This window comes from Bradyrhizobium lablabi, assembly GCF_001440475.1.
Taxonomy (GTDB): Bacteria; Pseudomonadota; Alphaproteobacteria; order Rhizobiales; family Xanthobacteraceae; genus Bradyrhizobium; species Bradyrhizobium lablabi.
On sequence record NZ_LLYB01000046.1, the window covers coordinates 1 to 57,671 of the forward strand.

50 protein-coding genes and 1 tRNA gene are annotated in these 57,671 nt (G+C 63.6%); 24 read left to right on the plus strand and 27 right to left on the minus strand.

The genetic code is table 11. From position 1 onward, the window contains the following. The first annotated feature begins 427 nt into the window (after positions 1-427). Positions 428-1,711: an MFS transporter gene (locus CQ14_RS05635; RefSeq protein ID WP_057856946.1), complete on the plus strand. Its 1,284-nt coding sequence runs from the start codon at positions 428-430 to the stop codon at positions 1,709-1,711. A gap of 119 nt (positions 1,712-1,830) precedes the next feature. Here the strand turns inward: CQ14_RS05635 and CQ14_RS05640 are convergent, their stop codons facing one another. After that, on the minus strand, positions 1,831-3,390 hold the full coding sequence (locus tag CQ14_RS05640; protein WP_057856947.1) for an acyl-CoA carboxylase subunit beta: 1,560 nt from the start codon (positions 3,388-3,390) through the stop codon (positions 1,831-1,833). Beyond that, positions 3,320-4,294, minus strand: a complete 975-nt coding sequence (locus tag CQ14_RS05645; protein ID WP_057856948.1) for an IclR family transcriptional regulator — start codon at positions 4,292-4,294, stop codon at positions 3,320-3,322. The genes CQ14_RS05640 and CQ14_RS05645 overlap by 71 nt, the downstream gene beginning before the upstream one ends. A gap of 140 nt (positions 4,295-4,434) precedes the next feature. Here CQ14_RS05645 and CQ14_RS05650 point away from each other — a divergent pair, with 140 nt between their 5' ends. From CQ14_RS05650 to glsA, 4 genes are all read left to right on the plus strand, one after another. Continuing rightward, positions 4,435-4,656: an acyl-CoA carboxylase biotin carboxyl carrier protein subunit gene (locus tag CQ14_RS05650; RefSeq protein WP_057856949.1), complete on the plus strand. Its 222-nt coding sequence runs from the start codon at positions 4,435-4,437 to the stop codon at positions 4,654-4,656. 160 nt (positions 4,657-4,816) lie between these two features. Continuing rightward, on the plus strand, positions 4,817-5,980 hold the full coding sequence (locus CQ14_RS05655; protein ID WP_057856950.1) for a TAXI family TRAP transporter solute-binding subunit: 1,164 nt from the start codon (positions 4,817-4,819) through the stop codon (positions 5,978-5,980). A 51-nt stretch (positions 5,981-6,031) separates the two neighbouring features. Continuing rightward, positions 6,032-8,092 carry a TRAP transporter permease gene (locus tag CQ14_RS05660; RefSeq protein ID WP_057857209.1) on the plus strand — a complete coding sequence of 687 codons (2,061 nt, stop codon included), beginning with the start codon at positions 6,032-6,034 and terminating at the stop codon, positions 8,090-8,092. Positions 8,093-8,114: 22 nt separating this feature from the next. Further along, complete coding sequence (gene glsA / locus CQ14_RS05665; RefSeq protein WP_057856951.1) at positions 8,115-9,974, plus strand: glutaminase A; 1,860 nt, start codon at positions 8,115-8,117, stop codon at positions 9,972-9,974. A 181-nt stretch (positions 9,975-10,155) separates the two neighbouring features. Here the strand turns inward: glsA and CQ14_RS05670 are convergent, their stop codons facing one another. The 3 genes from CQ14_RS05670 to CQ14_RS05675 form a co-directional block, all read right to left on the minus strand. Further along, the gene (locus CQ14_RS05670) at positions 10,156-10,860 is read right to left on the minus strand and encodes a DUF1326 domain-containing protein (protein WP_082649721.1); all 705 of its coding nucleotides are present in this window, start codon (positions 10,858-10,860) and stop codon (positions 10,156-10,158) included. A gap of 233 nt (positions 10,861-11,093) precedes the next feature. Then, a complete protein-coding gene (locus CQ14_RS43320; RefSeq protein WP_156434708.1) occupies positions 11,094-11,240 on the minus strand; it encodes a hypothetical protein in 147 nt (48 codons plus the stop codon). 128 nt (positions 11,241-11,368) lie between these two features. Next, positions 11,369-13,702, minus strand: coding sequence for a Tex family protein (locus CQ14_RS05675; protein ID WP_057856953.1), 2,334 nt, complete (start codon positions 13,700-13,702; stop codon positions 11,369-11,371). 227 nt (positions 13,703-13,929) lie between these two features. On the opposite strand from CQ14_RS05675, the gene CQ14_RS05680 reads away from it, so the two are divergent. Then, a complete protein-coding gene (locus CQ14_RS05680) occupies positions 13,930-15,186 on the plus strand; it encodes an Hsp70 family protein (protein ID WP_057856954.1) in 1,257 nt (418 codons plus the stop codon). 27 nt (positions 15,187-15,213) lie between these two features. On the opposite strand, the gene CQ14_RS05685 is transcribed toward CQ14_RS05680, so the two are convergent. The 14 genes from CQ14_RS05685 to CQ14_RS05750 all read right to left on the minus strand — a co-directional run bounded on the left by CQ14_RS05685 (position 15,214) and on the right by CQ14_RS05750 (position 29,001). After that, positions 15,214-15,741, minus strand: a complete 528-nt coding sequence (locus tag CQ14_RS05685; protein ID WP_057856955.1) for a carboxymuconolactone decarboxylase family protein — start codon at positions 15,739-15,741, stop codon at positions 15,214-15,216. A 529-nt stretch (positions 15,742-16,270) separates the two neighbouring features. Further along, entirely contained in the window at positions 16,271-16,630 is a 360-nt protein-coding gene (locus CQ14_RS05690; protein WP_057856956.1) for a Zn-ribbon domain-containing OB-fold protein, read from the minus strand. After that, complete coding sequence (locus CQ14_RS05695) at positions 16,627-17,763, minus strand: thiolase family protein (protein ID WP_057856957.1); 1,137 nt, start codon at positions 17,761-17,763, stop codon at positions 16,627-16,629. The genes CQ14_RS05690 and CQ14_RS05695 overlap by 4 nt, the downstream gene beginning before the upstream one ends. Positions 17,764-17,776: 13 nt before the next feature. Further along, entirely contained in the window at positions 17,777-18,943 is a 1,167-nt protein-coding gene (locus CQ14_RS05700) for an acyl-CoA dehydrogenase family protein (RefSeq protein WP_057856958.1), read from the minus strand. 9 nt (positions 18,944-18,952) lie between these two features. Further along, positions 18,953-20,155, minus strand: coding sequence for a CaiB/BaiF CoA transferase family protein (locus tag CQ14_RS05705; protein WP_057856959.1), 1,203 nt, complete (start codon positions 20,153-20,155; stop codon positions 18,953-18,955). Between the two features lie 122 nt (positions 20,156-20,277). Continuing rightward, complete coding sequence (locus CQ14_RS05710; RefSeq protein WP_057856960.1) at positions 20,278-20,487, minus strand: hypothetical protein; 210 nt, start codon at positions 20,485-20,487, stop codon at positions 20,278-20,280. 125 nt (positions 20,488-20,612) lie between these two features. Further along, positions 20,613-21,782, minus strand: coding sequence for an acetyl-CoA acetyltransferase (locus tag CQ14_RS05715; protein WP_057856961.1), 1,170 nt, complete (start codon positions 21,780-21,782; stop codon positions 20,613-20,615). Positions 21,783-21,837: 55 nt separating this feature from the next. Then, positions 21,838-22,488 carry a bifunctional 4-hydroxy-2-oxoglutarate aldolase/2-dehydro-3-deoxy-phosphogluconate aldolase gene (gene eda, locus CQ14_RS05720; protein ID WP_057856962.1) on the minus strand — a complete coding sequence of 217 codons (651 nt, stop codon included), beginning with the start codon at positions 22,486-22,488 and terminating at the stop codon, positions 21,838-21,840. After that, entirely contained in the window at positions 22,485-23,423 is a 939-nt protein-coding gene (locus CQ14_RS05725; RefSeq protein WP_057856963.1) for a sugar kinase, read from the minus strand. The genes eda and CQ14_RS05725 overlap by 4 nt, the downstream gene beginning before the upstream one ends. A gap of 33 nt (positions 23,424-23,456) precedes the next feature. Continuing rightward, on the minus strand, positions 23,457-24,443 hold the full coding sequence (gene denD / locus CQ14_RS05730) for a D-erythronate dehydrogenase (RefSeq protein ID WP_057856964.1): 987 nt from the start codon (positions 24,441-24,443) through the stop codon (positions 23,457-23,459). A 109-nt stretch (positions 24,444-24,552) separates the two neighbouring features. Next, a complete protein-coding gene (locus CQ14_RS05735; protein WP_057856965.1) occupies positions 24,553-25,479 on the minus strand; it encodes a carbohydrate ABC transporter permease in 927 nt (308 codons plus the stop codon). Then, entirely contained in the window at positions 25,472-26,431 is a 960-nt protein-coding gene (locus CQ14_RS05740) for a carbohydrate ABC transporter permease (protein WP_057856966.1), read from the minus strand. Before CQ14_RS05740 ends, CQ14_RS05735 begins: the two co-directional genes overlap by 8 nt. A 127-nt stretch (positions 26,432-26,558) precedes the next feature. Continuing rightward, positions 26,559-27,878, minus strand: coding sequence for an ABC transporter substrate-binding protein (locus CQ14_RS05745; protein WP_057856967.1), 1,320 nt, complete (start codon positions 27,876-27,878; stop codon positions 26,559-26,561). Between the two features lie 55 nt (positions 27,879-27,933). Next, the gene (locus CQ14_RS05750) at positions 27,934-29,001 is read right to left on the minus strand and encodes an ABC transporter ATP-binding protein (RefSeq protein WP_057856968.1); all 1,068 of its coding nucleotides are present in this window, start codon (positions 28,999-29,001) and stop codon (positions 27,934-27,936) included. Positions 29,002-29,194: 193 nt separating this feature from the next. Here CQ14_RS05750 and gntR point away from each other — a divergent pair, with 193 nt between their 5' ends. The 7 genes from gntR (at position 29,195) to CQ14_RS05785 (ending at position 35,762) form a co-directional block, all read left to right on the plus strand. After that, positions 29,195-30,226: an HTH-type transcriptional regulator GntR gene (gntR, locus tag CQ14_RS05755; protein WP_057857210.1), complete on the plus strand. Its 1,032-nt coding sequence runs from the start codon at positions 29,195-29,197 to the stop codon at positions 30,224-30,226. A 191-nt stretch (positions 30,227-30,417) separates the two neighbouring features. Continuing rightward, entirely contained in the window at positions 30,418-32,238 is a 1,821-nt protein-coding gene (locus CQ14_RS05760) for an IlvD/Edd family dehydratase (RefSeq protein WP_057856969.1), read from the plus strand. Positions 32,239-32,370: 132 nt separating this feature from the next. Continuing rightward, a complete protein-coding gene (locus tag CQ14_RS05765) occupies positions 32,371-33,105 on the plus strand; it encodes an SDR family oxidoreductase (protein WP_057856970.1) in 735 nt (244 codons plus the stop codon). Between the two features lie 209 nt (positions 33,106-33,314). Then, complete coding sequence (locus tag CQ14_RS05770) at positions 33,315-34,061, plus strand: SDR family NAD(P)-dependent oxidoreductase (RefSeq protein ID WP_057856971.1); 747 nt, start codon at positions 33,315-33,317, stop codon at positions 34,059-34,061. A 31-nt stretch (positions 34,062-34,092) separates the two neighbouring features. Continuing rightward, entirely contained in the window at positions 34,093-34,485 is a 393-nt protein-coding gene (locus tag CQ14_RS05775; protein WP_057856972.1) for a GFA family protein, read from the plus strand. A gap of 121 nt (positions 34,486-34,606) precedes the next feature. Continuing rightward, positions 34,607-35,287, plus strand: a complete 681-nt coding sequence (locus CQ14_RS05780; protein ID WP_057856973.1) for a site-2 protease family protein — start codon at positions 34,607-34,609, stop codon at positions 35,285-35,287. A gap of 43 nt (positions 35,288-35,330) precedes the next feature. Then, on the plus strand, positions 35,331-35,762 hold the full coding sequence (locus tag CQ14_RS05785; protein ID WP_156434709.1) for a hypothetical protein: 432 nt from the start codon (positions 35,331-35,333) through the stop codon (positions 35,760-35,762). Positions 35,763-35,801: 39 nt separating this feature from the next. Here CQ14_RS05785 and CQ14_RS05790 read toward each other — a convergent pair whose 3' ends face one another. Then, positions 35,802-36,713: a helix-turn-helix domain-containing protein gene (locus tag CQ14_RS05790; RefSeq protein ID WP_057856974.1), complete on the minus strand. Its 912-nt coding sequence runs from the start codon at positions 36,711-36,713 to the stop codon at positions 35,802-35,804. 186 nt (positions 36,714-36,899) lie between these two features. Between CQ14_RS05790 and CQ14_RS05795 the strand changes: the two genes are divergently transcribed. Genes CQ14_RS05795 through CQ14_RS05820 form a run of 6 tightly spaced genes read left to right on the plus strand, consistent with a single transcriptional unit; the run spans position 36,900 to position 42,916 of the window. Beyond that, a complete protein-coding gene (locus CQ14_RS05795; RefSeq protein WP_057856975.1) occupies positions 36,900-38,126 on the plus strand; it encodes an amino acid ABC transporter substrate-binding protein in 1,227 nt (408 codons plus the stop codon). A gap of 30 nt (positions 38,127-38,156) precedes the next feature. After that, entirely contained in the window at positions 38,157-39,026 is an 870-nt protein-coding gene (locus CQ14_RS05800) for a branched-chain amino acid ABC transporter permease (protein ID WP_245320209.1), read from the plus strand. Continuing rightward, entirely contained in the window at positions 39,023-39,967 is a 945-nt protein-coding gene (locus CQ14_RS05805; protein WP_057856976.1) for a branched-chain amino acid ABC transporter permease, read from the plus strand. The genes CQ14_RS05800 and CQ14_RS05805 overlap by 4 nt, the downstream gene beginning before the upstream one ends. Continuing rightward, on the plus strand, positions 39,964-40,713 hold the full coding sequence (locus CQ14_RS05810; protein WP_057856977.1) for an ABC transporter ATP-binding protein: 750 nt from the start codon (positions 39,964-39,966) through the stop codon (positions 40,711-40,713). Before CQ14_RS05805 ends, CQ14_RS05810 begins: the two co-directional genes overlap by 4 nt. Continuing rightward, positions 40,706-41,440, plus strand: coding sequence for an ABC transporter ATP-binding protein (locus CQ14_RS05815; RefSeq protein ID WP_057856978.1), 735 nt, complete (start codon positions 40,706-40,708; stop codon positions 41,438-41,440). Before CQ14_RS05810 ends, CQ14_RS05815 begins: the two co-directional genes overlap by 8 nt. Positions 41,441-41,464: 24 nt before the next feature. Continuing rightward, positions 41,465-42,916 carry an aldehyde dehydrogenase gene (locus CQ14_RS05820; protein ID WP_057856979.1) on the plus strand — a complete coding sequence of 484 codons (1,452 nt, stop codon included), beginning with the start codon at positions 41,465-41,467 and terminating at the stop codon, positions 42,914-42,916. A 15-nt stretch (positions 42,917-42,931) separates the two neighbouring features. Here CQ14_RS05820 and CQ14_RS05825 read toward each other — a convergent pair whose 3' ends face one another. The 6 genes from CQ14_RS05825 to CQ14_RS05850 form a co-directional block, all read right to left on the minus strand. Beyond that, positions 42,932-43,678, minus strand: coding sequence for a TonB family protein (locus tag CQ14_RS05825; RefSeq protein ID WP_057856980.1), 747 nt, complete (start codon positions 43,676-43,678; stop codon positions 42,932-42,934). Positions 43,679-43,695: 17 nt separating this feature from the next. Next, the gene (gene exbD, locus CQ14_RS05830) at positions 43,696-44,166 is read right to left on the minus strand and encodes a TonB system transport protein ExbD (RefSeq protein WP_057856981.1); all 471 of its coding nucleotides are present in this window, start codon (positions 44,164-44,166) and stop codon (positions 43,696-43,698) included. A 3-nt stretch (positions 44,167-44,169) separates the two neighbouring features. Beyond that, positions 44,170-45,141, minus strand: coding sequence for a tonB-system energizer ExbB (gene exbB, locus CQ14_RS05835; protein ID WP_057856982.1), 972 nt, complete (start codon positions 45,139-45,141; stop codon positions 44,170-44,172). Beyond that, positions 45,138-45,827, minus strand: a complete 690-nt coding sequence (locus tag CQ14_RS05840) for a Fe2+-dependent dioxygenase (protein ID WP_057856983.1) — start codon at positions 45,825-45,827, stop codon at positions 45,138-45,140. Before CQ14_RS05840 ends, exbB begins: the two co-directional genes overlap by 4 nt. A gap of 2 nt (positions 45,828-45,829) precedes the next feature. After that, positions 45,830-48,241, minus strand: coding sequence for a TonB-dependent receptor (locus CQ14_RS05845; RefSeq protein WP_057856984.1), 2,412 nt, complete (start codon positions 48,239-48,241; stop codon positions 45,830-45,832). Positions 48,242-48,499: 258 nt separating this feature from the next. Further along, a complete protein-coding gene (locus CQ14_RS05850; RefSeq protein WP_057856985.1) occupies positions 48,500-48,739 on the minus strand; it encodes a beta/alpha barrel domain-containing protein in 240 nt (79 codons plus the stop codon). Positions 48,740-48,982: 243 nt separating this feature from the next. Here CQ14_RS05850 and CQ14_RS05855 point away from each other — a divergent pair, with 243 nt between their 5' ends. The 3 genes from CQ14_RS05855 to CQ14_RS05865 are packed head-to-tail and all read left to right on the plus strand — an operon-like array spanning position 48,983 to position 53,921. After that, positions 48,983-50,155, plus strand: a complete 1,173-nt coding sequence (locus tag CQ14_RS05855; RefSeq protein ID WP_057857213.1) for an efflux RND transporter periplasmic adaptor subunit — start codon at positions 48,983-48,985, stop codon at positions 50,153-50,155. Beyond that, positions 50,152-53,298 (plus strand): multidrug efflux RND transporter permease subunit, encoded by a 3,147-nt coding sequence (locus CQ14_RS05860; protein ID WP_057856986.1) that lies wholly within the window; start codon positions 50,152-50,154, stop codon positions 53,296-53,298. Before CQ14_RS05855 ends, CQ14_RS05860 begins: the two co-directional genes overlap by 4 nt. Before the next feature lie 56 nt (positions 53,299-53,354). Continuing rightward, positions 53,355-53,921 carry an invasion associated locus B family protein gene (locus CQ14_RS05865; RefSeq protein WP_430650138.1) on the plus strand — a complete coding sequence of 189 codons (567 nt, stop codon included), beginning with the start codon at positions 53,355-53,357 and terminating at the stop codon, positions 53,919-53,921. A gap of 135 nt (positions 53,922-54,056) precedes the next feature. Here CQ14_RS05865 and CQ14_RS05870 read toward each other — a convergent pair whose 3' ends face one another. Continuing rightward, a complete protein-coding gene (locus CQ14_RS05870; RefSeq protein WP_057857215.1) occupies positions 54,057-56,345 on the minus strand; it encodes an arylsulfatase in 2,289 nt (762 codons plus the stop codon). A 153-nt stretch (positions 56,346-56,498) separates the two neighbouring features. On the opposite strand from CQ14_RS05870, the gene CQ14_RS05875 reads away from it, so the two are divergent. After that, positions 56,499-57,191 (plus strand): TetR/AcrR family transcriptional regulator, encoded by a 693-nt coding sequence (locus CQ14_RS05875; RefSeq protein WP_057856987.1) that lies wholly within the window; start codon positions 56,499-56,501, stop codon positions 57,189-57,191. A gap of 191 nt (positions 57,192-57,382) precedes the next feature. Then, positions 57,383-57,456: transfer RNA gene (locus CQ14_RS05880), tRNA-Gln, on the plus strand. The last annotated feature ends 215 nt before the right edge of the window (positions 57,457-57,671 follow it).

Below are 57,671 nucleotides of genomic sequence, written 5' to 3' on the forward strand. Positions count from 1 at the left end.
AGGCTCACCAGCCCCATCGCTAACAGCCGACTTTTGCAACAAAATCGGCCCGAAGCGGACATGCCGATCAGTGCGACTGATATCCGCTTTCGGGCGTAAGGCCGGCAGGAGGCTGGACGCACCATTCATTGGCGCATCGCCGCGGATCGATCAATTTCCCTCATGCGAACCGCAAGGTTTTGTCATGGGCCATCCCCGCTTTTCATGGGATGGCCGGTTGCAATTTTTGCGACGCATCATATTATGAGTATAATTTAACAGTGGAGCCCCGCATGGCCGCCGCTTCCGATCCCGTCATCATCCGGCGCAGCGTATCGCACATCGGTCGCTGATGTCTGGAAATGAGGGAAGTGTGACATTCAAGTCATACCGGCATCACGATAGAAACAAATCCGGCAAACCGCTCAACCGAAATTCCTGAGGCCCAATGATCTCGAACTGGCTGTCCGCCACCCTCGCCCGTCGCAACATTCACTATGGCTGGGTGATGGTCGCCGTGACCTTCCTCACCGCCCTGATCTCCGCCGGCACGGTCGGCGCTCCCGGCGTTTTCATCGTGCCGCTGCAGAAGGAATTCGGCTGGACCACGGCGGAGATTTCCTCGGCGCTGTCGATCCGCTTCATCCTGTTCGGGCTGATGGCGCCTTTTGCCGCCGCGCTGATGAACCGTTACGGCCTGCGCAATGTGACGCTGCTGGCGCTGCTGATCGTGGTGTCGGGTCTCCTCGCATCGCTGGCGATGACGCAGGTCTGGCAATTGATGCTGCTGTGGGGCGTCGTCATCGGGATCGGCACCGGGATGACGGCGCTGGTGCTGGGCGCAACCATCGCCGCGCGCTGGTTCGTGGCGCGGCGCGGCCTCGTCGTTGGCATCCTCACCGCCAGCGTCGCCACCGGGCAGCTCGCCTTCCTGCCGCTACTGGCGAGCCTGACCGAGGCCTATGGCTGGCGGCCTGCGCTGGCGCTGGTGTGCGTCATGCTGGGCGTCGCCGCTTTCGCCGTGCTGATGATCATGCGCGACCGGCCGAGCGATGTCGGCCTGCGCCCGTTCGGCGATGAAGGCACCGAGCCGCTGCCCGCGCCGCCACCCAACACCACCCCGATCATGGCGGCGGCGCTCGGCACGCTGCGCGACGCCTCGAAGTCCGGCGTGTTCTGGATCCTGTTCGCTACCTTCTTCATCTGCGGCGCCTCGACCAACGGCCTGGTTCAGGTTCACCTGATCCCGATGTGCCTCGATTTCGGCATTCCGCAGGTGCAGGCGGCGAGCCTGCTCGCGGCAATGGGCATCTTCGATTTCGTCGGCACCATCGCCTCCGGCTGGCTCTCGGACCGCTACGACAATCGCAAGCTGCTGTTCTGGTACTACGGTCTGCGCGGCCTGTCGCTCTTGTTCCTGCCCTTCTCCGATTTCACGCTCTACGGCCTGTCGCTGTTTGCGATGTTCTACGGGCTCGACTGGATCGCAACCGTGCCGCCGACGGTGCGGCTGACGGCGCAGCGGTTCGGCGCCGAACGCGCCAACCTGGTGTTCGGCTGGATTTTCGCGGGCCATCAGCTCGGTGCGGGTGTCGCAGCCTTCGGCGCCGGCCTGTCGCGGACGATCTATGCGACCTATCTGCCAGCCTTCTTCGTTGCCGGTGCGCTCTGCATCGTCGCTGCGCTGATCGTGCTGGCGATCTCGCGGCCGAAGCCGGTGGCAGCAACATAGCTGCCGTAGGGTGGGCAAAGGCGCGTTTGCGCCGTGCCCACCATCTATCCACGATCACGATCCGGAATGGTGGGCACGCTACGCTTTGCCCACCCTATGATTTCTGCGTTCCTGGCAGCCTACGGCCGCGTCGACATGTTGCTCGGCGGGCCCACACTGCGGATCGGCTCCGCCAAACGCGCGAATTCGCACAACAGCGAACGCGTCTTGCGGGGATCGATCACCTCCTCGACCCAGAACTTCTCGGCCGAGCGGAACGGTGACCGCAGCTTGTTGAGGCGGTCCTCGATCTCCTTCAGCTTCGAGGCGGGATCCTCGGCGGCGTCGATATCGGCGCGGTAGGCGGCCTCGATGCCGCCTTCCAGCGGCAGGGAGCCCCAATAGGCCGACGGCCAGGCATAGCGCATCGAATAGCGGTTGGCCGGCTGATGCACGACGCCCGCCACGCCGAACGCGTTGCGCACGATGATGGTGCACCAGGGCACGGTAGACTGGTTGACGGCGGCCATCGCGCGCACGCCGTGGCGGATGGTCGCCGATTTCTCGGCCTCGAGCCCGATCATGAAGCCGGGGCAGTCCATCAGATAGACCACCGGCAGATGGAAGGTTTCGGCAAAGTCGACCCAGCGCACCACCTTCTGGCACGCCTCCGCCGTCCACGACCCGCCATAGTGGAATGGATCGCTGGCCAGCAGCAGCACCGCACGGCCTTCCAGCCGGGCAAGGCCCGTGATGATCGGGCGGCCGAAATTGGCGTTGACCTCGAAGAACGAACCCTTGTCGACGACGGCGTCGATGATCGGGCGCATCTTGTAGACCTGCCGGCGGTTGCGCGGCACCGCCTTGAGCAACGATTCCTCCGCGCGTTCCGGATCGTCCGTGCACGGCGTGGTCGGCGACAGGTCGTAGACCGACGACGGCAGATAGGACAGAAAACGCCGGGCGCGTTCGAATGCCTCTTCCTCGGTATCGACGGCATCATCGACGCCGCCGGCGCGGGTCTGGATCTCGGCGCCGCCGAGCTCCTGCTTGGTCAGATCCTGGCCGAGGCGTTTGACGACCGGCGGTCCCGCGACAAACATCGCAGAGTTTCGGGTCATGACGGAATAATGGCTCGCGGCCAGCCTCGCCGCGCCAAGCCCCGCGACCGAGCCAAGCCCGAGCGCCACCACCGGCACGCGCGCCATGTTCGCTGTCGTGAACCAGTACCAGCGGGTGCCGCCGACCCCGCCCGGCAGATTGGCCGCGCCGCGCGTCTCGATCGTCTTCACCGAGCCACCGCCGCCCGAGCCCTCGATCACGCGGATGATCGGCAGGCGGAAATCATGCGCCATCTCCTCGGCCATCAGCGGCTTGGCCGAAATCGAGGCATCCGCTGAACCGCCGCGCACGGTGAAATCGTCGCCGACCACGACCACGGTACGGCCGTCGACCTTGCCGCGGCCAAACACGCAGTTGGCCGGCGTCAAATGCTTGAGTTCGCTGCTTTCGTCGTATTCGGCGATGCCGGAAATCGCGCCGATCTCGTGAAAGGAATTCTTGTCGATCAGTCTGTCGATGCGCTCACGAACCGTGAGCCGGCCCTGGTCATGCTGGCGCTTGACCTTGTCAACGCCTCCCATCTCGCGCGCGAACGCTTCGCGCCGAGCGAGCTCGTCGAGCTCCGGCTTCCAGTTCATTCGTATCCTCCGTCTTGATGATCTTGTTGTTATGCGGCCGCGCCGGAAGCGGCTTCCGTTCGATACGGTTGGCGAAGATATCGCCCTCGGCGCCTTCGAGCAGGCCGCCGATCGCAACGCCGAGTTCGAGCATCTGCGGCGCCACTTCCTGGTGGAGCCGCCTCTCATCGAACATCGCGGCGAGAAGGCCGATCGTCACGACGACGAAGGTCTGGTATTGCGGCGACCAGATCGGCACCGCACAGCCGTTGATATGCGGGCTCCAGGTACCGCAGCCGACGACATAGCCGTGTTCGCGCAGGTGGCGGCGGTTGTCCTCGATGCGCGCCTTCAATTGCGCCGCATTTTCCGGAATCTCGCGTTCCATTTCGGCGATCAGGGCGTTACCGACATCGGTATCGAGCGCCGCAGTATAGGCAAAGCCGGCCGCGGTGCTCGTCATCGAGATGCGGCTGCCGGTGCCTTCGTGCAGACCGAGCGCGTTCGCTGCGCGGGCGAATTCGAGATAGACCAGATGATAGCGGTCCGGAATGACGAAGCCGACGGTTCCCGGCAATTGATCGGCAACGTCCTGCAGTCGCAGCCGGATCAGGTTCCGAAGCTGCAACCCCTTCATCATCGAGGTGCTCATCGCCACCGCGCTTGGGCCGATGCGGTATTTCTGGTCGCGCGGCAGATACACCAGCTGCCCCATCCGCGTCAGCGTGTGGGTGAGCCGCGACACTGTCGATCGCGGCAGGCCGCAGCGGCTGGAAATTTCCAGATTACCCAGTCTGGCTTCGTGACCCTCGAAGCAGCGCAGGACGTCGAACGCCCGCGACACCACCTGGATCACGTCACCCTCGCCCGCCAGATCGCTGGCGAGCATTCCCTGTTTGCTAAGCCTTTCCGAGCGTCTTCCCATTGTTATGGCTCCATGGCCTAATTTCGCCCTGCGGAATAAAATTCCACTTGCAGAACAAACTACCTCAGGCAATCTGCGGCCACAACAAAAAGCCGTTCACGAGGACAGCCTGTCCGTCAGACGGTCCCCGGGAGAGCGGAATGCCAGAAATCAAGATCGTCACCGAAGTCGCCGGCCGCGTGTGCGCGCTCCCCGTCACAACCGGCGGCAATGTCGACGACGGCGATGAGATTGCGTTCGTCGAAGCGATGAAGATGGAAATTCCGGTCACCTCAACAGCGGCCGGAAAAATCAAGGCCATCCTTGTCGAACTCGACGACGTCATTGCCGAAGGACAGGTGGTCGCCATCATCGAAGCTTAACGGAAGCGCGGCATAGACGTGCTCGCGATACTTTCCGCGACAATCTGTCCAGCTTTGATGTTGACGCATGCGTACCTAACGTTGCCATCGCAAGCCGCCGATGACATGATCAATGCCAACGAGAGATTTTCGCATCGCGAACCAATCTGAGGGGAAAGATATGATTCACCGGTTGAAGGCGCTCGCGCCAATCGCCCTTGCAGGCATTTCATGGCTGGCCATGCCGGCGGCATACGCCGAGGACGTCAAGCTGCCGCCGACCATGGTGGTCACCGCCTATGACACCGGCACCGCCGGCTTCAACATCGCCGTCGGCGTCGGCAAGATGATGAAGGACAAATACGGCACCGACGTCCGCGTGCTGCCAGCCGGCAACGACGTGGCGCGGCTGGCGCCGCTGCGCGCCAAGCGCGCGGCCATGTCCGCGATGGGCTCCGGTACCTATTTCGCCCAGGAAGGCGTGTTCGAGTTCGGCACCAGGGAATGGGGTCCGCAACCTCTGCAGCTCGTGCTGTCCGTGGTCGACTGCAACGCCGGCTCGCTCGGCGTCGCCAAGGATACCGGCGTGACCGAGATCAAGCAGCTCAAGGGCAAGCGCGTCGGCTTTGTGGTCGGCTCGCCGGCGCTGAACCAGAATGCGCTCGCGGTCCTGGCCTTCGGCGATCTCAAGCAGAGCGACGTCAAGGTCGTCGAGTTCTCCAGCTACGGCGCGATGTGGAAGGGCATGATCAACAACGACGTCGATGCCGCTTTCGCCACCACCATCACCGGCCCGGCAAAGGAACTGGAGACATCGCCGCGCGGCATCGTCTGGCCGCCGCTGCCCCCCGGCGACAAGGCGGGCTGGGAGCGCGTGAAAAAGGTTGGCTCCTTCTTCTTCCCGCACGTTGCGACCTGCGGTGCGGGCATCTCCAAGGACAAGCCGGTCGAACTCGGCAACTATCCCTACCCGATCTTCATGGTCTACGGGTCGCTGCCCGCCGACGACGTCTACGCCATCACCAAGGCGATGATCACGGGCTACGACGCATATAAGGATTCCGCGCCTGGCGCGACCGGTCTTGCAGCGGACAAGCAGACCAAGAACTGGGTGGTTCCGGTGCATCCGGGCGCCGCGAAGGCGCTGAAGGAAGCCGGTCAGTGGACCGACGCACAGGAAGCTCACAACAAGGAATTGCTCAAGCGCCAGCAGGTTCTCGCGACGGCATGGGCGGACTACGGCAAGTCGAAGCCGCCGTCGGACGACAAGGCGTTTCTCGACGGCTGGATGAAGGCGCGCGCGGAGGCGCTGGCCAAGGCGAACATGCCGAACGGCTTTGAATAGTACTGCCTCACGCGCTTTGGGTCTAAGGGCGAATACCGTCTAGGGGGAATGATGTCACCTGCTGCGAGTGATAGCGTAGCCGCGCCTGCACAACGAGTTGAGTTCGACGACCCGCATGCCAACATGCAGGAAGCCGAGGTCACGCGCGTGCGAGCGTTGCGTGGCGCGTGGCGCTGGGCGCTGGTTGTTGCAACCGCGGTAACCATCCTGCTGTGCATCAACCAGCAATTCTCCCTGCGTTTCTTCATCGGCTACACTCAGCTCAACACCGAGTACTTCTATCTCCTGATCGCGCTGATGCTGCCGTTCACGTTCCTGATCTTTCCGGGAACCGGGAGCGCGCCGCTCGACCGAATTCCCTGGTACGACCTCCTGCTTTTTGTCGCCACGTTCGCCTGCGCCATCCTGCTGATGCGCACCGTCCGCAAGGCGGCAGAAGCCGGCTGGGAGTTCGGGGGCGCACCTACCTACGTGATCGTCGCCGGCGTCATCATGTGGGGCGTGCTGATGGAAGCGTTGCGGCGCACCGGCGGCTGGAGCCTGCTGCTGAGCGTTCTGCCCTTTACGGTCTATCCCCTGTTCGCCGATGCCAAATGGCTGGGACCATTTCGCGGCACCGAGTCGACGCTCGAACAAGCAACCGCGTATCACGTGCTTTCGGGCGAAAGCCTGCTCGGGATTCCGATCCAGGCCTTTGCCGATACCGTGATCGGCTTTCTGGTGTTCGGCACCGCGCTGATGATGACGGGCGCCGGAAAATTCTTCATCAACCTGTCGTTTGCGATGTGCGGCACCTTCCGCGGCGGCGCCGCCAAGGTCTGTATCTTTGCCAGCGGCCTGCTCGGCATGATGTCGGGCTCGATCATTTCCAACGTGCTGACCGCGGGCACCATGACGATTCCCGTCATGAAAAAGAGCGGCTTCCGCGCCTCCTATGCCGCCGCGATCGAAGCCTGCGCGTCGACCGGCGCGGTGCTGGCCCCGCCGGTGATGGGCGCAACAGCCTTCGTCATCGCGCAGTTTCTCAATGTCAGCTACGCTGATGTCGCCTTGGCCGCGATCATTCCGGCGGCCCTCTACTATGTCGGCCTGTTCATGCAGGTGGACTCTTATGCCGCCCGCCACGGCCTGAAGGGCATCCCGCGCTCCGAACTGCCCAGGGTCTGGGACACGATCAAGGATGGCTGGTACTACGTCTTCGTCATCGCGCTTCTGATCGTGATGCTGCTGTACTTCAAGCGTGAGAGCCATGCCCCGTTCTACGCGACCGCGCTGCTCCTGGTATTGAACCAGCTTTTCTCCAAGGAAACCCGCTGGACGCTTGGAACCATCAACAAGTTCCTCGAAGTCAACGGCCGCACCTTCGTCGAACTGGTGGGCATTCTGGCCGGCTGCGGGCTCCTGATCGGCGCGTTCTCGATGACCGGCGTCGTCTCCAGCCTCGCCAACGACCTGTTGCGGATCGCCGGCGACAACGCGCTCCTGCTGCTCCTGATGTGCGCCTTCACCAGCCTCGTGCTCGGGCTCGGACTGACGACGACGGCCTGCTACATCTTCCTCGCTATCCTGGTGGCTCCTGCGCTGGAAAAGCTCGGCCTCAATCGCATGGCCGTGCACATGTTCATCTTCTACTGGGGCATGCTTTCGTCGATCACGCCGCCAGTCGCCATCGCCTCCTTTGCCGCAGCCGGCATCGCCGGCTCGCCGGCGATGAAGACGGGATGGGAATCGATGTGGGTCGGCAGCATCATCTACTTCATTCCGTTCTTCTTCGTGCTGAACCCGGCGCTGGTGCTGCAGGGATCGAACCCGTACCTCGAAGGGCTCGGGCTGATGGCGCTGGCGGGCTTCGGCACGCTGTTCATTTGCGGTGGCATTCAGGGCTATCAGGCCTTTGTCGGCGACCTCAGGGGCGCAGGCCCGCTGGAATGGCCGCTGCGCGTATTGCTGGTGATTGGTGGCTTCGTGATCGCCACACCCGGCGGCGGCATCATGCCGCTCTCGCAGTGGCAGATCACCTCGCTCGGACTGGCGATCCTGATCCCGACCGTGCTGGTCGCGCTCGTGCTGGTCCGCCGTCAGGCGCCGGCGAACCAGTTGCACACACCCTGATTGCGTTGCACAAGAGGAGGCGATGAAACAATCGCCTCCTCCGTTCACGGCCGCCCCCGCAGCCTGGGCCAGTTCGAAACCGCCATTGCTGCGGTTCCTCAACGCCTGTCATGCCGATTTCACGCCCGAGACCGGCGGCGCCGTCGCCGATTATATTCCGGAGCTCGGCAAGGCCGACCCTGCTCATTTTGGTATCAGCCTCGCCACCCTCGACGGCCATGTCTACGAGGTCGGCGACACCCAGGTCCCCTTCACCATCCAGTCGATGTCAAAGCCGTTCGTGTTCGCGCTGGCGCTGGATACGCTGGGGGCGGCACGGGTCGAGAGCGTCATCGGCGTCGAACCATCGGGCGATCCCTTCAACTCGATCCGCCTCAACGCCGAAAACCATCCCTTCAACCCGATGGTCAATGCCGGCGCGATCGCCTGCTCCGGCCTCATCTACGAGGCCAAGGGTGATGCCGCGTTCGACTATATCCGGCAGGCGCTGGGGCGATTTGCCGGGCGCGAGCTCGACGTCGACGATGCCGTCTATGCTTCCGAAAGCTTGACCGGCGACCGCAACCGGGCGATCGGCTATCTCCTGCGCACCAACGCCGTCATCAAGGACAACGTGGCCCAAGTGCTGGAGGTCTATTTCCGGCAATGCGCCATCCTGGTCACGGCGCGCGATATCGCGGTGATGGCGGCGACGCTGGCCAATCGCGGTGTCAATCCGGTAACCGGCGAGCAGGTGTTGAGCGCCTACGCCATCTCGCGCACGCTTTCGGTGATGACCAGTTCCGGCATGTACGATTACGCCGGGGAATGGATCTATCGGATCGGCATCCCGGCCAAGAGCGGCGTCGGCGGCGGCATTCTCGCCGCACTTCCAGCCCGGCTTGGGCTCGGCAGCTATTCGCCAAAGCTCGACAAGCACGGCAACAGCGTGCGCGGCATCAAGGTCTGCGAGGCGCTGTCGTCGCATTACGACCTGCATATGCTCAACCGCAGCGACGATGCCCGCAACAGCATCATCGCCGATTACGACATCGGCAACAGCCCGTCCCGGCGCGTGCGTCGCGCGCGGGAACAGAATATCCTTGCCGCGCATCACGAGGACGTCCGCGTCATCGAGCTGGTCGGGACGCTGTCGTTTTCAAACGTCGATTACGTCTCGCGGCAGCTGGCAGCCAGGCCGCGGCCGCAACTGGTAATCTTCGACCTGCGCCGCGTCACCGCCATGACGCGCGCCGGCGCCCGCCTGCTCGCCGAGGAGTTTCGCGAGCTCGCCGCGCACCACGTCACGGTGATTCTATCCGGCATCAGGCGCGCGTCGCCGGACTGGAACATGATCGCGGAATGGACGGAAGGTCTCACCAACATCCGCAACTACTACTTGCTCGACGCCGCGATCGAATGGGCGGAAGACCAGCTGGTGTACCGCTACGGCGGCGCGATCGACTTCTTCGATGCCACCGAATTGTCCGAGCAATCGCTGCTGGCCGGATTGACGGACGAGGAACTGACCGATCTCGTCTCGCTCGCGTCGATCAGGACCTATCAGACCGGCGAGAAGATCATCTCCGCAGGAGAAGCCGCCACGTCGCTGTTCTTCCTCCGCAGCGGCGCCGTCCACGTCACCCTGCCCGATGGCGTGAGACTGGCAACGCTGACGGCGGGAATGCCCTTTGGCGAAATGGCGCTACTGGAGCCGCATCGTTCCGCCGATGTGCTGGCCGACATGGCCGCGACGGCTTACGAAATTTCGCTGCGCGATTTCGAACGTTTCCGCAAACAGCATCCCCGCGCCGGCGAGCGCATCATGCGCAACCTCGCGCAATTGCTGGCCGATCGCCTGATCCTGGCCAATGCCAAGCTGAATGTGCTGACGTCGGGGTAGCTTCGGGCCGCATGGTTCGAGACGCCCGACTTTGTGGGGCTCCTCTCTGCGTCGCATTGCTCGCGAAATTCCACTGACTCTTACACTGCTCGCCGCTGGCGCTCACAGCGCTTGAGTTTTTCATTCGGAGAATGGTTGAATATCCGAAAGGCCCGGTGTCTCCATCTAGGGTAGACGACTCTTAGGCCGAACTAAAGGCGAAAGAAGTCGAATAGAATCCACTCTTGCCGCTAATCTCCCACTGGAGATCGAAGTCTTTGTACGCGGTATGCGTAGATTTCGCGGCCACGATCGGAAACCCATATGCCCGCAAGTTCTCAACACTGATCTCCTTGCCGTCGCGCCCCTCGATCGCAGCGATGTCGGCATCCCCGATTCCAGCGATTGCCAACTTCCACTGCCGTCCTTTGGACTCGAACGTGATCGGCACGAACTTGACGCCGAGCACTTCGGCGACCATCCCCGCTTGCGCCGCAAACGCGCCGCCCGGCTTGAAGGAAAAGATCGCGCTCAGTGCCTCGCGCTGCGCAGGGTTGGCGCGCTCATCGATGTAGAATGCCCCTCGCCAATTGCCTTTCGTCATGTGACTTGGCGAAAAGTTCATCCTCACCACGTTCAATCCATCGAGCGTCACGTCGCCTTTCCGGCCAGTTTCAATATGGTAGCCGAGAAGGACCGTACACATGCCAACTGTCGGAGCATTTCCCACGACGCAGGGACACATTGCCTCGCAATTGCAGGATTCCATGAAGCGGCCTTTGACATTCCACGCGCTCTTCTCCTCCGCCGCTTGCGCGACTCGGACCGGGCGCAGCGCGCTGAGGATCGACGCAGCGGTAAATGAGCCAGCAATGTCGAGCAAATGGCGACGGGAGAATTTTGTCATCGTGACCTCCCCACGTTCAACCTAGTAGAAGCCTCGTTGTGACAATTATAGTCCTGCGGCCTACCCTTGGGTAGCCGGCAAGAGCCGGCACTACATCGCCAAGAATAAGATACCGATCGCGCCCGACGTTAGGGCCAGCGTAACGGTAATGGACAGTACGTATGACCAGTCGATCCGCGCCAATGACTGCGCATTCGTTGACTTAAATCACAGAAAGCCGGCCTCACAGGCGATCAGGCACTCTGCCAAGATTCGCCGCTGCCCGCGCTGATCCGCCGGCCGCGATAACGCTCGCGCTCCGGCTCGTCCGTTTCCGGTTGATCGTAATGAATGCACATCAGGCCGAAGCCGAGCGCGCCGTCATGCGGCAAGATCATCACCCAGGCCTTGCCCTACCCGCGCGAACTCATCCTAGTCGATGTGGACTGAGAGCGGTTGCCCTCCCGGACATTATCCTGAGGAGCATCGCAAAGCGATGCGTCTCGAAGGATGAAGCCACCGACCGCGCCTACCCTGCCTTGCCCCGGCCACTCTTCTCGGCAGCACGCCGCAAAGCCTCCGCGAGCGCGCCGCCCTGCTCCTGCGGCTTGCGCGGCGACGACGATGTCATCGACGCCTTGGAAAACTCGCGCGGCTTGCCTTGCGGCGCACGGTCGCTCTTGGCGCCGACTTCGTCGTCGAGCCGCAGCGTCAGCGCGATGCGCTTGCGGGCGACCTCGACCTCCAGCACCTTGACCTTGACGATGTCGCCCGGCTTCACCACCTCGCGCGGGTCCTTGATGAAATTCCTGGACATCGCCGAGATGTGCACCAGGCCGTCCTGGTGCACGCCGATATCCACGAAGGCCCCGAAGGCCGCGACGTTGGTCACCGTGCCTTCCAGGATCATGCCGGGCTTGAGGTCCTTGATCTCCTCGACGCCCTCCTTGAAGACGGCCGCCTTGAAAGCCGGGCGCGGGTCGCGGCCGGGCTTTTCCAATTCGCGCAGGATGTCGGTCACCGTCGGTAGACCAAAAGTTTCGTCAACAAAGGCCTGCGGCTTCAACTGGCGCACGACATCGGCATTGCCGATCAGCGCCTTGATGTCGCTCTTGGTGGCCGTAAGGATCCGCCGCACCACCGGATAGGATTCGGGGTGCACGCCGGAAGCATCGAGCGGGTCCTCGCCGCCGTTGATGCGCAGGAAGCCGGCGCACTGTTCGAACGCCTTGGGCCCGAGCCGTGGCACCTGCTTCAGATCTTTCCGCGACTTGAACGGGCCGTTGGCATCACGATGCTGCACGATGCTTTGCGCCAGCCCGGCGCCAATGCCCGACACCCGCGCCAGCAGCGGCGCGGAAGCGGTGTTGGCGTCGACGCCTACGGCGTTCACGCAGTCTTCGACCACGGCATCCAGCGAGCGCGCCAGTTTCGATTCGCCGAGGTCGTGCTGGTACTGGCCGACGCCGATCGCCTTCGGATCGATCTTGACGAGTTCGGCAAGCGGGTCCTGCAGGCGCCGTGCGATCGAGACCGCGCCGCGCAAGGTGACGTCGAGCTCCGGCAGTTCCTCCGATGCGAAAGCCGAGGCGGAGTAAACGGACGCGCCCGCCTCCGACACCACGATCTTCGACATTTTCAGATCCGGCAGCAGCTTGACGAGCTCCGTTGCCAGCTTGTCGGTCTCGCGCGAAGCGGTACCGTTGCCGATCGCGATCAGATCGACGCGGTGCTGGACCGCGAGCTTGCCCAGCGTCGCCAGCGCCTCGTTCCATTGCCGCTGCGGTTCGTGCGGGTAGATCGTCGTGGTCGCGACCACCTTGCCCGTGGCATCGACGATCGCGGTCTTGACGCCGGAGCGGTAGCCGGGATCGAGCCCCATGGTGACGCGCGCGCCGGCCGGCGCGGCCAGCAGCAAATCGCGCAGGTTCGAGGCAAACACGCGCACGCCCTCGGTCTCGGCCGCGGTCCACAACCGCATGCGCAGGTCGATGTTGAGATGCACCTGGATCTTGGTGCGCCACGCCCAGCGCGCGGTATCGATCAGCCAGCGATCGCCCGGGCGCTTCTGATCGGTGATGCCGAAGCGCTGCATGATCTTCAGTTCATAGGCGCTGGGAACGCCTGCCTCGGGCACGGTGGCCTCAGGCTGGATCTGCAGCTCCAGAACTTCTTCCTTCTCGCCGCGGAACAGCGCGAGAATGCGGTGCGACGGTAGCTTGTGGAGGGCGCCGTTGTATTCGAAATAGTCCTTGAACTTCTCGCCTTCGGTCTTCTTGCCCTTGCGCACCGTCGACGTCATCACCGCGCCGGTCCACATCTCCTCGCGTAAGCGTCCGATTAGGTCGGCGTCTTCGGCGAATCGCTCGACCAGAATCGCGCGAGCGCCTTCGAGGGCGGCGGCGACATCCGCCACCTGCTTCTCGGCGTCGACATATTTGGCCGCAACGACCTGCGGGTCGTTCTGCGGCTGCGTCAGCAACAGTTCTGACAACGGCTCGAGGCCGGCTTCCTTGGCGATCTCGGCCTTGGTGCGGCGCTTCGGCTTGAACGGCAGATAGATGTCTTCCAGGCGGCCCTTGGTATCGGCCGCCATGATCTGGGCTTCCAGCGCGGCGTCGAGCTTGCCCTGCTCGCGGATCGAATCGAGGATCGCCACCCGGCGCGCTTCGAGCTCGCGCAAATAGGTCAGGCGCTCTTCCAGCGTGCGCAATTGCGCGTCATCGAGGCCGCCGGTGATTTCCTTGCGGTAGCGCGCCACGAACGGCACCGTGGCGCCGCCATCCAGCAGTTCGACGGTTGCCGCGATCTGCTCTTCGCGGACGCCAAGCTCTTGCGCAATCTGTCGGTTGATATTTGCCACGCGACCTCATTTCAAAGCCGTTTGCGGCGGGATAACCGGCCGCGGGGACGCAGCTTATGGACCATCTCGGATTGATTTGCCAACCCGCCGCACGAAAGAAATTGATCTGTGGATCGGGCCTGTCGGTCAACCCTGGGCACCCCTGAATCGCCGGAAAAACACGCCGAGATAAGGGTGGATTGATGGCCTCGTAATGTGTAAACGGGCGCTCCCTCCCGGAGCCTCCCATGTCAATCTGCGGCCTTGATTTCGGAACGTCGAACACGACGCTCGGCACCATCGATGGCCGGACGCCGGCTCTGGCGCCGCTCGAGGCGGAACACACCACGATTCCCAGTGCGATCTTCTATGAGGCGAATGGCAACGTCCTGATCGGCCGCAGGGCCATGGAAGCCTATATCGAAGGCACGGCCGGCCGGTTGATGCGCAGCCTCAAATCGGTGCTCGGCACCTCGCTGATCGAGGAAACCACCCGGCTCGGGCGCGCCCGGGTCGGCTTTCGCGACGTGATTGCCTATTACGTCGGGGCGGTCAAACGCCGCGCGGAACAGGCCACGGGGCGCGAACTGCGCCGTGTCGTCCATGGCCGGCCCGTGCATTTCGTCGACAATGCGCCGGATGCCGACCGCAAGGCGGAAGAAACCCTGCGCTCAATTGCGAAGGGAGCAGGCTTCGACGAAGTCACGTTTCAGTTCGAGCCGATTGCGGCGGCCCTGGACTATGAGCGGCAGATCACATCCGAGGAACTCGCGCTGATCGCCGATATCGGCGGCGGCACGTCGGACTTCTCGATCGTGCGCCTGGGGCCCGAGCGCCACGGCAAGGCCGATCGCGCTGCCGATATTCTGGCCAATGACGGCGTGCGCATCGGCGGCACCGATTTCGACCGTCAGCTCAGCCTCGGCGTCGTCATGCCGCTGTTCGGATTCCGCAGCGCCATGAAGCGCGCCGGGCTTGACGTACCGTCGAGCTATTTCCACGACCTCGCCACCTGGTCGAGCATCAACCGCATGTATGAATCGCGCGTGATCGCCGATATCCGGCAGGTCCGCCAGCAGGCAAGCCGGCCGGAACTTCTCGACCGCCTGATCCGCGTGATCCACGAACAGCGTGGCCATACGCTGGCGATGGAAGTCGAAGACGCCAAGATCGCACTCTCCGAGAAACCGCGCGCGGACATTCCGCTGGAATGGGTCGCTCCCGGCCTCAGCGCGGACGTCGACCGTCCCGATCTCGTCAGCCATACCAAGCAGTTGGCCGATCGGATCGCGGCACGCATCAGGAACTGCCTGGTTCAGGCGGGGCTGGCGGCCGGCGATATCGATTCGGTGTTCCTGACCGGCGGTTCCGTAAAACTCGCCCATGTCCAGAAGGCGATTACCAAGGCGGTGCCGGCGGCCCGCATCGTCGAGGGCGACATCTTCGGCGCCGTCGGCAAGGGGCTGACGCTGGAGGCGCTGCGCCGATACGGACCTGCGAATTGAGATTTGTCTTGGCGGAACAATCGCGGATCAGCCCACCACTTCCGTCACCGGCTGCATGTCGATGGCAAAGGTCTCCAGAAACTTCGACGTCATGATGTAGAAGCCGACCGAGAGCTGCAGTTCGATCAATGCGGCCGGGGTCAGCTTGGAAGCGATCGCGTTGAAGGTCGCGTCCGTCGGCTTGTGATGCCTGACGATCTCGTCGGTGAAGGCGAGCGCGGCGCGCTGCACATCATTGAAGCAGGTCGCCACCTGCCAGTGCTCGAGCGCCTCGTTCTGCTCGTCGGTGACGCCGACATTCTTGCCGATCCGCTTGTGGGCGACGATTTCATAGGGCGCCTCGCACAGGATGCCGGTGCGGGTGATGGCGAGTTCGCGCACGATCGGGTCCAGTTCACCCTTGTGCCTGATCGCTCCGCCGAGTCGGCAGTACTGTTCGAGATAGCTCGGCGAATGCGCCATCATCCGGAAGATGTTCGCATTGCGGTTTTTGCCGAGCAGTTCTCGGGTGCGATCATTGTGCTTGGCGGGATCGCTATATTCAATGCGGGCCATTCGTCACCTTGGGGTCCTGGACTTTTCTGATTTGCTGACAGAGGGATCATGCACCGCAGCAGGAGCCCGATCAACCGTCGAAACGCGGCCGCCGCGGGTTCGAGCCGGCGCCCAAGCCCCTAGACCCGCGCCAAAAAACTCCCTTTCTCGCGCACAAACCGGCTGCGAGCGAGACAAATTGCCGCCTCAATGCTGGTCGATTCTCGGGACTGTCGATATTCGCTGAGTGGGGACTCAAAAGAGCGAATACTCGTCGCGCGGGGTGTTCCGAGTAAACCAAACTGAGCTCATCAGGCCTTCACGGGCAAGGATGACTCATGCCCAAGTCTAGGGAGTTAGGCATGAAGGAAGCCACCAGGAAGGCGGCCTCGGAAGCGCTCGCGCAGATGTTGGCGGTATCAGCGATGCTCGTTATCGCCAGCGTTGTGTTCTACTGGCACTGAATGTTGACGCGTCGAAGCACTCAGATTTTTCACCGTTCCGCGTAATTCTGGGTTGCTTCGTTGCGTGAGCATCGTGCCTGAACACTTCACTTTATCTTCTCGAAATACGGCACCAGCCTTCCCGCAAACGGCCGATAGCCTGCCGTGACCTTGTCGCCGATGGCGAGATCGTTGTCGCCGTGGGCCATCATGCGAAAGCCCTCTTCCGCGTCGACCAGCACGATGTTGTAGGGAACGTGCGCGCGCGTTTCAGGCGTCGCGGCACGGCACACCAGCGATGTCGCGTAGACGGTCGCGCTTCCGCTGGCACGCTTCTCTACGGGATCCGGCGCACCGCAGGCGGCGCAGAAGCTGCGGTGGAAATACTGCACGTTCCCGCAAGCCGAGCAGGACTGATAGACGATGGCCTCGACGCCCTTGGTCCAATCGGCCAACTTGTCGCTCATCGCACCCGCTCCAGGAACATGCTGACATGCGACGACAGCACGCCGCCATCGCCATGCAACAGCGCGATCGAGGCATCGCGGACCTGCCGCGGACCGGCGCGCCCGGTCATCTGCAGATGCGTCTCGACCAGATGCGCCATCGCGCCGCCGACGCCGCAATGACCATAGCTCAAGAGGCCGCCATGGGTGTTGAGCGGCATGGCGCCGTCGCGGCAGAAATGCCCTGCCCGCACCCGCGCCGCCGCCTCGCCGCGCCCGGCAAGGCCGAGGTCTTCCAGCAGCATCGCCAGCGTGATGGTGAAGCTGTCGTAGACTGCGGCGTAGCGCACATCCGATATCGCAACGCCGGAAGCCGCCTTGGCCTTGGCGATCGCGATCTCGGCGCCGAGTTCGCTTAAAGCCGGCGCGGCCGTGATGTGCTGATGGGTATGCGCCTGCGCACAGCCGCGCACGCGAATGCCGGTCGCGCCGGTGCGTTCGCGGCTGACCACGAACGCCGCGCCGCCGTCGGACACCGGGCAGCAGTCCAAAAGCTTGAGCGGCATCGCCACCGGCTTTGAGGCCATCACGTCGGCGACGGTGATCGGTTCATGAAACTGCGCACCGGGATGGGTCATCGCGTGCGCCCGCATCAGCACCGCAAATTCGGCGAGGTCCTCCTGGGTGACGCCATATTCGTGCATGTAGCGCGAGGCGACGAGGCCGTAATAGGCGGGAATCGTCGGCCCTAAAGTCACCTCGTAATCGGGATGACCGACCTGCGCCAGCGCCTGGATCGAGGCATCGCGGCTCTGCCCGGTGAGACGGTTCTCGCCGCCGACCACCAGCACATGGTTTGCGACGCCGGCGTCGACCAAATGATGCGCGAGCATCGTCATTGCAAGGCCGGTGGCGCCGCCGACCTGCACGGCGTGGGCGTAGGACGGCTGAACGCCGAAATGTTCGGCGAACACGGTCGCCAGCATGATGTGCGGCGAGACCGTCGAATAGCCGCAGAGAATGCCGTCGATCTCGGAGCGCTTCAGACCGGCATCGGCAATGGCTGTTTCAGCGGCCTTGCTCATGAGATCGAGCGAGGACGAGCCTTCGTGCTTGCCGTAGGACGTCAGTCCGACACCGGTGATGAAGCTCATGGCTGTCTGTTTCTCAATACGACTTCGGCAGGCCCAGCACCTTTTCCGCGATAAAACTGAGAATGAGCTGCGGGCTGATCGGCGCGATGCGCGGGATCAGGGATTCCCGCAAATAGCGCTCGACGTGATATTCCTTGGCGTAACCGAAGCCGCCATGCGTCATGACAGCCTGCTCGCAGGCGTGGAAGCCCGCTTCGGCCGCGAGATACTTTGCGGCATTGGCGGCCGGCCCGCATTGCATGCCCTGGTCGTATTGCCAGCCGGCGGAGAGCACCATCAGCCACGCAGCCTCCAACTCCATCCAGTTCTTGGCCAGCGGATGCTGGATGGCTTGATTCATGCCGATCGGACGGTTGAACACGATGCGGTTCTTGGCATAGGCCGCGGCGCGCGACAGCGCGACCTGGCCCAACCCCACCGCTTCCGCTGCGATCAGGATGCGCTCCGGATTCATGCCGTGCAGGATGTATTCGAAGCCGCGGCCTTCCTCGCCCAGACGGTCCTCGACTGGAATTTCAAAGTTCTCGAAGAACAGTTCGTTGGAATCGACGGGCTTGCGGCCCATCTTCTCGATCTCGTGCACGGTGACGCGCTGCTTGTCGAAATCGGTGTAGAACAGGCTCAGGCCGTGGGTCGGGTTCTTCACCTCTTCCAGCGGCGTGGTACGCGCCAGCAGCAAAATCTTGTTGGCGACCTGGGCCGTGGAAATCCAGACCTTCTGGCCGTTGACGACATATTTGTCGCCCTTGCGCACCGCGCGGGTTTTCAGTTGCGTGGTGTTGAGCCCGGTATTGGGTTCGGTCACCGCAAAGCACGACTTGTCGCGGCCGTCGATGATCGGCGGCAGCATGCGCGTGCACTGTTCCTTGGTGCCGAACACGACGACGGGATTGAGCCCGAACACGTTCATGTGCACCGCGGACGCGCCGGACATGCCGGCGCCGGATTCCGAAATCGTCCGCATCATGATCGCGGCGTCGGTGATGCCGAGCCCGGACCCGCCATATTCCTCTGGGATACAGATGCCGAGCCAGCCGGCATCCGCCAGCGCGCGGTGGAAGTCGGCGGGGTAACCGCCGTCCTTGTCCTTCTTCAGCCAATAGGCATCGTCGAAGCGCGAACAGATCTTTCCGACCGCATCACGGATCGATTCCTGATTGGCGGATAGCGCAAAATCCATGTGTCCGTCCTATGTGTTTGGCACAGCCTTGGTGACGCCATCGCGCACCAGGCCTGCGATCTCGTCCGCCGAGAAACCCGCTTCGCTGAGGATTTCGGCGCTGTGCTCGCTCAGGCGCGGCGCCAGCCGTTTTGTTTCAACCGGCGTTTCCGAAAACCGCGCCGATGGCCTCATGTTACGAATGCGGCCCTCGGTCGGATGCTTGACGACCGGAAAGAACTTCGTCGCGACGATGTGGGGATCGCCGAGCAAGCTTTCGAGATCGTGCATCGGCATGACAGGCACGTCGGCCTTCTCGAGGATCGCGGTCCACTCGGCAGTGGTCTTGGTCTCGAGGATGCGCGCCAGCTCGGCATAAACCGTGTCGATATTGGCGGCACGGCCGGCGAACGTCGCAAATTTCGGGTGAACGCGAAGATCGTCACGGCCGGTGGCATCGAAGAAATTCTGCCACTGCTTGTCGTTGTAGACGATCACGCAGATATAGCCGTCGGAAGTCTTGTAAGGCCGGCGGTCGGGCGACAAATGTCGGGCATAGCCGCCCTTGTCGAGCGGCGGCTCGTAGGTGAGACCGCCCATGTGGTCGCCCATCACGAAGCCGGCCATGGTTTCGAACATCGGAATGTCGACGCGCTGGCCGCGCCCGGTACGGTTGCGATCGACGAGGCTGGCGCAGATCGCACCGACCGCGGTCAATCCGACGATGCGGTCGACCAGCGCATTGGGAACGTAGCGCGGCACGCCATCGGCGGTCTGCGCCATCAGCGCCGGCAGTGCGGTGGCGCCCTGGATCAGATCGTCATAAGCAGGCTTTGCCGCATAGGGGCCGTCCTGGCCGAAACCGAACACGCCGGCATAGATCAGGCGCGGATTGACTTGCGACACCACGTCGTAGCCGAGGTTCAGCCGCGCCATCGCCTGCGGACGCACATTGTAGACGAGCACGTCGGCGGATTTGATCAGCCGCAACACCGCATCGCGCCCGGCCGGCTTCTTCAGGTCGAGGCAGATGGAGCGCTTGCTGCGGTTGGTGTTGAGGAACACCGGTCCCATGCCGGGATGGCGCGTCGGCCCGATCTGCCGCGTCACGTCGCCGTCGAGCGATTCAACCTTGATGACGTCCGCGCCGTAGTCGCCGAGCATCTGGGTTGCATAGGGCCCCATCAGCACGGTCGTCATATCGATGACCTTGATGCCCTCCAATGGTCCCATGGGTCAGCCTGCTCCCGATACGCGGCCATCGCGGCCGCATTTGTTGTGGGAACCAAGTAACGGCAGGCACTCACGAAGATCAAGGCGCGCCCAGCGTATGGCCTTATGCGCGACGACAGCGGCTATGTCGTCGGCGGCTTGGATCTGGCGTCGCGCTCGCGGGTCAGGCGTTCCAGCTCTTCATTCTGATGGTGGAGGCGATCGGCGATACGCGCTTCGTTCTGTTCGCCGGAGGCGGCGGCAGCCTGTTCGATCAACTGCCGGATGTTGTCCTCCAGAATCCTGATCCGGTTATTCAGTTCTGCCGATGACAACGAACTTTCGTTGCTCATGATGCACGCTCCGGAAATTGTAGGGTGGGCAAAGCAAAGCGCGCCCACCAGCCTCATCTCACGGTACTCATGGTGGGCACGGCGCTCATGCGCCTATGCCCACCCCCAGGTTAGCACGTTCTCGGCTACTTTGCGGGCTCCAGCACGGAGACGTAGTTCGCCACCGCCGCGCCGCCCATGTTGAAGATGCCGGCCAGCTTCGGGTTCTTGAGCTGCATGCCCTCCGGCGCCTGACCGGCGAGCTGCATCGCGGTCATGACATGCATGGAGACGCCGGTGGCGCCGATCGGGTGGCCCTTGGCCTTCAGGCCGCCGGACGGATTGACCGGCAGCTTGCCGTCCTTCAGCGTCCAGCCTTCCTTGATGGCGCGCGCACCCTGCCCGCGCGGCGTCAGGCCCATCGCTTCATATTCGATCAGTTCGGCAACCGTGAAACAGTCGTGGGTTTCGACGAACGACAGATCGGACAATTGCACGCCGGCCTGCGCCAGCGCGCGCTGCCAGGCCACCGTGCAGCCTTCGAACTGCAGGATGTCGCGCTTGGACATCGGCAGGAAATCCTGCGCATGCGCGGTGGCGCGGAAGTTCACCGCCTTGCCCATCGTCTTCGCGGTTTCCAGGTCCGTCAGCACCAGCGCGGCCGCGCCGTCCGACACCAGCGAGCAGTCCGTGCGCTTCAGCGGGCCGGCGACATAGGGATTCTTCTCGCTCTCGGAGCGGCAGAACTCGAAGCCGAAATCCTTGCGCATCTGCGCATAGGGATTGGCGACGCCGTTCTTGTGGTTCTTGGCCGCGATCAGCGCCAGCGCGTCCGACTGGTCGCCGTATTTCTGGAAATAGCCCTGCGCGATCTTGCCGAACACGCCGGCGAAACCGCCGACGGTGTCGCCATCCTCGGGCAGATACGACGCCTTCAGCAGGTAACGCCCGATATCGGCCGAGGGCGTTCGCGTCATCTGCTCGACGCCGACCACCAGCACGATCCGGGCCGCGCCCGAGGCGATCGCCCGGATACCCTGATGCACCGCCGCCGTACCGGTGGCGCAGGCGTTTTCAACCCGCGTCGCCGGCTTGAAGCGCAGCTTGGGATCGGCCTGCAGCACCAGCGAGGCGGTAAAGTCCTGCGGCGAGAAGCCGGCATTGAAATGCCCGAGCACGATCTCGTCGACGTCTTCAGCGGAAATACCGGCGTCGGCCAGCGCGTCGGTCGCAACCTTCACCACGAGGCTCTCGACGGTCTCCGCGTCGAATTTGCCGAATGGCGTGTGCGCCCATCCGACGATGCTGGCTGTCATGGTCGTTCTCCCTGTTCCGGTTTGAAGAACGTTGTAGCCTATCGGCAGGCGGACTTCACGCCGGTTTCAGCGATTTCAGGGTGCGCTGGCACATGGCGGTTATGCCGGCCCAGTTGCCGGCCCGAATGTCCGCCGCCGTGCACAGCCAGGAACCGCCGACCGCCACCACGTTCGGCTCGGCCAGCCAGGCCGCCGCATTGACCTCGCCGATGCCGCCGGTCGGGCAAACCCTGACGTTTGGGAACGGCCCCGCCAGCGCCCGAAGTGCCTTGATACCGCCGGCCTGCTCGGCGGGGAAGAATTTCAAGAGATCGAAGCCGGCGGCCAGCGCCTGCATCAGTTCGGAGGCGGTCGCGATCCCCGGCGCAAATGGCAGGTCGCTGGCGGCGGCGGCTTTCAGCAGCTCGGGCGTCGCGCCGGGGCTGATGCCGAATTTGGCCCCGAGCGCGCTCGCCCTCGCCAGATCGTCGGCGTTCAGGATCGTGCCGATGCCGACGATGGCGGCCGGCACCTCGGCGATCATCGCCTTGGCGGCCTCGACCGCGACCGGCGTCCGCAGGGTGACTTCGAGCACGCGCACGCCACCTGCGACCAGCGCGCGCGCCAGCGGCACCGCATCTTCCACCCGTTCGATGGTGAGCACGGGGATGACGGTGGCGGACTTGAAGATGGCGGCGAGTTTTTCCTGCCGGGAAGCTGCGCTCATGGAGATGCCTTGCGAGAGGTAGCGGGAAGGAGGCCGGGCGGCATCGCCGCGCGTGGAATGATGGCTCCGGGATGGCATACCACAACCCCGGCGAGGCGGTGTCCCGCCCGCGCGGCCTCGATCGGGTCCGCGCCCATCAGGCGCGCGGCAACGTAGGCGGCGGCAAAACTGTCGCCGGCCGCGGTGGTATCGACGACGGGCGCTTTCAACGGCTCGGCCCTGACCGGATAAAGCGCGCCCTGGAGCCGAAGCATGCTCGCCGGTTCGGAGAGCTTCAGCACCACCTCCGCGCCCGGAATCCGCGACAGCAAGGCGTCGTTGCTTTCACCGGGATAAAGCGGCAGCAGGTCCTCGGTGGACGCCAGCACGATATCGGCTGCGCTAAACGCCTCCCGGAACACGGCACGGGCGACGTCGAGGTCAGGCCAGCCGCGCGCCCGGAAATTGGTGTCGAAGGCGAACCGTGCCCCGGCTTCACGCGCGCGCTGGAGCGCCGCAAACAGCCGCGTCCGGCCCTCGCTGCCGTAGAGCGACAGCGTGATCGCCGAGAGATAGATCACGTCATAGCCGGCCAGCGCATTCAGGATCTCCGGCGTCTGCGGCAAATCCATCAGGCTGCGCGCGGCGGCGCTGTCGCGCCAGTGAAAGAACCGCCGCTCGCCCTTGTCGTCGGTCTGGATCATGTAGAGGCCCGGCAGTTTGCCGGCCAGCCTTGCCACGCTGACGGTGCCGACGCCTTCGGCCGCCCAGCCGGCGATCATCTCGTCGCTAAGGCTGTCGTCGCCAAGCGCGGTGATGTAATCGGCGCCCGCACCGAGCCGGGCGAGATAGACCGCAGTATTGAGCGTGTCGCCGCCATAGCCGCGCGAAAACAGGCCACCCTCGGCCTGCTTCAGCTCGACCATGCATTCGCCGATGCAGGCTACCCTGCTCATGACCGCATCCGCGCTGGGAAACGTGAAGTCACGTCAGCCTGCGAACTTGCCGCCGAGTTCATCCTCGATGTGGATCCGAATGATGTCGTCGAACGTCTTCTCGGCGGTGGTGAAGCCGAGCTTGAGCGCGCGGTCGGTGGAGAAGTCGCGCGGCCAGCCGGACACGATGCCGATGATGGTCGGATCGGGCACGCGCTTGATGCGCGCGGTGACGTTCTTGCCGGCGACGCGGTCGAGTGCTGCGATCTGTTCGCCGACGGTCACGGACATGCCGGGCATGCTGAGATTGCGTCGCGGGCCCATCGCGTCGAGATCCATGGTGCCGGCGTGAACCAAAAAGCCGACCGCCGATTTCGGCGAGGCGTGCCAGTGCCGGACATCCTCGGAGACCGGCAGGATGGCCTCCTCGCCCGCCAGCGGCTCGCGGATGATGTTGGAGAAGAAGCCGGATGCCGCCTTGTTCGGCTTGCCCGGCCGCACGCAGATCGTCGGCAGGCGGATCGAGATGCCGTCGAGCAGACCCTTGCGGGTGTAGTCGTTGATCAGGAGTTCGCAGATCGATTTCTGCGTGCCGTAGCTCGTCAGCGGGGTATGAAAGAACTCGTCGCCGATCTTTTCCGGGAACGGCGCGCCGAACACCGCGATCGAGGACGTGAACACCAGCCGCGGCTTGTAGCCGCCGCCGGCGTGGCGGATGGCGTCGATCAGATAGCGCGTGCCGTCGAGATTGATCCGGTAGCCCTTGTCGAATTCGGCTTCCGCCTCGCCCGAGACGATGGCGGCGAGATGAAAGATCACTTCCGGGCGACCGGCGATCAGCGGAGCCGCAGCCCCCGCATCGGCAAAATCGGAAGCGACGACCTCAATCGGGATCGAGGCATTGGCGGGCTTGGTGGGCGCCACCACGTCCTGCAGCGTCATGCGGGTGATTTCGCGCTTGCCGAGGCGGCCGTCGCGCAGCAGCCGGTCGGTCAGCTTGCGGCCGACCATACCGGCGGCGCCGAGAATTAGAATGTGCAAGACCCGTCTCCTTTTTGAACTCTTCTATAGCGTTTTCAAGCGAAGTAGGAACCGGTTCGCGTGAAGAAAACGCGTCAAGAGATAATGTCAGACCCGGGCCTTAAAGCGCTCACTCTTTCACGGCTCCCGTCATGGCCGACACATAGTGCTCGACGAAGAAGGCGTAAAGGATGACGAGCGGCAAGGAGCCCGCCAGCGCGCCCGCCATCAGCGAGCCCCAGCGGTAGACGTCGCCATCGACGAACTCGTTGACGATCGCGACCGGCACGGTCTTGTTCGCGGTCGATTGAAGGAAGGTGAGCGCGTAGATGAACTCGTTCCAGCACAGCGTGAAGCAGAAGATGAAGGCCGAGATCAGGCCGGGCACGGCAAGCGGCAGCACGATCTTGATCAGGATCTGCCAGCGGCTGGCGCCGTCGATCAGCGCACATTCTTCCAGCTCGAACGGGATCGTCTTGAAGTAACCCATCAGCAGCCAGGTCGAGAAAGGAATCAGGATCGTCGGATAGGTCAGGATCAGCGCGAGCGGCGAGTCGAACAGCCCGTACTGGAATACGACGGTCGCGAGCGGAATGAACAGGATCGACGGCGGCACGAGGTAGGCCAGGAAGATCAGGCCGCCGACGAGGTTGGCGCCCTTGTAGCGCAGCCGCACGATCGCATAGGCGGCAAGCACGGATGCGACGATCGACAGGAAAGTGGCGCACACCGCCACATACATCGTGTTCCAGAGCCACATCGGATAATGGCTTTCGAACAGCAGTTTGTAGAAGTGCTTGAAGGTCGGATTCCAGGTCCAGAACGGGCTGTAGGTCTCCATGTCGAGGAGCTGCGCGTCCGGCTTCACGGCGGTGAGCGCCATCCAGTAGAACGGGAACAGCAGCACGAACACGATGATCGACAGCGGGAGATAGAGCGTCACCAGCCGGCGCGGCACCGACTGCAGATAGCTCATGCCCTCGGAATGGTCCGCGGTCGGCGCCGAAGCCGTCAGCACACCCTTGAGATTAACGTGCGTGGTCGGGAGGTCAGTCATTGTTTTCTCCCTGCTGCCACTTGCGGCGCTGCAATCCAAACCAGGAGACCATGATGGCCGCGAGGAGGAATGGGATCATGGCGCTGGCGATGGCGGCGCCCTCGCCCAGTTGCCCGGCGATGATCGCGCGCTGGTAGGACAAGGTGGCCATCAGGTGCGTGGCGTTCACCGGTCCGCCGCGGGTCATCGCCCAGATCAGCTGGAAGTCGGTGAAGGTGAACAGCACCGAGAAGGTCATCACGACCGCAATGATCGGCGTGAGCAAGGGATAGGTGATGTGGCGGAACATCTGCCAGCGCGATGCGCCGTCGAGCGTCGCCGCCTCGTAGAGCGAGGGCGACACCGTCTGCAGGCCCGCGAGCAGCGTGATCGCGACGAACGGCACGCCGCGCCAGATATTGGCGAAGATCACGCAGATCCGCGCCCATGTCGTATCGCCGAGGAAATTGATGTTCTGGTTGATGATGCCGAGATGCTTCAGCGACCACGAGATGATCGAAAACTGGGAATCGAAGATCCACCAGAAGGCCAGCGCCGACAGCACGGTCGGCACGATAAACGGGATCAGCACCGCGGCGCGCAGCATCGCCTTGAACGGCATGTTCTCGTTGAGCAGCAGCGCCAGATAAAGGCCGATGCCGAATTTGATGGCGCTGGCGACGAAGGTGTAGAGCAGCGTATTGAACACCGAGAGCCAGAAGATGGCGTCGTCCCACAGCCACTCGTAGTTCTCGATACCGATGAACTGCCCGACGCGGCCGATCTTGGTGTCGGTGAAGGACAGCCAGATGCCTAAGCCCAGCGGATAGGCCAGGAACAGGATCAGGAATGCCATCGCCGGCACCATGAACCAGAAGCCGAGCCAGTTCCTGTTGTGCTTGAGCTGGTCCCACGACGTCGCTTCGCGGACTTCCGTCTTGGCGCGTCTTGGCGCGATTGCAATGTCAGCCATGGGCGATGTCCCGTTTACGCCTTTGCCTTGTGCACGACCGCACCGGAAAATCCCCTACCCGCTTTCCCGGAGCTGCTCCAAACACCGATGGAGCGGACGGCGGTTGCCCGCCGCCCGCTTTCACATCTTACCGATAGATGCGCTTCAGCTGCCGCTCGGCCTCCGCCATGGCGGTCTTGGCATCCTTGGAGCCGGTGCAGTAGTTGGCGAACATGTCGACCACGATGAAGTCGGCAATCGCGGTCGCAGGCTTCTCGCCGACCTTGCCGATGCCGGAAGCCGGCAGCGCGCGTTTGGAGGCCTGAGCGAACACGGCGTTCTTCGGGTCGGCCGTCCACACCGGCGCGGCGTCATAGGCGTTGAGCGTGTGGGTCAGATAACCCCGCGCGCCGGTCAACCATTTATCGTAGTTTTCCTTCTCCAGCATGAAGGCGATAAAGGCCTTCGCGGCATTCGGATATTTCGTGAAGTTGAACGCCAGGATCGGCACGGCAAGCTGCAGTTCCGTCGGCTTGCCGATCGGCCCCACCGGCCACAGACCGTGATAGGTATCCTCGGCCAGCTCCTTCTTGCTGGCATCGTCCTTGGCCGCCACGTAGATCGAAATGCCGTTGGCCGTGCAGAACAATTCGCCGGCGAGGTAGGCCTTGTTGTTGGAGGAGTCGTTCCAGGACGCCGTACCGGGGACGAAGGTTTCGGAGAGCGTCTTGCAGTACTCCAGCGCCTTCATCGTTTCCGGCGAGTTGATGATGACCTTGTCGTCCTTGTCGACGGTCCAGGCGTTGTGGCCCCAGAGGATCCAGTGCAGCCAGGCGTTGGCGTCGCCCGAGGCATGGCCGAGCGCAAAGCCGGCCGGCGTGTTGTTCGCCTTCATCGCCTTGCACATTTCGAGGAAGCTCGGGAAGTCCTTCGGAAATTCCTTGAAGCCCGCCTTGTCGGTCGCGGACTTGCGGTAGGTCATGTAGCCGCCGATGGTGGCGACGGGAATGCCAAGCCAGTCATTGCCGAGCATGCAGGTCCTCTGCGCCGCGTCGGTCCAGCCGCCGTATTTCTTGCCGAGGTAATCGGCAACGTCGTTCAACTTCAGGACCTTGGTCGGGAACAGCTGCGGCAGCGTATGCAGACCCCAGGCGAGGTCGAGGCCCGAGCCGGTGTTGGCGGCCACGGAGGCCTTCGGCTGCACGTCCTCGAACGACTCGGAGAACACGTTCATCTCGGTGCCGGTCGCGGCCTTGAACGCGGCGACCATAGCGTTGAAGGCATCGTCTTCCGCCGGCACGAAACGCTTCCAGCGCATCACGGTCAGCTTGGCGCCGGATTCGGCCTTCCAGGGCGAGGTTTGCGCCCAGGCCTTGGCGAAATCGAACAGAGCCGGTCCGGTCAATGCGCCGGCCGCTGCTAGCGCGGTGCCACCCTGAAGCAGAGAGCGGCGGGTAAAGTCCTGCATAGTCCATCCTCCCTTTAGTATTTTTTGGTTATTGCTCAGCCACTTTAGTTATTGCTCAGCCATTCAGTCGCTTGCCCGTCGTCTCGTCGAACAGATGCACGAGTGACGGATCCGGCTTGAGCCGAACCTTGTCGCCCGGACTGAATTGATGCCGCTCGCGGAACACGGCGACCACCTGCTCTCCGCCGAGCTTGGCGAAGACCTGGGTTTCCGATCCCGTCGGCTCGACCACCACGATCTCGGCTTCGGCGCCGTCATCGGCGATGGTGAAATGTTCGGGCCGCACGCCGTAGACGGCCGGCTGGCCCTCGGAATTGGCGGGCGCGGTTTTCAGCGGCAGCTTGACGCCATTCGGGCCTTCGAAGCCCGCGCTGCCGTTCGACTTCACCTTGCCCTTGAGGAAGTTCATCGCCGGCGAACCGATAAAGCCCGCAACGAACTGGTTGGCCGGGGTGTCGTAGAGTTCGAGCGGGGTGCCCATCTGCTCGACGATGCCGTCGTGCATCACGACAATCTTGTCGGCCATGGTCATGGCCTCGATCTGGTCGTGGGTGACGTAGACGGTGGTGGTCTTCAGCCGCTGGTGCAGCTCCTTGATCTCGGTGCGCATCGCGACGCGCAGCTTGGCGTCGAGGTTGGATAGCGGCTCGTCGAACAGAAACACCTGCGGATCGCGCACGATGGCGCGGCCCATGGCGACGCGCTGGCGCTGGCCGCCCGACAACTGCCGGGGATAACGGTCGAGCAGCGGGGTGAGCGCGAGAATTTCAGCGGCGCGCTTGACGCCGGTTGAGATTTCCTCGGGCTTGGCGCCGCGCAGCTTGAGCGAAAAGCCCATATTGTCGGCGACCGTCATGTGCGGATAGAGCGCGTAGTTCTGGAACACCATGGCGATGTCGCGCTCTTTGGGCTGGACATTGTTGACCACGCGGTCGCCGATCGAAATCGTGCCGGAGGTGATGTTTTCGAGACCGGCGAGCATCCGCAGCAAGGTCGACTTGCCGCAACCGGAGGGGCCGACCAGCACGACGAATTCGCCATCCTCGATCGGGATCGACACGCCGTGCAAAACTTCAAAATTGCCGAACGACTTGCGCACGTCGCGAATCTGTACCGACGACATCGAATTCACTCCCCTCATTGTTCTGTTATTGGCGCCACAAGCGGGCGGCGACGCCTTGCTGTCTTTTCGACTCTAATGCCGGAAGCCGAATTCAACGGTCATTATCATCCGCAGTTTGGCGGTTTTTAGCAATCCGATGGTAGCGCTGTCAATAATTGTTCAAACGTCTAATCTGTTGTGGTATGAGCGCAAGATGGGACGAAAACAGACAAAGTCTGGCAAAATCCGCCTCACCGAGGTCGCCAAGCTGGCCGGTGTCAGCCCGATCACGGCGTCGCGTTTTTTCAGAAATCCCGAAGCGCTGTCGGAGAGCAAGCGGGAACGCGTCGATAGCGCGGTGAAGGAACTGGGTTATGTTCCCAACCTTGCCGCGCGCGCACTGGCCTCGCACCGTACCGAGGTCATCGGCGTCGTGATCCCGTCCCTCACCAACAACGTATTCGCCGATGTGTTGCGCGGCATCTACGATTCATCCGAAGGCAGCCGCTACTCCATTCAGCTCGCCAATACGCGCTACAGCATCCTTCAGGAGGAAAAGCTGCTGCGGCTGTTTCGGGCGCAAAAGCCCGCAGGGCTGATCGTCACGGGTATCAATCAGACTGCGGAATCGCGCACGATCCTGGAGTCGATGAATTGCCCGGTCACGCAGATCATGGAGATCGGCGACAGCCCGGTCGACATGATGGTCGGCTTTTCGCACTATGACGCCAGTTTTGCCGCGATCTCGCACATTCTGGAGCAAGGGCATCGTCGCATCGGATTTCTCGGCGCGCGAATGGATCCGCGCGTGCAGCGGCGGTTCGAGGGGTATCGTGATGCCATGAAGGCGGCATCCCTGTTCGATCCCAACCTCGTCGTCACCACCTCGGTGCCGACAACCGTGACGCTTGGCGGGACGTTGTTCGCCGATCTTCTGGCGCGCACGGCCGAGATCGACGCAGTATTCTGCGTCAACGACGACCTGGCGCTGGGCGTGCTGTTCGAATGCCAGCGCCGCCAGATCGCGGTACCGCGCGATCTCGCGATCGTCGGCTTCAACGACCTGGAGTTCATGGCGTCCGCGGTCCCCTCCCTCACTAGCGTCCGGACCAATCGCTATGAAATGGGACGGCACGCCGTCACCATGGTGATCGACGCGATCGAAGGCCGCCGGCCGCGAGAGCCCGTCCTCAACCTCGGCTTTCAACTCATGGTCCGCGAAAGCTCGATGCCGCAAACCACGTAACGATGACGTCAGACAGAACGTCGCAGCGGATGATGAAAATGGTAGCGCTACCTTTTGGAGCGAATTAGGATTGACTTACCGGAAACCGATCGGCGCGGGCGAGCACGTTTGCAGCAGATGAAATTTTCAGCATTGTGCAATCGCTGCCTCGATTTGAACCGCTCACCGGGTTTGCAGCGCGGGAGGAACCAATGAAAAAGAACGACAACAAGACTGCCACCAACGGCAAGGGCCGCCGACTGCGTTCCCTCGAATGGTTCGACAACCCGCACAATCCGGGCATGACGGCGCTCTATCTCGAGCGCTACCTGAACTACGGCCTGACCCGGGAAGAATTGCAGTCCGGCAAGCCGATCATCGGCATCGCCCAGACCGGCAATGATCTCTCGCCGTGCAACCGGCATCATCTCGAACTGGCGCATCGGGTACGCGAAGGCATCCGCGCGGCCGGCGGCATCGCGATGGAATTTCCGACGCATCCGATCCAGGAGACCGGCAAGCGGCCGACCGCGGCGCTCGACCGCAACCTTGCCTATCTCGGCCTGGTCGAAGTGCTGTTCGGCTATCCGCTCGATGGCGTGGTGCTGACCACCGGCTGCGACAAGACCACCCCCGCCTGCCTGATGGCGGCGGCGACGGTCAATCTGCCCGCGATCGTGCTCTCGGGCGGCCCGATGCTGAACGGCTGGTTCAACGGAGAGCGCACCGGATCCGGCACCATCGTCTGGAAGCAACGCGAACGGCTTGCCGCCGGCGAGATCGACTACAACGAGTTCATCGAAATCGTGGCCTCCTCGGCCCCGTCGGTCGGCCATTGCAACACGATGGGCACGGCGTCGACGATGAATTCGTTGGCGGAAGCGCTCGGCATGTCGTTGCCGGGATGCGCGGCGATCCCCGCGCCCTATCGCGAGCGCGGCCAGATCGCCTATGAGACCGGAAAGCGGATCGTCGAGATGGTCTGGGAGGACCTCAAACCCTCAGACATCCTGACCCGCAAGGCGTTCGAGAACTGCATCGCCGTGAATTCGGCGATCGGCGGCTCGACCAACGCGCCGATCCATATCAACGCGCTGGCGCGGCATATCGGCGTCGAGCTCTCGATCGACGACTGGCAGAAGCACGGCCACGACATCCCGCTGCTGGTGAACATGCAGCCGGCCGGCTTTTATCTCGGCGAGGAATATCATCGCGCCGGCGGCGTGCCGGCGGTGGTGCGCGAATTGATGGCGAAGAAGCGGATCCATGAAGACGCCGTCACGGTCAACGGGCGCACCATCGGCGAAAACTGCCGCGAGGCGCCCAAGCCCGACGGCGACGTGATCTGGAGCTACGACAAGCCACTGGTGAAGGACGCCGGCTTCCTGGTGCTGCGCGGCAACCTGTTCGATTCCGCGATCATGAAGACCAGCGTGATCTCCAAGGAATTCCGCGAGCGCTATCTGGTCAATCCGAAAGACCCGAATGCGTTCGAAGGCCGCGCCATCGTATTCGAAGGACCGGAGGATTATCACGACCGGATCGACGATCCCTCGCTCAACATCGACGAGCACTGCGTGCTGTTCATCCGCGGCGCCGGGCCGATCGGCTATCCCGGCGGCGCCGAGGTCGTCAACATGCAGCCGCCGGCGGCGCTGATCAAACGCGGCATCCTCTCGCTGCCCTGCATCGGCGACGGCAGGCAGTCCGGCACCTCGGGCTCGCCCTCGATCCTCAACGCCTCGCCGGAAGCTGCCGCCGATGGCGGACTTGCGATCCTGCGGACCGGCGACAAGGTTCGCATCGACCTCAACAAGGGCGACGCCAACATCCTGATCACGAGCGATGAACTGAAGAAGCGTCGCGCCGAGCTGAAGGACAAGGGCGGCTTCCCCTACCCGGCCAACCAGACGCCGTGGCAGGAGGTCTATCGCTCGACCGTCGGCCAGCAGGCCACCGGCGCCTGCATGGAGCTCGCCACGCGCTATCAGAATATTGCCGGCACGGTCGGCGTGGCGCGGGATAATCACTAACGCGGACGCGTCATTGCGAGGAGCGTAAGCGACGAAGCAATCCATTCTTTCCGTTCCGTGGTGAGATGGATTGCTTCGCTCCGCTCGCAATGACGATCAATACGCATCGAGCCAAAATACTAGGAGAAGAAAATGTCAGATCGCCTGAAGGGCAAGCGCGCCTTCGTCACCGCCGCCGCCGTCGGAATCGGCCGCGCCTGCGCGGTGGCCTTTGCGCGTGAAGGCGCAACCGTATTCGCCACCGACGTCGACGAGGCCAAGCTTGCCGCGCTGAAGGGCGAAGGCATTGCAGAAGTGGCCAGACTCGACGTGCGCGACAGCGCCGCCGTCGCCGCCATGGCCAAACGCGCCGGCAAGACCGACATCCTGCTCAATGCCGCGGGTTTCGTGCATCACGGCACGGTGCTGGATTGCTCCGACGACGACTTTGATTTTTCGTTCGACCTCAACGTCAAGTCGATGCACCGCACGATCCGCGCCTTCCTGCCTGATATGCTGGAAAATGGCCGCGGCACGATCGTGAACATTTCGTCCGCCGCCGGCGTGTTCAAGGCCGCGCCGAACCGCTACGTCTATGGCGCGACCAAGGCCGCGGTCGCGGCGCTGACGCGCTCGGTCGCCACCGACTTCATCGCCAAGGGTATCCGCTGCAATTGCATCTGCCCCGGCACCGTCGAAACCCCGTCGATGCTCGATCGCGCGGCGGCTGCAGGCCCCAACGGCCGCGAGATGTTCATCGCGCGGCAGCCGATGGGACGGCTCGGCACCGCCGAGGAAATCGCGTCGCTCGCCGTCTATCTCGCCAGCGACGAGAGTGCATTCACGACGGGCGTCGCGCACGTCATCGACGGCGGCTGGACGTTGTGATCTCAACCTCTCCCCGCTCTTGGCGGGGAGAGGTCGGAAGCTTGGCGAAGCCAAGTTTCCGGGTGAGGGGCAAGGCAGGATCTCTCCGCGCAAATGTCGTCCACCGAATTCGCGGAAACAGCCCCTCACCCCGACCCTCTCCCCGCGAAGAGCGGGGCGAGGCAGCAGACCGCAGACGCCGCAGGATTCGAGGGAGAGGAAAAACACCTATGAACAAGATCGATCTGAACGGCCGTTGCGCCGTCGTCACCGGCGGCGCGCAGGGTTTTGGACGTGCGATCGCCGAGCGCTTCGTCGCATCGGGCGCCAAGGTCGCGATCTGGGATTTTGACCTGCCGCTTGCGGAAAAGACCGCCAGGGAAATCGGTCCGGCCGTCTCGGCCTTCAAGGTCGACGTGTCCGATCTCGCTGCCGTCGAGAAAACCCGCGACGAGACGCTGAAAGCGCTCGGCAAGATCGACATCCTCGTCAACAATGCCGGCATCGCAGGCGTCAACGCAACGGTGTGGGAAACCGACCTCGACGAATGGCGCAAGGTGATGCGCATCAATCTCGACGGTCCCTTCATCTGCTGCAAGGCCGTGGTGCCGGCGATGCTCAAGCAGAAATACGGCCGCATCGTCAACATCGCCTCGATCGCCGGCAAGGAAGGCAACCCCAACGCGGCGCATTATTCGGCCTCGAAGGCCGGCCTGATCGCGCTGACCAAGTCGCTCGGCAAGGAGCTCGCCCAGCACGACATTCTCGTCAACGCGGTGACGCCGGCAGCGGCGAAGACCGCGATCTTCGACCAGCTCACGCAGCAGCACATCGACTTCATGCTGTCGAAAATTCCGAAGGCGCGTTTCGTCCTCGTGGAAGAACTCGCGGCGATGGTGGCGTGGCTGGCGTCGGAGGATTGCGGGTTCTCGACGGGTGCGGTGTTCGACATTTCCGGCGGCCGGGCGACGTACTGATCTACTTCCACCACCCGACTGGGAGAGAGCGATGACCAGAGAAGGCGGGTGTTTCTGCGGCGCGGTGCGGTTCAAGGCCGAGGGCGAGCCGGTCAATGTCCGCATCTGCCATTGCCGCAACTGCCAGAAGGCGATGGGCTCGCCGTTCTTTGCCCGCGCGCTGTTCGACCAGCGGAATTTGACCGTCTCGGGCGATACCGCGCGCTATCCGTCCTCGGAAGCGCTCGACCGGGTGTTCTGCAAGGTTTGCGGGACAAGGCTGTTTTCCCGGCGCACCAACGGCACCGTCGTCGGCGTGGCGCTCGCCGCCTTCGACGACCGCAACGCCTTTGCGCCGACCGAGCACATCTGGGTCTCGGAAAAGATCGCCTGGGTGCGGCTGGATGACGGTTTACCGCAATATCAGGAGACGGTTCCCCAGTAACAGCCCGTAGCCCGGATAAAGCGCCAGCGTAATCCGGGGTTGTTTCAGCGCGGCTGGACCGTTCCCGGATTGCGCTTCGCTGCATCCGGGCTACGATACCGCCTGCAACGGAGCAGACCGCTTGAACATCTCGCTGTATGCCATCTCCGTCTGGATCCTCCCCCTCCTGATCGCCATCACCTTCCATGAGGCGGCGCATGCCTTTGTCGCCTGGCGGCTCGGGGACAATACGGCCTGGCAACTCGGCCGGGTCAGCTTCAATCCGCTCAAGCATATCGATCCGTTCGGCACCGTGATTCTTCCGGGCGTGCTGGTGCTGTCGCATTCGCCGTTCGTGTTCGGTTATGCCAAACCGGTGCCGGTGAATTTCCGGAACCTGAACCATCCCCGGCTCGACATGGTTTGGGTGGCGCTGGCGGGCCCTGCCATCAACATCGTCCTGGCGGTGATCGCAGCCCTTGCCTTCCACGCCCTGCCCCTGGTACCGGCAGACGCCGCCAAATGGACCGCGGACAACTTCATAAATACGTTCCGGATCAATGTTCTGCTGGCGATCTTCAACATGATGCCGATCCCGCCGCTGGATGGCGGCCGGGTCGCCGTCGGGCTGCTGCCGCGGGTGCTGGCTTACCCGCTGTCGCGGCTGGAACCGTACGGGATGTTAATCCTGCTCGGTCTTTTGATCGTGCTTCCGGTCGTCGGCGCGCAACTCGGCCTAAATCTTGATGTTATTTCGGCGATACTGAGTTCACTTATCGGATATGTGAGCGGCGCGCTTCTCTTCATCACCGGTAACGCTTAAACTGCAGATAGAAACAGCACACAGGGAAGAACCGACCCGGACCATGGCGACAAAAGCTGCCGACATGTTGATTGCACGACGCGCCGATACCCGCGCGAGGGCAGATTTCGCGACCTGGAAAATGCTGGCCAAGCTTAACGGCTTCTCCGCCCTGCCCGCCGAGGCGCAAAGCTTTCTCGAGGGCTACCGGCAATTGCTGGCGAGGATGACGGAAGCGGATGCGTCCGAGGCCACCATCCAGCTCATGTACAAGAGCTATTATGCCGAGATGGGCGGCTCCGGAACGCCACCCGAGATTCCTTCGCGCGCGAGCGAGCCGGTCAAAGATGCCGGCAACGTCACCGCGTTCCGGCGGCCGCCGCCGCGGCCCAAGCCTGCCGTATCCGGACCTGCGACCAAACCACGGCTTCCGGTAGCGTTGATCTTTGCCTGCCTCGCCATTGTCTATGTCAGCATCCGCCTATACTGGCGCTGACACAGCCGCTTCGGACCACCATACTTCGGACCATCGTACTCATGGCCACGCCGCGTAGGACGGACCACTGCGCGCGTGCTCCAGTCTTATCTGCCGGCGATAGTTTCCGGGCGACGCGCCGCGGTACTTGCGGAAGAAGCGGTTGAAATAGGCGGGATCGCGAAAACCCAATCCGTATCCGATCTGCTCGACCGGAAGATCGAGCTGCTGCAGCCGCGTGCAGGCTTCGCGCAGCAGGCGCTCGTGGATGATCGCGCGCGGGCCGCAGTTTTTCTCGCGCTGGCAATGCGCATGCAGCTTGTCGGAGGTGACGCCGAGCGCATCCGCATAGCGCGCCACCGGCCAGCCGTCGCGGTAATGCAGTTCGACCATCTGCAGGAAATTGCCGACCAGCGCCGGACCGCCGCCGCGCGCCGCAACCTCGTGACGCTCGTCATGCGAGGCGCTGAGCCGCCAGAGCTGCAGACACAGCAGAAGCAGATGCGAGGAGATCAGCGTCGCGCCGCCAAAGCCGGGCGTGCGCAGCTCAGCCACGATGGCCCGGCAGGATTCGGCGACCGTATCGAGAGAGGGTGGAAGCGCTTCGCTTGATATCAGCGCAACGCGCTCGGTGGTCCTGCGCAGATGCAGCGCCTCGGCCGTGCCGGCGATGATCTTGATCAGGAAATCGTCGTCGACCGATAGCAGGAAGCCGTCCGCGCCGGGCCCCACTTCAATCGTCGCATCGGTGCTGCCTGGCAGCCAAAGCAGCGCCGGTGCCTCCAGTGCAACGCTGGTCCCGTGCCAGGATGCACGGCCGCGATCCGATTGCAGCAGCAACAGATGCGCCCGCCGCTCGGATTTCTGGCGGATCACCCACGATCGGGCCGCCAGCGCCGCCGAAAATGCCTCCGCACGCACTGCCAGCGCGATGCCGACCGGCAGTCCGTTCAGTGCTGGTGATGCCGACATGCCCAAATCTCTTAAGACAATTCAACCCTGAGACAATCCGCCGCCAGTGAACCGGGGCGTTTGCCAGAAAAGTACAATCTTTCCCCGGCTTCGTCCAATTCCAAGCCGCCCACGACCTCCCCTAACGTCAGGACGATCATGAGCGCCAGTTCAATGGCGCCGGTCGAAGCACCCCGGGAGGACAACATGACGACATTTTTGACGCGGCGTGCCGCCCTGCTGGCCGCCGCCACTTGCGCCGCCACCATCGGCCTCGCCGCCATCGCCGAAGCGCAAACCTCGATCAAGATCGGCTACGCGATCTCGCGCACCGGCCCGAACACCGGCGGTGCCGCCGTCACCACGATTCCCAACTACGAATTGTGGGTGAAGGAAGTGAATGCCGCCGGTGGCATCAAGCTCGGCGACAAGCGCGTTCCGATCGAGGTGGTGCACTATGACGACCGCTCCAACGCCGAAGAAGCGGTGCGCGCGCTGGAACGGCTGATCAACCAGGACAAGGTTGATTTCATCCTGCCGCCATGGGGCACCGGCCTCAATCTGGCTGTTGGACCGACGCTCAACCGCGAAGGCTATCCGCATCTCGCCGCGACGGCCGTGACCGACCGCGCGCCGGAACTCGCCAAGCGCTGGCCCAACAGCTTCTGGCTGCTCGGCACGTCAGCGGATGCCGCCAAATCGCTGGTCGAACTCCTGAACAAACTGCGCGACGAAAAGAAGATCGGTGACACGGTCGCGATGGTCAGCATCGCCGACGGCTTCGGCATCGATCTGTCCGGCGCGGCGCGGCCGGCGCTGACCAATGCGAAGTTCAAGCTCGCCTACGACAAGACCTATCCGATCGGCACGCAGGACCTGGCGCCGATCATCAACGAGATCAAGGCGCTCAATCCCGACGTCTTCATCGCCTTCAGCTATCCGCCGGATACGCTGGCGCTGACCGAGCAATCGCGCATTGCCGGGCTCAATCCGAAAGTTTTCTATACCGGCGTCGGCACCGCCTTCCCGCTCTACAAGCAAAAGTTCGGCAAGAACACCGAAGGCGTGATGGGCATCGGCGGCTGGAGCGGCGACAGCCCGGCGATCAAGGACTACCTCGCCCGCCACAAGGCCTCCGCCGCCAACGGCGCCGAGCCGGACCGCTGGGCGAGCGCGGTGACCTATGCGAGCCTGCAGATGCTGCAACAGGCGATCGAACGCGTCGGCAAGGTCGATCGCGCCGCCGTGATCAAGGATCTGCAGACCGGCACGTTCGATACCGTGATCGGCAAGGTCCAGCTCGAGAACAACATGCCGACGCGCTACTGGTGGGTCGGCCAGTGGCAGGATGGCGAGTTCTACGGCATCGCGCCGGCCGGCAACGAAGGCGCACGTCAAGCGATCGTGCCGAAGCCGGCGTGGGTGGCGCCGTAACCGCAAGATAGAGATACGGCCGGCTAAACCATGACCAACGCCATTCTGACCGGCCTGATGCTGGGCGGCATGTATGCGCTCATCGCCATGGGGCTCACGCTCCAGTACGGCGTTGCGCGCATCATGAACCTCTCCTACGGCGAGTTCCTGATCGCCGCCGCCTTTGCATCGCACTGGCTGTTCACGGGCTGGGCCGTCAGTCCCTTTGTCGGACTGGCGCTGGTCGTTCCCCTCGCCTTCGCGCTTAATTTCGTGATCTACAAGCTGCTGCTGACCCCGCTGGTGCGCCGCGCGCCGAACCGCGATGCGCTCGAGGTCGACAGCATTCTCGCAACCTTCGGGCTCACCTTCGTCATCCAGGGCTCGATGCTCGCGCTGTTCGGCGGGGCCTATTACAGCTATTCGTTCCTGGCCTTTCCGGTGCAGTTTCTCGGCGAGACGGTCGCGGTCAACCGCCTCACCGCGCTCGGCATCACCATCCTGCTCGGGCTGGCGCTCTATGCCGCACTGACGCGCACCCGAACCGGCACGGCGGTGCGTGCGGTCGCGGTCGATCCCTTTGCCGCTCAGCTTGTCGCGATCAATGTGCCGCAGGCCTCCGCGCTAACCTTTGCGCTCGGCGGCGCGCTGGTCGCAGCAGCCGGCGTGTTGGTCAGCACCTTCCTCACTTTCAGCGCATCGTCAGGTGTGGTCTTCACCATGAAGGCCTTGATCGTCGTCGTGATGGGCGGCGTCGGCAACATGCTCGGCTGCCTGGTGGCGGGGCTGGCGCTCGGCCTCAGCGAGGCGCTGGTCGCCTCCTATGTCGATCCCGGCCTGACCCTTGCGGTGAACTTTGCGCTGTTTCTCGCCGTGCTGCTGGTGAAGCCGGCCGGCCTGTTTGGCAGGGCGACACGATGAGCACGCGAACTGCAGGCCTTGGCGCCCTCGCACTTGCAGCACTCGCGCTGCTCGCGCTCGTGCCGCGGCTTGGCAATGCCTATTACCTCGCGCTAGCCATCAGCCTGCTGCAATACACCGTGCTGGCGACGGCCTGGGGCCTATTCTCAGGGCCCACGCGCTATGTCTCACTGGCGACGACCGCCTTCTTCGGCGTCGGGGCCTATACGGTTGCCGTGCTCGGCGAGATCCTGCCCTGGCCGCTGGTGCTGCTGATCGCCGCGGCGCTCGGCGCCATCGTCGCGGCCATCGTCGGGCTGTCGACGCTGCGCCTGAGCGGCGTCTACTTCGTCATCTTCACCTTTGGTCTCACAGAACTGATCCGCCAGCTCGTGGTCTGGTTCGAGGTCAACAAATCGCGCGTGCTCGGGCGCTACGTCTTCGTCAACATCACCCAGGCCGATATCTACTGGCAATTGCTGGCGCTGACCGCCGCCGTGTTCCTGCTGGGCTGGCTGATCGCGCGCTCGCGCCTCGGCTTCGCGCTGCGCGTGATCGGCGAGGACGAGACGGTGGCAAAGCATTGCGGGATCAACACCACCTTCGCCAAGGTCGCCCTGTTCACGATCAGCGCCACGATCATGACGCTGGTTGGCGCGATCATGGCGCCGCGCTGGACCTATATCGAGCCATCGATCGCCTTCAACTCGATGATCTCGTTTCAGGTGCTGATCATGGCGCTGCTCGGTGGCGCGCACCGGCTGTGGGGTCCGGTGCTCGGCGCCGTGCCGCTGACGCTGCTGTTCGAACTCCTGAGCGCGCGCTTTCCGAACACGTTCACGATCATCCTCGGCTGCATCTTCCTGTTGATCGTCTACATGCTGCCAAGAGGCGTCGCGGGATTGTTCGAGAAACTGTCGACGACGTCCGCCGGCAAAACCACGCAACGGGTGGCCACATGAGCCAGGGCTCCCAAACGCGTGTACTCGAAATCGACGGCCTGCGGCGCGCGTTCGGCGGGCTGGTGGCGGTGAACGATCTCGGCTTTTCGGTCGAACAAGGCGAAATCATGGGCCTGCTCGGTCCCAACGGCTCCGGCAAAACCACAGCGCTCAATTTGATATCGGGCGTATTGCGCCCCGATGCCGGCACGATCCGCCTGATGGGCCAGGACATCGCCGGCCTTGCGTCATACCGGATCGCCCGGCTTGGACTGGCCCGCACATTCCAGCTCGTCCGCGTGCTCGACGGCATGGACTGCCGCGAGAACATCAAGGCGGGGCTGGCGTTCCAGAAACCTCATTTGCCGGCCGCCGAGGCCGAGCTTCGGATCGACACGCTGCTCCATCGGGTCGGCCTTGCCGGACACGACCTGCGCCTTGCGGCCAACCTCACCTATATCGACCGCAAGCGTCTGGAGCTTGCCCGCGCCCTCGCGGCAAAGCCGCGGCTGCTGCTGCTCGACGAGTGGCTCGCCGGGCTCAACCCTTCCGAACTGGCGATCGGCATTGACCTGATCCGGTCGTTGAAGGCGGACGGCATCACCATCGTGCTGGTCGAGCATGTGATGGCTGCGGTGCGCGCCCTTTGCGACCGCTGCATCGTGATGAGCAGCGGCCGCAAGATCGCGGACGGTGCAACCGCGGACGTGCTGAGCGATGCCGCTGTCGTCAAGGCCTATCTCGGCGGGGTGGTCGCCGATGCTTGAGGTCAAAAATCTCAGCCTCGCCTATGGCCTGCACCGCGCGCTCGACGGCGTCGCGCTCGATGTCGGCCGTGGCGAGATCGTCACGATCCTCGGCGCCAATGGCGCTGGTAAAACCTCGCTTCTGAAAGCGATCGCAGGCGTCGTGCGTACGCTGCCCGGCAAGCAGGTGAGCCTCGGCGGCCGAGACATTTCCGTGCTTCCCGCACACGAGATCGTCGAAAGCGGGCTGGCGCTGGTGCCCGAGGGCCGCGGCATCTTCGGCGATCTCACCGTGAAGGAAAACCTCCTGCTCGGCGCCAACCCGAAGCGCGCCCGCGACGGCGAAGCGGCGCGGCGCGACCAGGTGTTTTCGCTGTTTCCGCGGCTGCGCGAGCGCGCCGCCCAGATCGCCCGCACCATGAGCGGCGGCGAGCAGCAGATGCTCGCGATCGGCCGCGCGCTGATGTCCAATCCAGACATTCTGCTGCTCGACGAGCCGTCGCTCGGGCTCTCGCCTGCGATGGTACAGGAATTGTTCGCCACCTTGCGTCGGGTGCGCGAGGCCGGCGTCGGATTGCTGCTGGTCGAGCAGAACGCGCAGGAAAGCCTGCGGATCGCTGACCGCGGCTACGTGCTCGAAAACGGCATCATCGTCGGCCATGGCACCGCCGATCATCTGAAGTCCGATCCCGCCGTCCAGCGGGCCTATCTCGGCGGCGTGCCGCCGGCCACCGCATCATCATCGTAGCGCCCTGCTTGAGGAGAGAAACCCATGTATGAAATCTCACTGCTGCTCGAGAGCAAGGATGTGCCGGCATCGAACGGCGCGACGTTCGATCGCCTGAACCCGGTCACCGGCGATCTCGCAAGCCGTGCCGCGGCCGCCCAGATCGCGGATGCGAAGCGCGCGGCCGACACGGCCGCTGCCGCCTTTCCCGCATGGTCCGCCACCGGCCCGAACGCAAGGCGCGCGATCCTGCTCAAGGCTGCCGATCTGCTGGCGTCGAAGGCGCCGCAGTTCATCGAGTTGATGGCCGCGGAAACCGGCGCCACCGCCGGCTGGGCCGGGTTCAACGTCCACCTTGCCGCCGGCATGCTGCGCGAGGCCGCCGCGATGACCACGCAGATTTCGGGCGAGGTCATCCCCTCGGACAAGCCGGGCTGCATCGCGATGGCCGTGCGGCAACCCGCCGGCGTGGTGCTGAGCATGGCGCCATGGAACGCGCCGGTCATTCTCGGCGTGCGCGCCGTCGCGCTGCCGCTGGCCTGCGGCAACACCGTGGTGCTGAAGGCCTCCGAGATCTGCCCGGGCACCCATCGGCTGATCGCCGAATGCCTTCGCGACGCCGGCCTGCCGCCGGGCGTGCTCAACGTCATCACCAACGCGCCGGAAGACGCCCCTGCCCTGATCGAGATGCTGATCGGCCATCCCGCCGTGCGGCGCGTCAATTTCACGGGGTCGACCCGCGTCGGCCGCATCATCGCGCAGGTGGCGGCGAAGTATCTCAAACCCGCATTGCTCGAACTCGGCGGCAAGGCGCCGATGATCGTGCTCGACGATGCCGATATCGACGCAGCGGTCGCCGCCGCAGCCTTCGGCGCCTTCATGAACCAGGGCCAGATCTGCATGTCGACCGAGCGCCTCGTCGTCGACGAGATGATCGCCGACGCCTTCGTGACCAAACTCGCGGCAAAGGCCGGATCGCTGGTCGCCGCCGATCCGCGCAAGGGCAATGCGCCGCTGGGATCGCTGATCGGCACCGATGCGGCTGCCCGCATCCAGGCCCTGATCAACGACGCCGTCAGCAAGGGCGCCAAGGTGGTCGCCGGCGGACGCAGCGAGGGCACGCTGATGTCGGCGACCGTGATCGATGGTGTCAACTCGTCGATGCGGATCTATGGCGAAGAGTCGTTCGGTCCGGTCGTCTGTGTCGTGCGCGTCAACGGCGTGGACGAAGCCGTACGTGTCGCCAACGACACCGAGTATGGCCTGTCGGCCGCCGTGTTCGGCCGCGACATCGCCCGCGCATTCGAGGTCGCCAAGCGGATCGATTCCGGCATCTGCCACGTCAACGGCCCGACCGTTCACGACGAGGCGCAGATGCCGTTCGGCGGCGTCAAGGCGTCAGGCTATGGCCGCTTCGGCGGCAAGGCCGGCATCGCCGAGTTCACCGAGTTGCGCTGGATCACGATCGAGACCGGACCGCAGCATTATCCGATCTAGCGGGAAGCGCGGGCCTCAGCTCTTGGTCTTGACGCGGAAGATCACCGGCAGGGTGAAGCTCAGCCCTTCGTCTGCGACCCGCGGCGGCGGCGCCGGTACGGGGTCGGAGCGGCGCACCATCGCAAGCGCCGCTTCGTCAAACACCGTGTCGCCCGATCCCTTCTCGATCTCGACCGAAAGCACGTGGCCCAGCCGGTCGAGCGTAAAGCGGACCTGGATCTCCGCGGTCTTTTGCTGGCGCTCTTTCGGGTAACGCTTGTGCCGATCGAGATGCTGGAACAATTCGGTCTGCCAATTCGCCCGCTCGCGGCGCGCCTTCTCGATGGCGGCCGGCGTCGCGGTTGCCTCGGACGCGACTGACTCGGTCGAGGCCTGCGTCTGCACCGCCGCGACCTTCGGATCGTCTTCTTTCGGCTTCTTCGACTCGTTCGGTGTTACCTCGCGGTCGGCCTCTTCGACCTCGGTCGGCTTGTCTTGCGGCAGTTCCGATTCCTTGACCTCGGCCTTCTGCTCGGCGAGCTGGGGCGAAGCCTGGGAAGCGTCGGTATCGGGCCCCGGCGGCAGGTCTGTCTGCTCGCGCTGGGTCGCGGCCAGCTCATAGCCGACCTCGATGCCGGTCTCGCCGATGGAGTTTTGCGGTTCGCCGGTCTCCAGATTGGCGATCGCCAGCGCCGCGCCGCCAACGTGAAGCAAAAGCGCGCCTATGGCTCCGAACACCCAGAGCCGCAGCGGTGCCTTTTGTCCGGCATCCAAATCCGACATGTCCTACTCGTCGTCGCTCAGGGCTTCGAATTGTCGGTTGCCGCAGGCGGGGTCGTGCTCCCTGGAACCCCCTCCAACGCGGTCAATTTGAGCCTCGTATAGCCGCCGGTGCGCAAAATTTCGAGTACGTCCATCAATTCGCCGTAGGGCACGCCGCGGTCGGCACGAATGAAGATGAATTGATCCTTTTTGACATCGGGCATCGCGTCGAGCGCACGGACCAGATCGACCCGCTTGACGAAGTTTTCCCCGATCGCGATCGCCAGGTCGGGCTTGATGCTGACATAGGTCGGCTTGTCCGGCTTCTTCTGCGGGGTTGCCGTGGATGTCGGCAGATCGATCGGCAGATCGACGGTCGACAACGGCGCCGCCACCATGAAGATGATCAAGAGGACGAGCATGACGTCGATGAACGGCGTGACGTTGATCTCGTGCGATTCCGCAAAATCGTCGTCGTCGTGATCGGTCTCTGCGATCGACGCGCCCATCGCCTACTCCGCCGCCGTGCGCGAATGCGAGCCGCTGACATGGGTGCGGTCGAGATCGCGCGACAGGAGCCGCCCCGCGGCGCCCGACGCACGGTTGACCAGCTCCAGATAGCCTTTGGTCACGCGCGCAAAGTGATTGTAGATGATGACGGCGGGGATCGCGGCGACCAGACCGATCGCGGTGGCGAGCAGCGCTTCGGCGATGCCGGGCGCCACCACGGCGAGGTTGGTGGTCTGCGATTTCGAGATGCCGATGAAGCTGTTCATGATGCCCCAGACGGTGCCGAACAGGCCGACAAAGGGCGACGTCGCGCCGATGGTCGCCAGAAGGCCCATGCCGAGCCGGATACGCCGCGCTTCGGCGCGAACGATTTCGGCAAAGCTCGACGCGGCGCGCTCCTTGATGCCGGCATCGCTCGAGATGCCCGCCGACAGCCGCGCCTCGCGCATCGCCGCCGCCAGGAAGGACGCCAGCACGCTGCCCCTGGCGCCCAGCGCAAATTGCGCTTCAGCCAGTGACCTCGCGTCGCCGATCTTGTTCAGCGCGCCGCGCAGCCTGCGCTGGATTACCGTGAGCTCGATCATCTTGCCGAGAAAGATGGTCCAGGTCACGAGCGAGGCAAAGGCGAGACCGATCATCACCGATTTGACGATGATGTCCGCGTTCCAGAACATCAGCCACGGCGACAATTCGGACATTGCCGCCTTGCCAAGCTTGGCCATCTTGTTCTCGCCCTCGGCCAGTGCGGAGGCAGGCGTCGCCGCAGCCTGTGCAGGTGCAGCCTGTGCAGGCGAGACGGCCTGAGGGGCAATGGACTGGGCGGGCGGTTGCTGCACTGCGGGCGCCGGTTGAGCTGCCGGAGCGGATGGCGTGGCGGGCGCCGCCTGCTGCTGCGCCAGCGACGGCACGGCCAGCGACAGGGTCGCCAACAAGCTCACTGCAAATGTCACGCGCGATAGAGACATGTTCATCATACTTCGGCCCAGTAGCGGATCAGGTTATGATAGATGCCGGTCAATTTGACCGTTTCAGGGTCGTCCCGCCCCAGCCGCTCCACCAGGGCCTGGATCGAGGTATCGAGATCGAAGATCAGGCTGCGGGCATGGGCATCACGTACCATGCTCTGGAGCCAGAAAAAAGATGCCACACGCATACCTCGTGTGACCGGCGTGACCAGATGCAAGCTAGACGCAGGATAAAGCACGAGGTCCCCGGCCGCGAGCTTGATTTCATGTGAGCCATAGAGGTCCTCCACCACCAGTTCGCCGCCGTCGTATTCGTCCGGTTCCGACAGGAACAGCGTCACCGAAAGGTCGGTCCGGATCCGCACTCCCGTGAGCGGATCTCCCCTCACCGCGTTGTCGACATGAAGACCGAAATGGTGGCCGCCGGCGGCCACATAGCGGTTAAACAGCGGCGGGAAGATCTGCTGAGGGATCGCCGCCGAGATGAATCTCGGGCTGGCGGTGAGTGCCGACAGCACGCGATGGCCGAGCTTTCGCGCGACCTCGCTGTCCGGCGGAAGCTGCTCGTTGCGCTTGACCATCGCCGATTGCGCCCCCGCCGTGGAGCGGCCGTCTTCCCAGGGTGCAGCATCCATGATGCGGCGGAAGTCCGCCACATCATCCTTGCTCAGCACCGCGGGAATACAGATCAGCACGATCAGAACTTCGCCGACGTAACGACGTAGAACGCCCGCCCCGGCGCGACCGCGACGAACGGCACCGCGCTGCGGTAGAGCGTGTCGTAGTAGAGCTTGTTGGTCAGGTTCTGCGCGTAGAGCTTCATGGTCCAGTTCTTGTCGATCTTCTTCTCGACGAAAGCATCGAAGCGCCAGTAGCTCGGAAGCTCGGTGCCGGTGTTGGCGGCGAAGGTGCCGCCGTAGATCTTCGAGCGGTAGACCGCCTGGCCGCCAAGCTCCCAGCCGCCGTCGAACTTGTACTTGCTCAACATGCTGAAGGATTCATGGGCGATGTTGGCCATCTGCAGTCCGACGTTGCCGGGGATCTGCGTCTGCAAGACCTTCGACCGCATCAGCACCAGACCGCCGAAAACGCTCCAGCGATCGGTGATCTTGCCGCTCACCTCGAGGTCGATACCCTCGACCTGATAGGCCGCGCCCGACGTCAGACCGCCGTTGACAGTCTCGCGCGCGTTGTCCTTCTCGGTATGGAACAGCGCGCCCGTCACCAGCAGGTGGCGGTCGAACAGTTCCCACTTGGTGCCGACTTCGGCCGCCTTGTTGCGCTCGGGGCCGAGGACCGCTCCGTTCAGCACGATTGCGCCGTAGTCGCCGCCTGTCGCGTCGAGTTCCGAGCCGAACGGGTTGGTCGAGGTCGCGTAGGCGGCGTAGAGGCTTCCGATCGGCACCGGCTTGAAGACGATGCCGGCATTGTAGTTGACGAAATCCGACTTGACCGCGTTCGATTGCGTGTTGTTCCGCCCGGTCATATCGTAACCGTCATACCGCACGCCGCCATTCAGGATGATCGTGTCCTGCCAGTTCGCGGTGTCAATGACATAGAGGGCCTTGCTGTCGACGTTATAGCGGACCGGATTTCCGACCAGCGACGGAATGCCGAACGGGAAGAATGTGTAATTCGGTGCATAGATCGACTGGCCCTGAAAAGAGCCATTGACGGGCGGGTTGTTGCCAAACGCTTCCGATGAAAGCCCCGTATAGCGGTCGATCCCGACACGCTCGTTGGAGACTTCGAGACCCACCGCCGTCGTATGTTTGACCGATCCGGTATCGAATTTGAACGTGGCCTCCTCCTGGTTCGACAGGATATCGACCCACTGGTTGCGGCTCTGCGGGCTCGCATTGAATTTCCACGTCGTCGGATCGGGATTATTCGTCAGCAGCGCGGTGGCGTTGGGCAGCGTGCCGATATAGGCCAGCATCGAGTGCTCGGCACGGGTCCGGCTGGTCAGCGTGATGTTGTCGGTGGGCTTGTACTCGGCCGTCAGCGTACCAAAATCCTGCCGCGCGGTCTGGAAGTCGCGGTTGACGAACCCGTACCAGTTCGTCCGCGGGATGCCGAACTCGGTGACCGGCCCATTGCCCTGCTTGTAGTAGGGCACGCCGAAGTCCGGCAGGCCGCTGAGGTCGGTGTGGACGTAGTTCGTGGTGATCTTGATGTCGTTGGTCGGCGTCCACTTCGTCGAGATGAAGCCGCCCCAGCGATCGTCGGTCACATAGTTGCGCCCCGCCACGTTGGCGTCCTGGAACATGCCGCCGGTGCGCACCGAAAAGGTCGGGCTGATCACCTGGTTGACGTCGAACGTGACGCGCTTGGTGTGGTCGGTGCCAAAGGTGCTGTCGGCGTTGTAGAAGTTGCGGTCGGTGGCCTGCTTGGTGACGATATTGATGGCGCCGCCGGCGGTGCCGCGGCCGGCATAGGACGAGGCCGGGCCGCGCAAAATCTCGATCTGCTCGGTGAAGAAGTTCTCGCGGATCGAGACCGCGGGATCGCGGATGCCGTCGATGAAGACGTCGTTGCGCGCGTCGAAGCCGCGGATGAAGAAGCGGTCGCCGAAGGCATTGCCGCCCTCTCCCGAGCCCAGCGTCACGCCGGCGGTGGAGCGCCCGATTTCGCGCAGCGAGGTGATGTTCTTGTCGGCAAGCACCTCCTTGCTCATCACGGTGATGGTCTTCGGCGTGTTGAGCAGCGGCTCCGGAAACTTGCCCGACGCCTGCACGCGATCGACCTTGTAAGGCGCGGCGGCGTCCGCATAGGGGTTAGCGTCGGCCGCCAGGCTGCCGGCGTTGGGGAATGGCACGGGGGCGGCTTGCACCGGCTGCGCGCGGCGCGCGGCGCGGCGTAGCGCGGTGCGGGCGCGGACCTGGTCCGGCGAAGGTTTTGAAGCGGCAGGACGCGGGCGAGCGACCGGGGCATCGACCGTCACCGGCGGAAGGCTGGATTGCTGCGCCTCAGCGCCGGAGAACGACGCCACCGCAATGAGGCCCGCCACGGCCGAAACCTTCTTGCCGGAATTGTTGTCAGCCGTCTGACCGAGCGAGTTGATCGCCGCTTCCGAACGAAGCGACCTCGGTGCCTTCCTAGGATTCATTTACGTGCCCCTGATCATTTCAATTCGCAGCAAATCGACATGCGGCGAATGGTCCCGCGTGGGTCAGTACCGAGCGAAAATTTTGGGGTCAACGCGATCGGAGCAACATTGGGATTGAATCCGCCCAGATCACAACGATTCTAATCTATAGTTTGAAATGATTCTAAAAGTACTTTGTAAGCGTTCTAATAAGCATTCTAAAGAGACGGAAGAAACGCGGGAAAATCAGGCACTGGCTGCATCATCGCTTCACGATCATCAATCGGTGCTCGGCGGCTTCATCAGCGAAAACAATTCATCGACCGTCGACTGCGCGACCTGACGGACGCGATCGGTGTTGTCCATGCCCGAGATGTTGACGCCTCTGACGACGGCTTTGATCTCGTCGCGAAAATCGGTGAGGAAGCGCAACGGATCGGGCGAATCGTTTGCGACGCGCGCGATCAGTCCCGTGATCAGAATCTGGCACGCCATCATGCGTCCGTTGAGTTCGTCCATCCTGTGCCCCCGATCTTCGCCAAGCATTGGTGGGCGCGATATGAACGACAACAATCCCGCATTCAACCCTGCTTGGAAAAGATGCGGGAAATCGCGCGCCATTTGGCGCCCATGCGGAGCCGTGCTCCGACCGCGCGGCCAACCTTTCCAATTGTTTAGGATTCTCAAGCCTTAGTGTTTGTACAGGGCGAACGCGCGAACGTTATACCGGAGGAATTGGGGAACTTCCGGAAATCCATGATCATGTCGAGGTCGCGCACCATCCGTTGGGCTTTGCTGATCGTAGCGATCGCCGCGCTGGGCTATCTGGGCTGGCAGCGATTCCAGGGCGGAGACCACCCGGCGCACGCTGAAGCGCAGAAGGCCGCTCCCACCCGTGCCGCCGTTCCGGTGCGGATTGCCACGATCGAGAAAGCCGATTTTCCGGTCTACCTGACCGGCCTCGGCACCGTGCAGGGGTTCAATACCGTCGTCGTCCGCACCCGTGTCGACGGCCAGATCAACCGGATCGCCTTCAGGGAAGGCCAGGTCGTCCGGGAAGGCGATACGTTGGTCGAGATCGATCCGCGGCCTTTCCAGTCCGCGCTCGACCAGGCCAAGGCCAAGAAGGCCCAGGACGAAGCCAACCTCGCCAACGCCAGCCTCGACCTGCAGCGCTACACAAAACTCGGCGAATTCGCGACCCGGCAACAGACCGATACGCAGCGCTCCACCGTCGCGCAGCTCACCGCGCAGATCCAGGCCGACGCGGCGATGATCGAGACCGCGCAGACCCAGCTCGATTACGCTACCGTCAAGGCGCCGATCTCCGGCGTCGTCGGGCTGCGTCAGGTCGACGTCGGCAACATCGTCAATGCCGCAACGCAGACCGGCATCGTGACCATCGCCCAGATCGAGCCGATCGCCATCATCTTCACCGCGCCGGAAGACCAGTTGCCGAACATCAAGGCTGCGCTGGCCGCCGGCTCTCCCCAAACCATCGCCCTCTCCACCGACGGCAAGCGGGTGCTTTCCACCGGCGCGCTTTCCCTGATCAACAACCAGGTCGACACGTCGAGCGGCACCGTTCGCCTCAAGGCCGTGTTCGACAACAAGGACCACGCGCTGTGGCCGGGCCAGTCGGTCTCAACCCGGCTGCTCATCGCGACGCTGAAGGACGCCACCGTCATTCCCGACGACGCCGTTCAGCATGGTCCCGACGGCCTCTACGCCTATCTGGTCAACAAGGAGAACAAGGCCGAGCTCCGCAAGATCAAGGTGACGCGCTCGATCGACGGCCGCTCCGTGGTCGATGAGGGGCTTTCTCCCGGCGAGCAGGTGATCACGGCGGGTCAGTTCAAGGTTCAGCCGGGCACGCTGGTGACGACGGCGGTCGCCAGTTCGGATCAGGCTCAGGCCAGGACGACGAGCGAATGAGCGAAGGAATCTCCGCGCCCTTCATCCGCTATCCCATCGGCACCTCGCTGATGATGGCGGGGATCCTGTTCGTCGGCCTGGTGGCCTATCCGCTGCTGCCGGTCGCGCCGCTGCCGCAGGTCGACTTCCCGACCATTCAGGTCTCGGCTTCGCTACCCGGCGGCAGCCCGGAAACCATGGCCTCATCGGTGGCGCAGCCGCTGGAGCGTCAGCTCGCGCAGATCCCCGGCGTCGCCCAGATGACCTCGACCAGCTATCTCGGCACCGCGGCGATCACCATCCAGTTCGATCTCAACCGCCCGATCGACGCCGCCGCCAATGACGTGCAGGCCGCGATCAACGCCGCCAGCGGCCAGTTGCCGAAAAGCCTCCCCTCGCCGCCAACCTATCGCAAGGTCAACCCGGCGGACTCGCCGATCCTCTTGCTGTCGGCCACATCGGACACGCTGCCGCTGACCACCGTGAGCGATGCCGTCGACGCCCAGCTCGCGCAGCAGATCAGCCAGATCTCGGGCGTCGCCCAGGTCATCATCGGCGGCCAGCAGAAGCCGGCGATCCGGATCCAGATCGACCCGGCCAAGCTCGTGGCCAAGGGCCTGTCGCTGGAAGATGTGCGCAGCCAGATCGCGATCACGACCGTCGACAGCCCCAAGGGCAACATCGACGGCGAGCACCGCGCCTACACGATTTACGCCAACGACCAGTTACCTAACTCGAAGGACTGGAACGACGTCATCATTGCCTACCGCAACGGCGGTCCCTTGCGTATCCGAGATATCGGCCAGGCCGTCACCGGGCCGGAAGACGCCAAGCAGGCGGCCTGGGCCAACGGCAAGCGCGGCGTGTTCCTGGTGATCTTCAAGCAGCCCGGCGCCAACGTCATCGAGACCGTCGACAAGATCAAGGCGACGCTGCCGCGGCTGGTCGGCGCCATTCCGCCGGCGATCAAGATCGAGGTGATCAGCGACCGCACCCAGACCATCCGCGCCGCGGTCGAGGACGTGCAGTTCACCCTGCTCCTGACCATTGCGCTGGTCGTCATGGTGATCTTCGTCTTCCTGCGCAGCTTCTGGGCCACCGTGATCCCGACAGTCACGGTGCCGCTGGCGCTGCTCGGCGCGTGCGCACTGATGTGGGTGTTCGGCTATACGCTCGACAATCTCTCGCTGATGGCGCTCACGATTGCCGTCGGCTTCGTGGTCGACGACGCCATCGTGATGCTGGAAAACATCACGCGCTACATCGAGGAAGGCGAAAAGCCGCTCGCCGCCGCCTTCAAGGGCGCCAGCGAAATCGGTTTCACCATCGTCTCGATCAGCATCTCGCTGGTTGCGGTGCTGATCCCGCTGCTATTGATGGGCGGCATCATCGGCCGGCTGTTCCGTGAATTCGCGGTGACGCTGGCCATGACCATCTTCGTGTCGATGATCGTCTCGCTGACGCTGACGCCGATGATGGCCTCGCGCTTCCTGCGCGCGCACGGCGAAACCCGGCATGGCCGGTTCTATCAATGGAGCGAACGCGGCTTCGACGCCATGCTGCGGGTCTACGAGCGCGGTCTCGACCTCGCACTGCGCTGGAAGCTCACCACCCTGATGATCTTCTTCGCTACCCTGGGATTATCGGTCTACCTCTTCGTCATCATTCCAAAAGGCTTCTTTCCGCAGCAGGATAATGGCCTGATCACCGCCACCTCGGAGGCCAGCCAGGACATCTCCTTTGCCGACATGAAGCGGCATCAGGAGGAGCTCGGCAAGATCGTGCAGGCGGACCCTGACGTGGCCTCGGTCGCGATGGCGATCGGCGGCAGCGGCCGGGCCGGCAACAATGGCAGTCTCTTCATCACGCTGAAACCGCGCGACGAACGCAAGGCGAACGCGCAGCAGATCATCGCGCGACTGCGTCCCCAGCTGGAGAAGGTCGAGGGCGCCCGCCTCTATATGCAGGCGGCGCAGGACGTGCGGCTCGGCGGCCGGCCGACGCGCACCCAGTTCGAGTTCACGCTGCAGGACGCTGATTTGGCCGAGCTGAACGAATGGGCGCCGAAGATTCTGGCGAAGATGCAGACGCTGCCCGAGCTGCGCGACGTCGCCACCGACCAGCAGACCAACGGCACCACGCTGGAGCTGAAGATCAACCGCGACACCGCCGCGCGCTATGGCATCCAGCCGCAACTGATCGACGACACGCTCTACGACGCGTTCGGCCAGCGCCAGGTGACGCAGTATTTCACCCAGCTCAACACCTACAAGGTGGTGCAGGAAGTGCTGCCGGAGCTGCAGGGCAGCCTCGACACCCTGAACAAGATCTACGTGAAATCGCCCACCACCGGCGACCAGGTGCCGCTCTCGACCTTTGCGACCTGGACCAGCGTGCCGGTGCGGCCGCTGTCGATCAGCCATCAGGGGCAGTTTCCGGCGATCACGATCAGCTTCAACCTCGCGCAAGGGGTGGCGCTGGGCCAGGCCACCGACGCGGTACAGAAAGCGATGGTCGAACTCGGCGCGCCGACCACGCTCAATTCGAGCTTCCAGGGCACCGCGCAGGCGTTCCAGCAGTCGCTCGGCACGGTGCCGCTATTGATCCTCGCCGCGCTTGTCGTGGTCTATCTGATCCTCGGCATTCTCTACGAAAGCTACATTCACCCGATCACGATCCTGTCCACGCTGCCGTCCGCCGGCGTCGGCGCGCTCGCCATCCTGATGCTGTTCGGGTTCGACTTCAGCCTGATCGCATTGATCGGCATCGTGCTGCTGATCGGCATCGTCAAGAAGAACGGCATCATGATGGTCGACTTCGCCATCACGGCCGAGCGCGACGAGAACCTGGAGCCCGAGGCCGCGATCCGAAAGGCGGCGCTGCTGCGCTTCCGTCCGATCATGATGACGACGATGGCGGCGCTGCTCGGCGGCGTGCCGCTGATGCTCGGCACCGGCACGGGGTCGGAAATCCGCCAGCCGCTGGGCTATGCCATGGTCGGCGGGCTGCTGGTCAGCCAGGCGCTGACACTGTTCACGACGCCGGTGGTCTATCTCTATCTCGACCGGCTTTCTAACGCGTTTGCGCGGTGGGGCCGTTCGTCCAATCCTAACCATGATGCGCATCCGGATGCCCACGGATCGGTCAAGCAGGCGGCCGAATGACTTGACTTTAGGGTGCAACCAGCACATCCGAATAGTGTTCATTTCGGAGCTGGATCGTGACAATTGCTGCAAGGCTTACGATTGCAATCGCAACAATTTTCTCTTTTTGCGTGCAAAGCCACGCCCAGGCACCCAAAGCCAAGAACCCCTCACCTGTGGCGCAGGCAACCCCGGCACCGGCCGCCGCTGCGGCCGAGGGAGCAAATGCGGCTGCCCCTCCGGGCTGGATTGCACGGTGCAGCAGCGCCAGCCGCGGCGCGCCGCTCGAATGCGCGATCGAGCAAAACGCTGTTCTGACCAAGACCGGCCAGTTGATCGTGCTGATCAATATCCGCGTGCCCGCCGACACCCGCACGCCGGTCGGCCTCGTCCAATTGCCGCTCGGGCTGAACCTGCCGGCTGGCGCCAAACTCCAGGTCGATGACGGCAAGGCGTCTGACCTGCATATCCAGACCTGCGAGGCCCGCGGCTGCTACGCCAACCTCCAGATTTCGCCCGAAATGCTCACCGCCTTGAAATCCGGCAAGCAGCTGAAGGTCTCGTTCCAGAATCTCGCCAAGGAAACGATTGCGATCCCGATGCCGCTGGCGGACTTTGCCGCGGCGTACGACAAGATCAAGTAGGTAAGTAGACCGCAGACCTAGCCCCGTCGTTGCGAGCCAACGGGTCGGCGCGAAGCGCCGCCCGATGACAGGCTCCGCGANAGCGCCGCAAGCCGAGGCATGGATTGCTTCGCTGCGCTCGCAATGACGGAGGCGCTACTGCCGCGCCATCTCAGCAGCGCCTACCCCCTCGCCGTCCAGCTTCTGGTCTTCATGCATATCGACCGTCACCTTCAGCAATTGGCCGGTGAACTCGAACGGCGCCTCGTAATGCGAGACCGGGCTTGCGCGGTCGCGGCCGATGTCGAGGCCGGACCACGAGATGAAATTGTTGAAGGCGAACTGGGTCTGGATCGAGCCTGCCGGCTCGCCGTCGATCAGAAGCGTATAGGCGGTCACGCCGGTGCGCGAGCCCTTGGCCGGCGGCTCCCTCCGCACCAGGCGTTCGACATGCACGCCGAGCCGGTGCGCGCCTGATGGTACCTTGCGATCGGAGGTCACGATCTCATGGCCGCCGCCGATGTTGAGGTCATGCACCAAAAAGCCGTCCTTGATGTAGAGGCTGTAGCCGGAGGTCGCATCGCCATGTGCGATCAGCACGCCCTCGGCCCCCTCCTCGCCGATCTCGACCTGGGCTTCGATGGTGTAGCTGCGGCTGCGCACATCGGGCGCGACGTCGGTCGGCACGTGTCCCATGCCGGCGTGAAAGGTGAACTTGTTGCGCGCGCCGTGGAAGCGCGCCGCGTTCTCCGCAAAGCGCGGGCCGAAGCGGTCGTCGAGCGGCAGCACATTGTGCTTCTCGGCTTCGCTCCACCACAGCTTGATCATCGCCTCCAGCCGCCCGGGCTCCTTGGCCGCGAGATCGTCCGTTTCCGAAAAGTCCTGCGCCAAATGAAACAGCTCCCATTTGTCGTTCTCGAACGGCGTGCCCGACGGATGGAAGGAGACCGCTTTCCACCCGTCATGCCAGAGGCCGCGATGGCCGAACATCTCGAAATATTGCGGTGACGATTTTGACGGCGCGGATGCATCGGTGACGGAGCGCGCAAAGCTCTCGCCCTCGAGCGGCATCTGGGCGATGCCGCCGATTTCCGTCGGTGCTTTGATGCCGATCAGGTCGAGCAAGGTCGGCGTCAGGTCGCAAGCATGGACGAACTGATGGCGCACCTCGCCCCGCGCGGCGATCTTGTTCGGCCAGGTCATGATAAAGGGATCGCGGATGCCGCCGCCATGGGTGTTCTGCTTGTAGCGCCGCAGCGGCGTGTTCGACGCCATCGCCCAGCCGTGCGGAAAATTGCTGTGCGAGTCCGGTCCGCCGATATCGTCGATCCGCCGCAGCTTCTCCGCTGGCGGTTCAGGGCGGAAATTGTACGGCCCCATCGCGTTGACAAAACCCCAGGGGCCGCCCTCCTGGCTGGCGCCGTTGTCCGACAGCACCAGGATCAGCGTGTTGTCGCGGATCCCGGCCTTGTCGAGAAACGCGATCAGTCGCGCCAGATGCAGGTCGGCGTGATCGAGCATGCCGGCAAAGGCCGCTTGCAGTCGCGTGAAAACGCGCCTTTCGTCGGCGCCATGATCGTCCCACGCCTTCACGCCGTCATTGCGCGCGGGCAATCGGGTCTCCTCCGGCAGGAGGCCCATCGCTTTCTGCCGCGCGATGCGCTGCTCGCGCTCGACGTCCCAGCCATGGGCGAACTTCGCGTCATAGCTCCTGATGATGTCCATCGGCGCCTGGTGCGGCGCATGGCAGGCGCCGAGCGCCACCCAGGTCAGCCAGGGAATATCGGGGCGATCGGAGGTGTGATCGGCGATGAAACGGATCGACTGGTCGATCAAATCGGACGTGAGGTGATAGCCGTCCGCATACGTCCCGGGCGGGTCGATGTGGGCATTGTCGGAGACGAGCTCCGGCGCGAACTGATCGGTCTCCGCATCGAGAAAGCCGTAGAAGCGATCGAAGCCGCGCCCGAGCGGCCAGCCGTCGAACGGTCCGGTGGCGCCGCTTTCGGTGAGCGGCGTGACATGCCATTTGCCGACCATGTAGTTGCGATAGCCGTGCGGCCGCAGCATTTCGGCGAGCGTCCCTGCCTCGCGCGCGATCTTGCCGCGATAGCCGGGATAGCCGCTGTCGAAATTGGCGAGACAGCCGACGCCGACCGAATGATGGTTGCGCCCTGTGAGGAGCGCCGCGCGCGTGGTCGAACACATCGCGGTGGTGTGGAAGCCCGAATAGCGCAGGCCTTCGGCAGCGAGCTTGTCGATGGTCGGCGTCTTGATGGCCGAGCCGTAGCAGCCGAAATCGGAGAAGCCGACATCGTCGAACAGCACGACCAGGATGTTCGGCGCGCCCTCGGGCGGCTTGGCGGCCTGCGGCCACCAGGGCTTTGAGCCCGCCACCGTCTTGCCAATGGTGCCGCCGAACGGTTTTGCGCTGCCTGCCGCCATCGCCTGCTCCCTTTTATCCACGACCCCGGTTGTTTCCTGGGATTCGCCGCGTTGCTGGCGCCCATGCGCTCGGCCGAGCGCCACGGCGCCATTGCCTAAAACCATAATCCGAATTATCATTATGATTATTTCGGATGGAGAAGCAAGTTCCGGATGCAGCGATCGGCCGAACTCGACCTTCCCGGCGTCACCCCGTCGCGGCAGAAGCGCAGCCGCGAGACCACGGCCGCCCTGCTCCAGGCCGGCGCGGAGATGCTGCGCACCCACAGCCTTGCGGAATTGTCGATCGAGGCCCTGTGCCGGCAGGTCGGCGCTACCGTGGGCGCGTTCTACAGCCGGTTCGAAAGCAAGGACGCCTATTTCAACGCGCTGATGGCGCTGGCCGCGCGCGACGGCGAAAGCAGGCTTTTGCGCATGAAGGAGGACAAGCGGCTGGCCGATGCCGACCTTGCCGATCTCACCTGCCTCCTCGTCCGCGGCACCATCGGCTGGATCCGCAAGCACGAAGGCGTGCTGCGCGCCGCACTCCAGCACGACGACACACGGCCGGACCGCTGGTCCACATTCAAGGAGCTGGCGCGGGCCAACGTCGCCAATGCGACGCCGATCCTCCTTGCCGTCATGGGCCGGGAGCGCAAGGCCGCAAAGACCCGCGCCATCGCCTTCGGCTTTCAGGTCGTGCTGGGCACGCTGGTCAACGCCATCCTCAACGACCCCGGCCCGCTATCCGTTCACGACGAGGAGCTGGAGGAACGGCTGGCGAATTGCCTGCTGCTGTTGCTGCAGGCGGAGATGACTGAGCGGCCACCCGCCCGGTCTGCCGCGCGTCACAGGCGCAAGAAGTGACGGGCTGCTTGAGCGTCCAATGCTTCGAATCCGCAGGCGGAAGCCCAAAATGCCCCTTCTTCCGCGCTTGCCAAAGACAGGACCGAGCGGGTAGAACGACGCCAACCTTAGCGCGGTGATTTGTCCAGATCCCGCCGCTGGCGATCTATCCAGATAATCAGATAAGTCTTTGATTATATTGGATAATCGATTGGGGAATGGTGTAACGGTAGCACAACAGACTCTGACTCTGTTTGTCTTGGTTCGAATCCAGGTTCCCCAGCCAAGCCGGATGCCCGGGCGAATATAGGCCTCCTCCGCCCGATGCCACTGCGGTAGCTTCTGCAATCAGATTAAAGGGTTGCCGGAACGTCGCGGTGANGCTCGCCATCTTTCCAGATCGAGTTCGATAGTACGAAATTCAGAAGCCGNTCGCTGTTCCTGGGCTTCTTGTTTTGCAAAGAGCCTTTGCGCGCCATGCGCAAGCTCAATCAATTGCGC

What these genes read in the sequence shown, in the direction of transcription:
- CQ14_RS05860 (WP_057856986.1), top strand. Translation starts at nt 50,152, where the DNA reads ATGAGCGAAGGAATCTCCGCGCCCTTCATCCGCTATCCCATCGGCACC.
- CQ14_RS05875 (WP_057856987.1), top strand. Translation starts at nt 56,499, where the DNA reads ATGCAGCGATCGGCCGAACTCGACCTTCCCGGCGTCACCCCGTCGCGG.
- CQ14_RS05820 (WP_057856979.1), top strand. Translation starts at nt 41,465, where the DNA reads ATGTATGAAATCTCACTGCTGCTCGAGAGCAAGGATGTGCCGGCATCG.
- CQ14_RS05775 (WP_057856972.1), top strand. Translation starts at nt 34,093, where the DNA reads ATGACCAGAGAAGGCGGGTGTTTCTGCGGCGCGGTGCGGTTCAAGGCC.
- CQ14_RS05635 (WP_057856946.1), top strand. Translation starts at nt 428, where the DNA reads ATGATCTCGAACTGGCTGTCCGCCACCCTCGCCCGTCGCAACATTCAC.
- CQ14_RS05870 (WP_057857215.1), bottom strand. Translation starts at nt 56,345, where the DNA reads ATGGCGGCAGGCAGCGCAAAACCGTTCGGCGGCACCATTGGCAAGACG.
- CQ14_RS05790 (WP_057856974.1), bottom strand. Translation starts at nt 36,713, where the DNA reads ATGTCGGCATCACCAGCACTGAACGGACTGCCGGTCGGCATCGCGCTG.
- CQ14_RS05650 (WP_057856949.1), top strand. Translation starts at nt 4,435, where the DNA reads ATGCCAGAAATCAAGATCGTCACCGAAGTCGCCGGCCGCGTGTGCGCG.
- CQ14_RS05700 (WP_057856958.1), bottom strand. Translation starts at nt 18,943, where the DNA reads ATGGATTTTGCGCTATCCGCCAATCAGGAATCGATCCGTGATGCGGTC.
- CQ14_RS05810 (WP_057856977.1), top strand. Translation starts at nt 39,964, where the DNA reads ATGAGCCAGGGCTCCCAAACGCGTGTACTCGAAATCGACGGCCTGCGG.
- gntR (WP_057857210.1), top strand. Translation starts at nt 29,195, where the DNA reads ATGGGACGAAAACAGACAAAGTCTGGCAAAATCCGCCTCACCGAGGTC.
- CQ14_RS05745 (WP_057856967.1), bottom strand. Translation starts at nt 27,878, where the DNA reads ATGCAGGACTTTACCCGCCGCTCTCTGCTTCAGGGTGGCACCGCGCTA.
- CQ14_RS05710 (WP_057856960.1), bottom strand. Translation starts at nt 20,487, where the DNA reads ATGAGCAACGAAAGTTCGTTGTCATCGGCAGAACTGAATAACCGGATC.
- CQ14_RS05690 (WP_057856956.1), bottom strand. Translation starts at nt 16,630, where the DNA reads ATGAGCGACAAGTTGGCCGATTGGACCAAGGGCGTCGAGGCCATCGTC.
- CQ14_RS05715 (WP_057856961.1), bottom strand. Translation starts at nt 21,782, where the DNA reads ATGACAGCCAGCATCGTCGGATGGGCGCACACGCCATTCGGCAAATTC.
- CQ14_RS05855 (WP_057857213.1), top strand. Translation starts at nt 48,983, where the DNA reads ATGTCGAGGTCGCGCACCATCCGTTGGGCTTTGCTGATCGTAGCGATC.
- CQ14_RS05645 (WP_057856948.1), bottom strand. Translation starts at nt 4,294, where the DNA reads ATGGGAAGACGCTCGGAAAGGCTTAGCAAACAGGGAATGCTCGCCAGC.
- CQ14_RS05770 (WP_057856971.1), top strand. Translation starts at nt 33,315, where the DNA reads ATGAACAAGATCGATCTGAACGGCCGTTGCGCCGTCGTCACCGGCGGC.
- eda (WP_057856962.1), bottom strand. Translation starts at nt 22,488, where the DNA reads ATGAGCGCAGCTTCCCGGCAGGAAAAACTCGCCGCCATCTTCAAGTCC.
- CQ14_RS05795 (WP_057856975.1), top strand. Translation starts at nt 36,900, where the DNA reads ATGACGACATTTTTGACGCGGCGTGCCGCCCTGCTGGCCGCCGCCACT.
- CQ14_RS05825 (WP_057856980.1), bottom strand. Translation starts at nt 43,678, where the DNA reads ATGTCGGATTTGGATGCCGGACAAAAGGCACCGCTGCGGCTCTGGGTG.
- CQ14_RS05765 (WP_057856970.1), top strand. Translation starts at nt 32,371, where the DNA reads ATGTCAGATCGCCTGAAGGGCAAGCGCGCCTTCGTCACCGCCGCCGCC.
- exbB (WP_057856982.1), bottom strand. Translation starts at nt 45,141, where the DNA reads ATGATGAACATGTCTCTATCGCGCGTGACATTTGCAGTGAGCTTGTTG.
- CQ14_RS05670 (WP_082649721.1), bottom strand. Translation starts at nt 10,860, where the DNA reads ATGACAAAATTCTCCCGTCGCCATTTGCTCGACATTGCTGGCTCATTT.
- CQ14_RS05785 (WP_156434709.1), top strand. Translation starts at nt 35,331, where the DNA reads ATGGCGACAAAAGCTGCCGACATGTTGATTGCACGACGCGCCGATACC.
- CQ14_RS05800 (WP_245320209.1), top strand. Translation starts at nt 38,157, where the DNA reads ATGACCAACGCCATTCTGACCGGCCTGATGCTGGGCGGCATGTATGCG.
- CQ14_RS05655 (WP_057856950.1), top strand. Translation starts at nt 4,817, where the DNA reads ATGATTCACCGGTTGAAGGCGCTCGCGCCAATCGCCCTTGCAGGCATT.
- CQ14_RS05640 (WP_057856947.1), bottom strand. Translation starts at nt 3,390, where the DNA reads ATGAACTGGAAGCCGGAGCTCGACGAGCTCGCTCGGCGCGAAGCGTTC.
- CQ14_RS05735 (WP_057856965.1), bottom strand. Translation starts at nt 25,479, where the DNA reads ATGACTGACCTCCCGACCACGCACGTTAATCTCAAGGGTGTGCTGACG.
- CQ14_RS05680 (WP_057856954.1), top strand. Translation starts at nt 13,930, where the DNA reads ATGTCAATCTGCGGCCTTGATTTCGGAACGTCGAACACGACGCTCGGC.
- glsA (WP_057856951.1), top strand. Translation starts at nt 8,115, where the DNA reads ATGAAACAATCGCCTCCTCCGTTCACGGCCGCCCCCGCAGCCTGGGCC.
- CQ14_RS05805 (WP_057856976.1), top strand. Translation starts at nt 39,023, where the DNA reads ATGAGCACGCGAACTGCAGGCCTTGGCGCCCTCGCACTTGCAGCACTC.
- CQ14_RS05850 (WP_057856985.1), bottom strand. Translation starts at nt 48,739, where the DNA reads ATGGACGAACTCAACGGACGCATGATGGCGTGCCAGATTCTGATCACG.
- CQ14_RS05685 (WP_057856955.1), bottom strand. Translation starts at nt 15,741, where the DNA reads ATGGCCCGCATTGAATATAGCGATCCCGCCAAGCACAATGATCGCACC.
- CQ14_RS05750 (WP_057856968.1), bottom strand. Translation starts at nt 29,001, where the DNA reads ATGTCGTCGGTACAGATTCGCGACGTGCGCAAGTCGTTCGGCAATTTT.
- CQ14_RS05760 (WP_057856969.1), top strand. Translation starts at nt 30,418, where the DNA reads ATGAAAAAGAACGACAACAAGACTGCCACCAACGGCAAGGGCCGCCGA.
- CQ14_RS05725 (WP_057856963.1), bottom strand. Translation starts at nt 23,423, where the DNA reads ATGAGCAGGGTAGCCTGCATCGGCGAATGCATGGTCGAGCTGAAGCAG.
- CQ14_RS05740 (WP_057856966.1), bottom strand. Translation starts at nt 26,431, where the DNA reads ATGGCTGACATTGCAATCGCGCCAAGACGCGCCAAGACGGAAGTCCGC.
- CQ14_RS05845 (WP_057856984.1), bottom strand. Translation starts at nt 48,241, where the DNA reads ATGAATCCTAGGAAGGCACCGAGGTCGCTTCGTTCGGAAGCGGCGATC.
- CQ14_RS05660 (WP_057857209.1), top strand. Translation starts at nt 6,032, where the DNA reads ATGTCACCTGCTGCGAGTGATAGCGTAGCCGCGCCTGCACAACGAGTT.
- exbD (WP_057856981.1), bottom strand. Translation starts at nt 44,166, where the DNA reads ATGGGCGCGTCGATCGCAGAGACCGATCACGACGACGACGATTTTGCG.
- CQ14_RS05705 (WP_057856959.1), bottom strand. Translation starts at nt 20,155, where the DNA reads ATGGGACCATTGGAGGGCATCAAGGTCATCGATATGACGACCGTGCTG.
- CQ14_RS05815 (WP_057856978.1), top strand. Translation starts at nt 40,706, where the DNA reads ATGCTTGAGGTCAAAAATCTCAGCCTCGCCTATGGCCTGCACCGCGCG.
- CQ14_RS05695 (WP_057856957.1), bottom strand. Translation starts at nt 17,763, where the DNA reads ATGAGCTTCATCACCGGTGTCGGACTGACGTCCTACGGCAAGCACGAA.